General features: G+C 72.8%; 45 protein-coding genes, 2 pseudogenes and 2 riboswitches (1 of these 49 only partly in view). Of the genes and pseudogenes, 8 read left to right on the forward strand and 39 right to left on the reverse strand.

Features of this window, described 5'->3' with window-relative positions; all coding sequences use genetic code 11:
- Nucleotides 1-239 precede the first annotated feature (239 nt).
- The 9 genes from IO36_RS19520 to IO36_RS19560 form a co-directional block, all read right to left on the reverse strand.
- Nucleotides 240-680, reverse strand: a complete 441-nt coding sequence (locus IO36_RS19520; protein ID WP_037621552.1) for a DUF6278 family protein — start codon at nucleotides 678-680, stop codon at nucleotides 240-242.
- Nucleotides 681-971: 291 nt separating this feature from the next.
- Nucleotides 972-1,751 (reverse strand): exodeoxyribonuclease III, encoded by a 780-nt coding sequence (locus IO36_RS19525; protein ID WP_037621555.1) that lies wholly within the window; start codon nucleotides 1,749-1,751, stop codon nucleotides 972-974.
- A gap of 108 nt (nucleotides 1,752-1,859) precedes the next feature.
- Nucleotides 1,860-2,495: an MBL fold metallo-hydrolase gene (locus IO36_RS19530; RefSeq protein WP_037621557.1), complete on the reverse strand. Its 636-nt coding sequence runs from the start codon at nucleotides 2,493-2,495 to the stop codon at nucleotides 1,860-1,862.
- A 72-nt stretch (nucleotides 2,496-2,567) separates the two neighbouring features.
- The gene (locus IO36_RS19535; RefSeq protein ID WP_037621962.1) at nucleotides 2,568-3,863 is read right to left on the reverse strand and encodes a bifunctional 3-oxoadipate enol-lactonase/4-carboxymuconolactone decarboxylase PcaDC; all 1,296 of its coding nucleotides are present in this window, start codon (nucleotides 3,861-3,863) and stop codon (nucleotides 2,568-2,570) included.
- Nucleotides 3,864-3,968: 105 nt separating this feature from the next.
- Entirely contained in the window at nucleotides 3,969-4,232 is a 264-nt protein-coding gene (locus tag IO36_RS19540; RefSeq protein WP_037621558.1) for a DUF6059 family protein, read from the reverse strand.
- Entirely contained in the window at nucleotides 4,229-6,013 is a 1,785-nt protein-coding gene (locus IO36_RS19545) for an ATP-binding cassette domain-containing protein (RefSeq protein ID WP_051900664.1), read from the reverse strand. The genes IO36_RS19540 and IO36_RS19545 overlap by 4 nt, the downstream gene beginning before the upstream one ends.
- On the reverse strand, nucleotides 6,006-6,980 hold the full coding sequence (locus IO36_RS19550; RefSeq protein WP_037621560.1) for an ABC transporter permease: 975 nt from the start codon (nucleotides 6,978-6,980) through the stop codon (nucleotides 6,006-6,008). Before IO36_RS19550 ends, IO36_RS19545 begins: the two co-directional genes overlap by 8 nt.
- Nucleotides 6,981-6,983: 3 nt before the next feature.
- Entirely contained in the window at nucleotides 6,984-8,063 is a 1,080-nt protein-coding gene (locus IO36_RS19555; protein WP_037621562.1) for an ABC transporter permease, read from the reverse strand.
- Entirely contained in the window at nucleotides 8,060-9,691 is a 1,632-nt protein-coding gene (locus IO36_RS19560) for an ABC transporter substrate-binding protein (RefSeq protein ID WP_037621564.1), read from the reverse strand. The genes IO36_RS19555 and IO36_RS19560 overlap by 4 nt, the downstream gene beginning before the upstream one ends.
- 226 nt (nucleotides 9,692-9,917) lie before the next feature.
- Nucleotides 9,918-10,028, reverse strand: a riboswitch (SAM riboswitch).
- 522 nt (nucleotides 10,029-10,550) lie between these two features.
- Here IO36_RS19560 and IO36_RS19565 point away from each other — a divergent pair.
- The gene (locus IO36_RS19565) at nucleotides 10,551-11,387 is read left to right on the forward strand and encodes a TIGR03619 family F420-dependent LLM class oxidoreductase (RefSeq protein ID WP_037621566.1); all 837 of its coding nucleotides are present in this window, start codon (nucleotides 10,551-10,553) and stop codon (nucleotides 11,385-11,387) included.
- 100 nt (nucleotides 11,388-11,487) lie between these two features.
- Nucleotides 11,488-12,033: a nucleoside deaminase gene (locus tag IO36_RS19570; RefSeq protein WP_051900665.1), complete on the forward strand. Its 546-nt coding sequence runs from the start codon at nucleotides 11,488-11,490 to the stop codon at nucleotides 12,031-12,033.
- Nucleotides 12,034-12,122: 89 nt separating this feature from the next.
- On the opposite strand, the gene IO36_RS19575 is transcribed toward IO36_RS19570, so the two are convergent.
- From IO36_RS19575 to IO36_RS19660, 17 genes and pseudogenes are all read right to left on the reverse strand, one after another.
- Nucleotides 12,123-12,575, reverse strand: a complete 453-nt coding sequence (locus IO36_RS19575) for a cupin domain-containing protein (protein ID WP_037621568.1) — start codon at nucleotides 12,573-12,575, stop codon at nucleotides 12,123-12,125.
- Nucleotides 12,576-12,632: 57 nt separating this feature from the next.
- Complete coding sequence (locus IO36_RS19580; RefSeq protein ID WP_037621569.1) at nucleotides 12,633-13,898, reverse strand: MFS transporter; 1,266 nt, start codon at nucleotides 13,896-13,898, stop codon at nucleotides 12,633-12,635.
- An 8-nt stretch (nucleotides 13,899-13,906) separates the two neighbouring features.
- Nucleotides 13,907-15,163 carry an ATP-grasp domain-containing protein gene (locus IO36_RS19585; protein ID WP_037621965.1) on the reverse strand — a complete coding sequence of 419 codons (1,257 nt, stop codon included), beginning with the start codon at nucleotides 15,161-15,163 and terminating at the stop codon, nucleotides 13,907-13,909.
- 149 nt (nucleotides 15,164-15,312) lie between these two features.
- Nucleotides 15,313-16,587 carry an ATP-grasp domain-containing protein gene (locus IO36_RS19590; protein ID WP_051900669.1) on the reverse strand — a complete coding sequence of 425 codons (1,275 nt, stop codon included), beginning with the start codon at nucleotides 16,585-16,587 and terminating at the stop codon, nucleotides 15,313-15,315.
- Nucleotides 16,584-17,591, reverse strand: a complete 1,008-nt coding sequence (locus IO36_RS48230; protein ID WP_051900736.1) for a PLP-dependent cysteine synthase family protein — start codon at nucleotides 17,589-17,591, stop codon at nucleotides 16,584-16,586. The genes IO36_RS19590 and IO36_RS48230 overlap by 4 nt, the downstream gene beginning before the upstream one ends.
- A pseudogene (locus IO36_RS48955) lies at nucleotides 17,586-18,821 on the reverse strand (ATP-grasp domain-containing protein); the annotation flags it as partial. The pseudogene IO36_RS48955 and the gene IO36_RS48230, both read right to left, overlap by 6 nt.
- Before the next feature lie 66 nt (nucleotides 18,822-18,887).
- Nucleotides 18,888-19,496 (reverse strand): serine O-acetyltransferase EpsC, encoded by a 609-nt coding sequence (gene epsC, locus IO36_RS19605; protein WP_051900671.1) that lies wholly within the window; start codon nucleotides 19,494-19,496, stop codon nucleotides 18,888-18,890.
- Nucleotides 19,497-19,555: 59 nt separating this feature from the next.
- Nucleotides 19,556-23,599, reverse strand: coding sequence for an amino acid adenylation domain-containing protein (locus tag IO36_RS19610; RefSeq protein ID WP_245173346.1), 4,044 nt, complete (start codon nucleotides 23,597-23,599; stop codon nucleotides 19,556-19,558).
- Between the two features lie 948 nt (nucleotides 23,600-24,547).
- Nucleotides 24,548-25,816 (reverse strand): MFS transporter, encoded by a 1,269-nt coding sequence (locus IO36_RS19615; RefSeq protein ID WP_051900678.1) that lies wholly within the window; start codon nucleotides 25,814-25,816, stop codon nucleotides 24,548-24,550.
- Nucleotides 25,817-26,136: 320 nt separating this feature from the next.
- Entirely contained in the window at nucleotides 26,137-28,824 is a 2,688-nt protein-coding gene (locus IO36_RS44670) for an SWIM zinc finger family protein (RefSeq protein WP_245173348.1), read from the reverse strand.
- Between the two features lie 26 nt (nucleotides 28,825-28,850).
- Nucleotides 28,851-31,832, reverse strand: a complete 2,982-nt coding sequence (locus IO36_RS19630; RefSeq protein WP_245173349.1) for a DEAD/DEAH box helicase — start codon at nucleotides 31,830-31,832, stop codon at nucleotides 28,851-28,853.
- A gap of 231 nt (nucleotides 31,833-32,063) precedes the next feature.
- Entirely contained in the window at nucleotides 32,064-32,645 is a 582-nt protein-coding gene (locus tag IO36_RS19635) for a hypothetical protein (protein WP_037621572.1), read from the reverse strand.
- Entirely contained in the window at nucleotides 32,642-33,829 is a 1,188-nt protein-coding gene (locus tag IO36_RS19640; RefSeq protein WP_037621573.1) for an ROK family glucokinase, read from the reverse strand. The genes IO36_RS19635 and IO36_RS19640 overlap by 4 nt, the downstream gene beginning before the upstream one ends.
- 129 nt (nucleotides 33,830-33,958) lie before the next feature.
- Nucleotides 33,959-34,762: an ATP-binding cassette domain-containing protein gene (locus IO36_RS19645; protein ID WP_037621974.1), complete on the reverse strand. Its 804-nt coding sequence runs from the start codon at nucleotides 34,760-34,762 to the stop codon at nucleotides 33,959-33,961.
- 11 nt (nucleotides 34,763-34,773) lie between these two features.
- Nucleotides 34,774-35,829: an ABC transporter permease gene (locus IO36_RS19650; RefSeq protein WP_037621575.1), complete on the reverse strand. Its 1,056-nt coding sequence runs from the start codon at nucleotides 35,827-35,829 to the stop codon at nucleotides 34,774-34,776.
- Nucleotides 35,826-36,830 (reverse strand): sugar ABC transporter substrate-binding protein, encoded by a 1,005-nt coding sequence (locus IO36_RS19655; protein ID WP_037621577.1) that lies wholly within the window; start codon nucleotides 36,828-36,830, stop codon nucleotides 35,826-35,828. Before IO36_RS19655 ends, IO36_RS19650 begins: the two co-directional genes overlap by 4 nt.
- 222 nt (nucleotides 36,831-37,052) lie before the next feature.
- The gene (locus IO36_RS19660) at nucleotides 37,053-37,802 is read right to left on the reverse strand and encodes a GntR family transcriptional regulator (protein WP_037621578.1); all 750 of its coding nucleotides are present in this window, start codon (nucleotides 37,800-37,802) and stop codon (nucleotides 37,053-37,055) included.
- 116 nt (nucleotides 37,803-37,918) lie between these two features.
- Here IO36_RS19660 and IO36_RS19665 point away from each other — a divergent pair, with 116 nt between their 5' ends.
- Nucleotides 37,919-38,929, forward strand: a complete 1,011-nt coding sequence (locus IO36_RS19665; RefSeq protein ID WP_037621580.1) for a Gfo/Idh/MocA family protein — start codon at nucleotides 37,919-37,921, stop codon at nucleotides 38,927-38,929.
- A gap of 45 nt (nucleotides 38,930-38,974) precedes the next feature.
- Here IO36_RS19665 and IO36_RS19670 read toward each other — a convergent pair whose 3' ends face one another.
- The 8 genes from IO36_RS19670 to IO36_RS46890 form a co-directional block, all read right to left on the reverse strand.
- Nucleotides 38,975-39,466 (reverse strand): hypothetical protein, encoded by a 492-nt coding sequence (locus IO36_RS19670; RefSeq protein ID WP_037621582.1) that lies wholly within the window; start codon nucleotides 39,464-39,466, stop codon nucleotides 38,975-38,977.
- Nucleotides 39,467-39,497: 31 nt separating this feature from the next.
- The gene (locus tag IO36_RS19675) at nucleotides 39,498-40,667 is read right to left on the reverse strand and encodes a cytochrome P450 family protein (RefSeq protein WP_037621583.1); all 1,170 of its coding nucleotides are present in this window, start codon (nucleotides 40,665-40,667) and stop codon (nucleotides 39,498-39,500) included.
- Between the two features lie 44 nt (nucleotides 40,668-40,711).
- Nucleotides 40,712-41,383: a response regulator transcription factor gene (locus tag IO36_RS19680; RefSeq protein ID WP_037621585.1), complete on the reverse strand. Its 672-nt coding sequence runs from the start codon at nucleotides 41,381-41,383 to the stop codon at nucleotides 40,712-40,714.
- 536 nt (nucleotides 41,384-41,919) lie between these two features.
- Entirely contained in the window at nucleotides 41,920-43,191 is a 1,272-nt protein-coding gene (locus tag IO36_RS19685) for a sensor histidine kinase (RefSeq protein WP_245173350.1), read from the reverse strand.
- Nucleotides 43,192-43,495: 304 nt separating this feature from the next.
- Entirely contained in the window at nucleotides 43,496-43,888 is a 393-nt protein-coding gene (locus IO36_RS19690; protein ID WP_037621587.1) for a guanyl-specific ribonuclease, read from the reverse strand.
- 363 nt (nucleotides 43,889-44,251) lie between these two features.
- Nucleotides 44,252-44,860, reverse strand: coding sequence for a dihydrofolate reductase family protein (locus IO36_RS19695; RefSeq protein ID WP_037621589.1), 609 nt, complete (start codon nucleotides 44,858-44,860; stop codon nucleotides 44,252-44,254).
- Between the two features lie 165 nt (nucleotides 44,861-45,025).
- Nucleotides 45,026-45,841 carry an AIM24 family protein gene (locus IO36_RS19700; protein WP_078943304.1) on the reverse strand — a complete coding sequence of 272 codons (816 nt, stop codon included), beginning with the start codon at nucleotides 45,839-45,841 and terminating at the stop codon, nucleotides 45,026-45,028.
- A 253-nt stretch (nucleotides 45,842-46,094) separates the two neighbouring features.
- Nucleotides 46,095-46,673, reverse strand: coding sequence for a calcium-binding protein (locus IO36_RS46890; RefSeq protein WP_051900681.1), 579 nt, complete (start codon nucleotides 46,671-46,673; stop codon nucleotides 46,095-46,097).
- A 708-nt stretch (nucleotides 46,674-47,381) separates the two neighbouring features.
- Here IO36_RS46890 and IO36_RS19710 point away from each other — a divergent pair.
- On the forward strand, nucleotides 47,382-48,272 hold the full coding sequence (locus tag IO36_RS19710; protein WP_037621590.1) for a prohibitin family protein: 891 nt from the start codon (nucleotides 47,382-47,384) through the stop codon (nucleotides 48,270-48,272).
- A gap of 54 nt (nucleotides 48,273-48,326) precedes the next feature.
- Here the strand turns inward: IO36_RS19710 and IO36_RS19715 are convergent, their stop codons facing one another.
- A complete protein-coding gene (locus IO36_RS19715; protein ID WP_037621593.1) occupies nucleotides 48,327-48,701 on the reverse strand; it encodes a hypothetical protein in 375 nt (124 codons plus the stop codon).
- Nucleotides 48,702-48,785: 84 nt separating this feature from the next.
- Nucleotides 48,786-48,906: riboswitch (cobalamin riboswitch) on the reverse strand.
- A 163-nt stretch (nucleotides 48,907-49,069) separates the two neighbouring features.
- Between IO36_RS19715 and IO36_RS19720 the strand changes: the two genes are divergently transcribed.
- Nucleotides 49,070-49,819 (forward strand): 3-oxoacyl-ACP reductase family protein, encoded by a 750-nt coding sequence (locus IO36_RS19720; protein ID WP_037621595.1) that lies wholly within the window; start codon nucleotides 49,070-49,072, stop codon nucleotides 49,817-49,819.
- Between the two features lie 332 nt (nucleotides 49,820-50,151).
- Here the strand turns inward: IO36_RS19720 and alc are convergent, their stop codons facing one another.
- The gene (alc, locus tag IO36_RS19725; protein WP_037621597.1) at nucleotides 50,152-51,267 is read right to left on the reverse strand and encodes an allantoicase; all 1,116 of its coding nucleotides are present in this window, start codon (nucleotides 51,265-51,267) and stop codon (nucleotides 50,152-50,154) included.
- A 47-nt stretch (nucleotides 51,268-51,314) separates the two neighbouring features.
- Entirely contained in the window at nucleotides 51,315-52,655 is a 1,341-nt protein-coding gene (gene allB, locus IO36_RS19730) for an allantoinase AllB (RefSeq protein WP_037621599.1), read from the reverse strand.
- A 346-nt stretch (nucleotides 52,656-53,001) separates the two neighbouring features.
- On the opposite strand from allB, the gene IO36_RS19735 reads away from it, so the two are divergent.
- A complete protein-coding gene (locus IO36_RS19735; protein ID WP_037621600.1) occupies nucleotides 53,002-53,805 on the forward strand; it encodes an IclR family transcriptional regulator in 804 nt (267 codons plus the stop codon).
- A 113-nt stretch (nucleotides 53,806-53,918) separates the two neighbouring features.
- Here IO36_RS19735 and IO36_RS19740 read toward each other — a convergent pair whose 3' ends face one another.
- Nucleotides 53,919-54,620: an ABC transporter ATP-binding protein gene (locus tag IO36_RS19740; protein ID WP_037621602.1), complete on the reverse strand. Its 702-nt coding sequence runs from the start codon at nucleotides 54,618-54,620 to the stop codon at nucleotides 53,919-53,921.
- On the reverse strand, nucleotides 54,617-55,654 hold the full coding sequence (locus IO36_RS19745; protein WP_037621604.1) for an FtsX-like permease family protein: 1,038 nt from the start codon (nucleotides 55,652-55,654) through the stop codon (nucleotides 54,617-54,619). Before IO36_RS19745 ends, IO36_RS19740 begins: the two co-directional genes overlap by 4 nt.
- A gap of 223 nt (nucleotides 55,655-55,877) precedes the next feature.
- Here IO36_RS19745 and IO36_RS19750 point away from each other — a divergent pair.
- A pseudogene (locus IO36_RS19750) lies at nucleotides 55,878-57,131 on the forward strand (sensor histidine kinase); the annotation flags it as partial.
- Nucleotides 57,132-57,544: 413 nt separating this feature from the next.
- On the forward strand, nucleotides 57,545-57,671 hold the 5' portion of the coding sequence (locus tag IO36_RS19755) for a response regulator (protein ID WP_037621606.1). The gene runs 506 nt beyond the window's last position; the window shows 127 of its 633 coding nt (coding positions 1-127); its start codon is at nucleotides 57,545-57,547; its stop codon lies beyond the right edge, outside the window.

Consider the following 57,671-nt stretch of genomic DNA (forward strand, 5'->3'; position numbering starts at 1 on the left):
AGTCCGCGGCCACGGTCTCGGGACTGCGCCGTCCTCGCCCGTACGCCCGGGGGCGGACCGGGAGAGCGGCACGCACATCCCGGTGCGGATCGGCGAGACCGGCCTCACCACGGGGATGAACGGCAAATCGTAGTCGAGGATCGGCGCGCGGGGCCTCCCGGGCCCGGGAAGTCCGCCCCACCGGGCGTCCCGGAGCCCCGGACGTCCGTACGGAGGTCCGGGCCGGTCCTGGTGATCCGTCAGGCCTCCGTGGCCTCCGCGTACATCTGGGACAGCTCGGGAACGCCCTGCACGGCCCAGTCCAGACCGGCCTCGACGACCGGGATCTCACGGCCCGAGGGCAGCCGCACCGCCGGGCTGCCGCCGGGCCACACGTGCCAGGAGGCACCGGGCACCGTGCGCACCACGACCGTGCCGAGGTAGAGGCCCGCGTCGTTGCCGAGCCAGGGCAGCGCCTCGGGGTCGTCGCGCCACAGCGGCAGCAATTGGTCGAGCGCCACCAACGAGGCCGGGGTGTCGTCCAGTTCGAGGCCCACGGACGCGGCCTGGGAGCGGAGTAGTTCACATTCCGAGAGCAGTTCGGCGACCCCGCCCGGATCGTCCTCGAAGGCCTGGGCCAGGGGCCGGCCGCGTCGCACCGGGTGCCGCCCCAGCAGCTTGTCCAAGAAGGGGATGTTCATGACCGGCCTCTCCGTAAGGTGCGATCGCCGAAGCTCCGTGTTCCCGGTATGTGAACAAAATGTAGCTCGCGGCATTTCATTACGGAATCAGGCGAATCGCGACGCCCTGAGGAACCTTGCGGGCTCCTCCCCCGCGTCCCGGGCCGCCCATGAAGAAAGGCTGCCCGCGATCGCGCGGGCGAATGCGTGTGCACGGGGCCCCGCCGCGGCGAGGACACCCGTGCACAGGGGGTGGAGTTCAGGAGATCGGGGTCCCGGGCCGTGTCCGGCCCAGGGCCTGTCGGACAGGCTCTAGACGTCCAGGTCGACCACGACCGGCGCGTGGTCGGAGGCGCCCTTGCCCTTGCGCTCCTCGCGGTCCACGTACGCGTCCTTGACCGCCGACGAGAAGGCCTCGTTGCCGTAGACGAGGTCGATGCGCATGCCGCGGTTCTTCGGGAAGCACAGCTGGCGGTAGTCCCAGTAGGTGTACGGGTGGTCGTACTTGAGGGGACGCGGGACCACGTCCGTCAGGCCCTCCCCGCGCAGGGCCGCCAGCGCGGCGCGCTCGGCCGGGGTGACATGGGTCAGCCCCTCGAACGCGGCCACGTCGTAGACGTCGTCGTCCGTGGGCGCCACGTTGTAGTCCCCCATCACCGCGAACGGGCGGGCGCCCGAGGCGTCGCCGGCCACCGCGGCCCTCAGTGCCTCGAACCACTCGAGCTTGTACGTGTAGTGGGCGTGGTCCACCTCACGGCCGTTCGGCACGTACACCGACCAGACGCGGACCGGACCGCAGGTCGCCGAGACGGCCCGGGGCTCCTCCACGCCCTCGTACGCGGGACCGCCGGGCAGGCCCCTGACCACGTCCTCCAGACCCACGCGGGAGATCACCGCCACGCCGTTCCACCGTCCCGTGGCGTGCACGGCGGACTCGTAGCCCAGCTCCCGCAGCTGCTCGGCGGGGAACTGCTCCGCGGCGACCTTGGCCTCCTGGAGGCACAGCACGTCCGTGCCGCTGCTCTCCAGCCAGGCCAGCAGCCTCGGGAGCCGGGCGGTGATCGAGTTCACGTTCCAGGTGGCGATACGCATGCCTCACAACCTACCGGGCGGGTACGACAGCGGGGCCGCCCGAGACACCCCGTGCCGTCCGGGGATCCCCCGACGGCACGGGCCCCACCGGGACCGGGGGCGGCCCGCTCAGACCTCCGCCGACGCCCCCGGCGTCAGTCTCAGATGCTCGGAGCCGCCGAGGGCGCCGATCTGGCGGTCGTAGATCGGCCGCGCGAGGTCCGTGAGCAGGGCGTCGTGGATGTCGTACGCGCGCTCGGGACCGACCTCGCGTACGTAGTCGATGACCTCGCTGATCTTGTTCCAGGGGGCCATCACCGGGAGCATCAGCGTCTCGACCGGACGGCCGGGGACGGTGAGGGCGTCCCCGGGGTGGAAGACGCGGCCGCCGTCGACGAGGTACCCGACGTTGGTGATGCGCGGGATGTCCGGATGGATCACCGCGTGCAGTTCACCGTGCACCTCGACGTCGAAGCCGGCGGCCGTGAAGGTGTCGCCGTGACCGACGGTGTGCACCCGGCCCGGGAAGGCGGCGGAGACCTTCTCCGCCACCGACCGCAGGGTCCAGATCCCGGCCGCCGGGTTGGCCTCCATGGCGGCGCGGAGCCGCCCCTCGTCGAAGTGGTCGGGGTGCTCGTGCGTGACGAGGAGGACGTCCGCGCCCAGGGCGGCGTCCTCCTCGCTGAATCCCCCGGGATCGATGACGAGCGTCCGCCCGTCCTTCTCCAGGCGGACGCAGGAGTGCGACTTCTTCGTGAGCTTCATGGCTCCATCCTGCCCCCGTGCCCGCCCCGCGGGGCGCTCCTGTGGACGAGTCCGCCGGACGGGCCACGTCGCTCACTCCTGGGGGGTGGTCTCCTCCCGGATGACCTCCTGCGCGACCCGGAAGGCGCTGTTCGCCGCCGGCATTCCGCAGTAGACGGCCGTCTGGAGCAGCACCTCCTTGATCTCCACCGGGGTCAGACCGTTGCGCAGCGCGGCCCGCGTGTGGACGGCGAGCTCCTCGAGATGACCGCCCGCGACCAGGGCAGTCAGCGTCACACAGCTGCGCGAGCGCCGGTCGAGGCCGGGCCGGTCCCAGATCTCGCCCCAGGCGTAGCGGGTGACGAACTCCTGGAAGTCCCCCGAGAACGCGTCCGCCGAGGACAGCACCCCGTCGACGTGCGCGTCCCCGAGCACCTCGCGGCGCACCTTGATCCCGACGTCGTAGGGATCCTGGCGTCCGGCCGGCTCGGGCACGACGGGAGCCGGGCCGATCTCGGCGAACGGCGCGACCGGCGGCGGGGCGGCCTGCACGGGGTAGGCCTGCGGGGCCTGGACCGCCATCTGTCCGGTGGTCGAGTCGAAGGCCGGCAGCCAGGCGCTGGAGAAGTGCCGCACCAGCAGGTCCGTGACGGCGGCGGGCTGCTCCACCGGGACCAGGTGCGAGGCACCGGGGACGACCGCGAGGCGGGCGTCCGGTATCCCGGCGACCAGCGTCCGCGCCTCCGCGGGGCCGGTGACCTCGTCGTCGGAGCCGGCCAGGACGAGGGTCGGCACCCCCACCAGACCCAGTTCGCCGCGCACGTCGAAGGTGGCGAGCGCCTCGCAGGCCGCGATGTAGCAGCCGGGGTCGGTGGTGCGCACCATCTGCACGGCCCACTCGGTGATCGCGGGCTGGGCCGCCGCGAAGCCGCTGGTGAACCAGCGTTCCGGCGAGGTGCGGGCGATCGGGTCCAGGCCGTTGGTCCGCACGACCACCCCGCGCTGGCGGAACTCGTCCGCCGTGCCGAAGCGGGGCGAGGCGGCGATCAGCGCCAGGGAGGCGAGCCGCTCCGGACGCCGCAGCGCCAGCTCGAGCCCGAGCGCCCCGCCGAACGCGCAGCCCGCGTAGCCGAAGCGCTGGATGCCCAGCCGGTCCAGGGTGGTCAGCAGCCGCTCGGCGAGCTCGGTCACCGATCCGGCCGGATACGCGGGTGCTCCGCCGTGTCCCGGGAGGTCGAAACGGAAGATCCGCCAGCTCTTGGAGAGCTCCGGAATCTGCCTGTCCCACATGTGCCAGGTGGTGCCGAGCGAGGGTCCGAGTATGAGGACCGGAGCGTCTTCCGGGCCGTCAAGGCGGTATTGCAAGGTATTCGTCGGTGTCTCACTCACGCCCTGCACGGTCTCACATCAGACGAATTCTCACGTGATCGGGCCTGAATCCCGTACGAACCGTCCCTCTATGGGGTGGCGCCGTGAGGGGCTTCCGCCCCGGCTTCACGTATATGTTCGGCGGACCTCCGTGCCCAGGGCGGACCACAGCTCCCGCTCCACCTCCGTCGGCGGGATGTGCCCGGCGGGACGCTCCGGGTGACCGGCCGGCAGCGAGCCGGACGGGTCCGCAGTCCGCTCCGGCTCCTCCCGGGGGACGGCGGGCACGGGCAGCGGGCACCCCGCCAGCATGCTGCCGACCGCCAGCAGACCCGGGCCCAGCCGGGCGAGGAGACCGGTCCAGCGGCCGGCGCGGCGCATGTCGCTCATGTCGTTGCCGCTCCTTCGTCGAGGGCGTCCACAGCGGTGTGGTGGCGAACGGTACCCGCGTCGTCACGGACGTCAAGGGTCAGGTCCGGCCGGCGGGCCTGGCGGACCGGATCGGGGACAGGCAGTGCGGCGACGAGCCGCCGGGTGTAGTCGTCCTGGGGACTGCCCAGAACGTCGGCCGTCGAACCGCAGGCGGCGACCCGGCCCCGGTGCAGGACGACGACCCGGTCGGTGACCTGCTCGACCACCGCGAGGTCGTGGCTGATGAACAGCGCCGCGAAGCCCCGTTCCTCCTGGAGTTCGGTGAACAGGCCGAGCACCTTCGCCTGGACGGACACGTCGAGGGCCGAGGTGGGTTCGTCCGCGATGATCAGCGGGGGCCGCAGGGCGAGCGCCCGGGCCAGTGCGGCGCGCTGCCGCTGGCCGCCGCTGAGCTCGTGGGGGTAGCGGTCCGCGTACGCGCGGGGCAGGTGTACGGACTCCAGGAGTGCCTCCGTCTCGGCACGGATCGCCGCGGCCGTCAGGTCGCGCCGGTGCACGGCCAGGGGTTCGGCGACGCTGTCGGCGACCGTGAGCAGCGGGTTGAAGGCGGCCGCGGGGTCCTGGAAGACGTAGCCGATGTGACCGGCCCGGTCGCGGGGGCGTCGCCGGGCCGTGCGGGACACGCCGAACACGTCGAGTTCTCCGCCGGTCACGGCGGTCAGGCCGGCGACGGCCCGGCCGATGGTGGTCTTGCCGCTGCCGCTCTCCCCCACCAGCCCGAGCACCTCGCCCGGCCCGATCTCGAAGTTCACGCCGTCGACCGCCCGGAAGCCCTTCCGCCGCAGCCGCCCCGGGTGGTCCACGACCAGCCCGGCGGCCCGGACGACCGGGGGGCCGTCACCCGGCCCGGAGGCTCCGACCACCGCGGACGCCCCCGTCGTCCCGGACGTGGTGGCGGCCGCGGACCCGGACCGCCGTACGCGGCCCGTTCCCCGGCCGAAGACCGGTACGGCGGCCAGCAGTTCCCGTGTGTACGGATGGCCGGGCGCCGCGAACAGCGGGCGGACCGGGGCCTGTTCCACCACCTCGCCGGCGCGCATCACCGCGACCCGGTCGGCGAGGTCGGCGACCACGCCCATGTCGTGGGTGACGAGGAGCACTGCGGTGCCGAAGTCGGTGCGGCAGCGGTGCAGGAGTTCCAGGATCTCCGCCTGGACGGTGACGTCGAGGGCGGTGGTGGGCTCGTCGGCCACGATGAGCCTGGTACCGAGGGCCAGCGCCATGGCGATGACGGCCCGTTGCCGCTGTCCCCCGGACAGTTGGTGCGGGTAGTGGTCGACGCGGGTGTCCGGGTCCGGGATGCCGACCCTGCCGAGCCAGTCGACGGCCAGGGCGCGGCGTGCCGCCCGGCCGCCTCCGTGTCCGTGGGCGCGCAGTCCCTCGGCGAGCTGCCAGCCGACGGTGAAGACCGGGTTCAGAGCCGTGGACGGCTCCTGGAACACCATCGCGGCGTGGGTGCCGCGCAGGGCGCGCAGCCGGGCCGGGGACGCGGTGAGCACGTCCTCGGCGGGGTCGGCGGCGCCGTCGCCGAGGAGGACCCGGCCGCGGGTGGTGGCGGTCGCGGGCAGCAGGCCGAGGACCGACCTGGCCGTCACGGTCTTACCGCTGCCGCTCTCGCCGACCAGGGCGAGCACCTCTCCCGGTGCGACGGCCAGGCTCACGCCCCTCACCGCGGGGGCCGGACCGGTGTCCGTGGCGAAGGTGACGCTCAGGTTCTCGACGCGCAGCAGGTCAGCCATCGCGCGTGCCTCCGTCCGTCGGGGTGCCGGACACCGCCGCGGCGCCCCGCCGCCGGAGCCGGGGATCGGCCAGGTCGGTGAGGCCCTCGCCGAGCAGGGTGGTGCCCAGCACGGTGAGCACGATGGCCAGGCCGGGCGGGAGGGCGGTCCACCACAGTCCCGAGGTGACGTCGGCGACGGAGCGGTTGAGGTCGTATCCCCATTCGGCGGCCGAGTTGGGCTCGATGCCGAAGCCGAGGAAGCCGAGCCCCGCGAGGGTGAGGATGGCCTCGGAGGCGTTGATGGTGAAGATCAGCGGGAGGGTGCGCACCGAGTTGCGCAGCACGTGCCGGAACATGATCTCCCGGGTCGAGGTGCCGATCACCCGGGCCGCGTCCACGTAGGGCTCCGCCTTCACCCGGACCACCTCGGCCCGTACGACACGGAAGTACTGCGGTACGAAGGCCACCGCGACCGAGCAGGCGGCCGCGCCGAGACCGCCGGCCAGGCTCGACCGGCCGCCGCTGATCACGATCGACATGACGACGGCGAGCAGCAGCGGCGGGAAGGCGTAGAGCGCGTCGGCGAGTCCGACCAGCGTCCGGTCCACCCGGCCGCCGAGATAGCCGGAGACCAGGCCGAGGACGGTGCCGGGGACCACCGACAGCGACAGCGCCGCGAGAATGATCTCCAGCGCGGTCCTGGCGCCCCACAGCGTGCGTGACAGCACGTCGTACCCGGCGATGGTGGTGCCCAGCGGATGCGCGCCGCTCGGCGGCTGCTGCGCGCCGAACAGCCCGGAGGCGTCCTGGAGCCGGGCGTATCCGTACGGGGCGAGGAGCGGGCCGATCAGTGCCGCGAGGAGGAACAGCGCCGTGAGACCGGCGCCGGTCAGGAGCATGGCGCGCTGCACCGCGCCGGCGGTCCGCAGCCGTGCGCGCAGCCGCCGGGGCAGCGGGGCCGGCCCGCGCGCGAGGATCCCGGCCATGGCTCAGTACCTCACTCGGGGGTCGATGAGGGCGGCGACGACGTCGACGAGGAAGTTCGTCACCGCCACGACCACGGCGAACAGGGCCACGATTCCCTGTACCGCCGGGAAGTCACGGGCCGTCAGGTAGTGGGCGAGTTCGTAGCCGAGGCCCTTCCACTCGAAGGTGGTCTCGGTCAGCACCGCGCCGCCGAGCAGCCCGGCGACCTGGAGCCCGAGGAAGGTGACGACGGGGATCAGGGCGGGCCGGGCGGCGTGCCGGGTGACCAGGCGCAGGGACGGGACCCCGCGGGAGCGGGCCGCGTCGACGTAGTCGGCGGAGAGCGTGCCGATCAGGTTGGTGCGCACCAGCCGCAGGAGGACGCCGGCGACGAGGAGGCCCAGCGTCAGGGCGGGCAGGACGGCGTGCTCCAGGACGTCGGTGACGGCGGTGCCGTCGCCGCTTCGCAGCGCGTCGAGGAGGTAGAACCCGGTCGTGCTGCTCTGGTCCTGGAGGAACAGCTGCACGTCGGTGCTCGCCCGCCCGGACGCGGGGAGCCAGCCGAGCCGGACCGCGAGGACGAGCTTGAGCAGCAGTCCGGTGAAGAACACCGGGGTGGCGTAGGTGAGGACGGCGAACAGCCGCAGTACCGCGTCGGGGGCACGGTCGCGGTACCGGGCCGCCACGACGCCCAGGGGCACGCCCGCGAGGAGCGCCACGACGAGGGCGTTCAGGGCGAGTTCGGCGGTGGCGGCGCCGTAGACCCCCAGGACGTGGGTCACGGGCTGGTTGTCGGTGACGGTGTGCCCGAAGTCGCCGGCGGCCAGGGACCGCAGGTAGTCGAGGTACTGGACGGACAGCGGCCGGTCGTAGCCCGCCTGGTGCAGCTTGGCCTGGAGCTGGCCGGGGGTGAGCCGGTCGCCGAAGGCGGCGCTGACCGGGTCGCCGGTGGCGCGCATCAGGAAGAAGACCAGGCTGACCAGGATGAACACGGTGGGGATGATGAGGAGGAAGCGGACCACGAGGTAGCGGGTGAGTCCGTGCCGCCCGGTGCCGCCCGCCGCGGGGGCGGCACCGGTGATCTCCAGGGTCTCGGCGCTCACTTCTTCGTGAGTCCCGCCCAGCGGAACTGGTACGCGCTGCTCAGCTCGGCGGGCACCCCGCCGACGTCCTCGCGGGTGACGATCGCGGTGGATCCCTGGAGCAGCGGCAGCAGCGGCACCGCGGCGGCGGCCTTGTCCTGTGCCTCCTTCAGCAGTCCGGCACGCCGGGCGGGGTCGGTCTCCGTCTCCTCCTTCTTGATCAGCGCGCGCACGGCGGGGTCGGAGTAGCCGTTGGCGACCCAGCTGTTGGCCGAATAGAAGGGCGAGAGGTAGTTGTCCGCGTCGAGGTAGTCGGCGTACCAGCCCAACTGGTAGAGCGGGTAGAGGTGTTTGACCCGGTCCTTGCCGTACTGGGTCCACTCGGTGGACTGCAGGTTCACCTTGAACAGTCCGGTGGCCTCCAGCTGCGTCTTGAGCAGCGCGTACTCGTCGGCCGAGGACGAGCCGTAGTGGTCGCCGTTGTACTGCAGGTCGAGCTTGACCGGTGTGGTCACCTTCGCGGCCTCGAGCCGCGCCGCGGCGGCGGCCTTGTCGGGGCCGCCCTTCTTGTCGCCGTAGAGCGACTTGAAGGAGTCGGTGGCGCCGGTGAGTCCGTCGGGCACGGAGCTGTACAGCGGCTGGTAGCTGTTCTTGTAGACCTGCCGGGCGAGTTGGGCCCGGTCGACGGAGTCGGCGACGGCCCGCCGGACGGCCAGCGCCTTGGCCTTGTCGGCGTTCTCGGTCCCGGTGCCGTAGGGCTGGGTCTTGAAGTCGAAGACGATGTAGCGGATGCCGTTGCCCGAGCCGGTGTGGACCTTGACGTCCTTCTTCCGGGACAGGTCGTCGAGGTCGGCCGTGGTGAGCGTGCGGTACACGGCGTCGACCGTGCCCTGCTGGACGTCGAGCTTCAGGTTGCTCGCGTCGGTGTAGTACTTCAGCTGGACGTTCTTCGTCCGGGCGGCGCCGAGCCCGCCGCCGTAGGCGCTGTTCGCGGTGAAGGAGACGAGCGAGTTCTTGTCGTAACTGCGCACTCCGTAAGGGCCGTTCCACGGCTTGGCGGCGACGATCGACCGGTCGTCCAGGATCTTGTCCGCGGGGAACACCTGCTCGTCCACCACGTAGCCGGCGGCGGTGGACAGCACCTGCGGGAACAGCGTGTCGTGGGCCGACTTGAGGGTGAAGACGACCGTCGTCGGTGTCGGGGCGGCGACGGAGTCGAGGTCGTACAGGAGGGACGAGGGGCCGTTCTCGTCGGCGATCCTCACCGTGCGGTCGAAGCTGAACTTCACGTCGGACGAGGTCAGGGCATGGCCGTTGGCGAACTCGAGGTTCTTCTTCAGGGTGACCGTGTACTGCTTGGGCCCCGTCGGCTCGATCCCGGCGGCCAGGTCCGGGGAGACCTCCGTGGCGCCGTTCTTCACGCTGAGCAGGGTCGCGTAGACCTCCGACTCGATGGTGCCGGATCCGGCGTCCCAGGCGCCGGCCGGATCGAGGCTGGTCACCTGGTCCGTCGTGCCGACGGTGATCGCCGATCCCGCGGACCCGACCGAGGACTTGCTGCTCGTGCAGCCGGTGAGGATCACCAGGAACGCCGTGCCGAGGGATATCGCGCCGAGGGACCGGGAGGGTCTGATGCCGTGCTGTGCCATGGCTGGTCTCTGCTTCCGCATGAAGGGGTGCACGAAGGGGCTCCGGCGGGCGGGGGCCTGCCGGGCGCGCGCTGTCGCGTGAGAGGTGAGGGCCGAGAAGCGGGAGGTGTCAGCGGTGACAGAGGCAGCTGCAGACCAGCAGCAGGTCCACATGACGCCGGGAGCACAGCACGAGGCCGGTCGGCACGCCGTCCTCCCAGGAAAGTCGTCGGCACTCGGGCCGGTGGGTACGCACTTGCAGAACGAGGAACATCCGCCGAGCCGTCACCTGGGGCACCCCGCCGCGTCGAGGGTTGCCGTCCGGCCAGCCAGGGCTTGGGCACCGGAACTCGTGGCTCGCGCTCACCGTAGTTCGCCCGTTCTCGGGGCGTCAAGCGTTCCCCGCCCGGGTGAAACACGAGGCCACACGGCGGTTACACAGCCGCCAAGTGCGCTGTTCCGCAAGGTCTCTGACGTGTCGTCATCGTCGACGACCCGGGCTCCGGCCGAGGAGGTACCGCCGCCACGGAACGGCAGGGGCCCTCGACCGGCCGGGTGCTGGTGCGGGGTCGCCGGGTGTGGTTACCTGTGCCCCATGACCCCGCTCGTGTCCCGCCGCCACGTCGACCATGGCCGCGTCACCACCACGAGCTGTCCGGCTGCGCGCTGACCCTCGCCGCGGTCCTCGGCCACCGTTCCTCCCGCGCGGCACTTCACTTCTCCTCGGCATGCGTGCCGCCGCGAACAGTTCGCTTTTTTCGGCGAGTCGCGCCGCGAGACGAGAACCTCCTGATAAACGTCCGGCGTGTTCGATGAATACAGCCCCGTCAAGCCGAAAGGCAACCGCCCTTTTCTCGCGTGCGGTTGCTACGCTCGGGCCATGGAAATAGGCGTCAACGTCCCCAATTTCGGACCCGGAACACATCCGGAGAATCTTGCCCGCTGGGCCCAGACCGTGGAAGGTCTCGGATTCGACCTGTTAATGGTCTCCGACCATGTGACCATCACGTCCGACGTGGCGAAACAGTATCCCGCGCCGTTCTACGACCCCTTCACGACCCTGTCCTGGCTGGCCGCCCGGACGACCCGGGTCAAGCTGGGAACCACGGTTCTCATCGTCCCCTACCGCCATCCTCTGCTGGTCGCCAGAATGGCCGCCAATCTCCAGCAGCTCTCCGGTGGACGGCTGATTCTCGGCGTCGGAGTCGGCTGGGCCAGGGAGGAATTCGAGGCGCTGGGAGTTCCCTTCGAACGGCGCGGTGCCCTGACGGACGAATACCTTGGGACCCTGCGTTCCGAATGGTCCGGGGACAGCGGTTACCAGAGCGGGGAGATTCCGGTCTGGATCGGCGGCAACAGCGACGCGGGACTGCGCCGGGCGGCCCGGCTCGGCCTGCCCTGGCACCCCCTCCGGTTCACGATGCCCTGGTTCGAGGGCGCGGTCGACCGTCTGAAGGACATCGCCGCCGGACTCGGCCGGCCGGTACCGGCCCTGGCCCCGCGCATCCTCCTGCGCCTCACGGACGCGCCGGTCGAGCACCCGGACCGCCGCGCCGGCGAAGGGACCCTCGACCAGATCCTCGACGACATCGAGCAGTTGAGGCGCGCCGGCGCCGAGACCGTGGTCCTCGATCCCTACAACGGCGACCCGGCCGAGACCCTCCGGCCCGAGGTGGCCTGGCAGGCCCTCGCCACCGTCGCCGCGAACCTCACCTAGGGCGTGTTGCGAAAGTCCCGCCTGCCGCGCGACGCCATGCACGCTCCCCCAAGCTCTTCGAGCAGGGGGCACCCCCACTCGCCGCACCGGGCGAACACCCATGGCCCTCAACGAGCACACCGCCGACGGCGGCACCGACCCGGCCGCCGCCGTCGGCGAGGCCGACCTGCCCTACCTCCGCCGCTGCCTGGAGCTCGCCGCCGAGGCGGTGGACGCCGGGGACTGGCCCTTCGGCTCCCTGCTCGTCGGCGCGGACGGAACGATCCTGGCCGAGGACCGCAACCGCGAGTCGACCACGGGGGACCCGACGCGGCACCCGGAGTTCGAACTCGCCCGCTGGGCCGCGGTCAACCTGGGCCCCGAGGAGCGGGCCGCAGCGACCGTGTACACCTCGGGCGAGCACTGCCCGATGTGCGCCGCCGCGCACGGCTGGGTGGGACTGGGCCGCATCGTGTACGCGAGCTCGTCACGGCAGGCCCGGGACTGGAAGGCCGAGTGGGGCGTGCCCGTCACCTCCCCGTTGAGCCCGCTGTCCATCCAGGACGTCGTGCCCGGACTGGAGATCGCCGGTCCCGTTCCCGAACTGGCCGCCGAGGTCAAGGAGTTGCACCTGCGGTTCCGGAAGGGGATCGAGGCGTCCGGCTGACCGCGGCACGGCCCGGGCCCGGCAGCGTGGATCGCGGCCGGGCCCGGGCCGGTTCGGACGAGGACGAGGACGAGGACAAGGACGCCGGATCAGACCATGAACTGGTCGTACTTCGCCATGTGTTCCTGCAGCTCCTCCAGGCTGGGGTTGCGCCCGTTGGCCGTCAGGCGCCCGAGGCCGCGGAAGTAGTCCTCGCGGTCGTAGATCGGATAGAACATGATCAGCAGGGTGGCGTCCTCGTTCCCCCTGTTCGTGAAGCCGTGCGGCTCGCCCTTGGGTATGTAGGCGAACGCCCCCGGCTCCCCCACCACCTTGCGGTCGCCGATGGTGAACTCGATCTCGCCGCGAACCACATAGAACATCTCCGTGGACTTCTTGTGCACATGCGGACTGGCGCCGCTCGCCTCCGGGGCCATGTGGTGCTCGAAGAAGCCGAACTCGCCGTCGGAGTCCGGTGTGGTGAGCTTCAGATACGTCCTCTTCGTGTCCCGGATGTCGACGAACTCGCCCTCACCCGACGGCACATACAGCGGTACGGACACTTCTCTCCTTGGATGTCGTGCTGGACCGGCCCGTCCACCGGGCCGGCATGGGGATGGTCAGACGGCCGCGGCCGGACTCGGGTCCTGCTGCGGCCGTTTCGCGGCCTGGTTCTGTGCCCAACGGCCGATCAGCGGCGCCACGAGCCCGCTGGCGGCGAACAGCGCGGCCAGCGCGATCCACCCCGCGGTACCGACCGTGACGATCAGGCTGACGAGGATGGGAGCCGCGATCTGCTGCACGGCCACGCCGAGCCAGAAGACCGAGAGGTAGACGCCCTCCTGGCCCGGAACCGCGAGCAGATACGAGCCGCCCCACCCGCCGGCGGACTGCCACAGCTCACCGCCCGTCAGCGCGACCATGGCCAGCAGCAGCGCGCCGACGGCGAGCACGACCGGCAGCTTCGGCGCCGTGACCAGCAGCAGGCAGCAGGCGGCGAGTGAGACGCCGGCGCGCACCAGGGCCCGTGCCGCGCCGGGGATGTCGTCGGTCCCCCGGCTCGCCCGCACCTGAAGGGCCACCGCCAGCACGGTGTTGACCGCCACCAGCGGGGAGATGAGTGCGGCCGACACATGGGTGTGTCCCACGATCCACAGCGGTATCCCGATGCTCAGCAGGGTCATGTGCATGGTGAGGATGGCGTTGATGCCGGCGAACGAGAGGAACGATCCGTCCCGCAGGACGTCGACGGAGAACCTCCGGCGCAGGTTCGTGGCCGGCGCGTTGAGCAGCGGGAGCCGGGAAGCCAGCGTCGCGAGGACCGCGAAGGAGGCGGCGTTGAGCAGCAGGAGGGCGCTGTAGCCGGCCCGGGTGTCGATCAGCAGCCCGAGGCCGCCCAGCAGGGCGCCCAGGGTGAAGCCGACGTTGCGCATGGACCGCAGGATCGCGACGACCTTGACCCGTTCCGTCGTCGGCACCGCCTGCCCGACCAGTGCCTGCTCCATCGGTGCCGCCGCCTTGTCGACGAGACCGAGCAGGCACACCACGGTCAGGAACTGCCACAGGTTCTGGACGAAGGGGTAGACCACGAAGCAGGCGGAGCGCCACAGGCTGACCCCGACCAGGACCTTTTTCGGGCCGACGCGGTCGGCCAGGATCCCGATCGGGATCGCCGTCGCGAGGGCGATGGCGGCGGACAGGCCGAGGCCGAAGCCGAGGTCGCGTTCGGACAGGTGGACCGACCGGGTGACGAAGGGGACGGACACGGCCAGGAAGGCGCCGGTGCCCACCGCGTCGATCATCGCCATCACGGCCAGCCGCGTTCCGACCGGGCCGCCGGGCATCGACCCGCGCAGCCCGCGGACGCGCTGCAGTAAGGCAGACATGTGAATCCTCAATCGGTAGCGATACGGACGGCCGCGACGGCGTCCAGGACGGTCCTGCGCGTGGTGTCGGCGTCCGGCCCGGTGGCGATGACGTGCCCGGCCCGGTCCCAGGAGGACGCCCAGGGCCGGACCTCCCCGCCGGCCTCGACGTCCACCTCCACGGCCCGTACTCCGGGCAGCGCCTTCGCCGTGTCCTGGCCGAAGACCCCGGTCACGGTGCCCGGCTCGGCGGCGAGGAAGCGGATCGACGCGGTGCGCCGGGGGGACCGGGGCAGCTCGACCGGCCGGCCGGCGAGCAGGTCGATGAGGGTCAGCCTGATCCGGGTGTCGTAGGCGAGGTCGATGAGGTCGATCAGGTAGTCGCCCGGGCACCGCCCGGCGCACTCGACGAGCGTCGGGCCGGACGCGGTGAGGATCCACTCGGCGTGCAGGATGCCGGTTCCGAACCCGACCGCCGCGACCAGTGCCCTCAGGGCCGTCCCGAACGCGGCCCGGGTGTCCTCGTCGAGCGGCGCGGGCAGCAGATGGCCGAGCTCGACCGGATACGGTCCGGGGATCACCGTCTTGGCGGTGACGTTCTCGAAGACGACCTCGCCCTGCCGGACCAGTGCCTCGACGCTGAACTCCGGTCCGCGCAGCCGTTCCTCGGCCAGGAACCGCCACTCCAGCGGCCGGTCGGGCACCTGCTCGTACTCGGCGGCCGACGAGGTCCGCTCCCACGCCCGGGCCGCGCCCGCGGCGTCGACCGAGTCCAGCAGCTGCACGCCGACGCTCGCCTGCCGGTTCGCGGGCTTGACCACGACCGGACCGTCACCGGCGAAGTCGAGGATGTCCTCGGGTCCGTGGACCTCCCGCCAGCGCGGGTTGAGCACGCCGGCGGCACCGGTGACCTCGCGCAGCCTCACCTTGTCGCGCAGGGCCTGGGCGGCCGCCTCGGTGGCTCCGGGCAGCCCGAGTTTGGCGGCCAGCGCGGCCGCGCCGGGCACCGCGTACTCCAGCCCGGGGACGACGGCGGCCACGCCTCGCGCGGCCGACAGGTCGACCGCGAGGTCGAGGGCCTCGGCCGACTGCTGGTAGCGCGCCGGGACGATCCGGTCGAGGCAGTCGAACCCCGCCGGGGCGTCGCCCAGTTCCCGCTTGCGGATGATGTCGGGTTCCTCGATCACCACGACGGATCCGGCGGGGACCCGACCGTCGATCGCCCGCAGGTAGGCCGCGTTGTAGCCGACGAACAGCACCTGGGTGTCCGGGTCGGGGGCGGTCACGGTGACCTCCTGGTCGAGGGGACGGAGCACTGCATGGGAACTGCCCTTCCTTCATGGGTGGGGGGATGGCCGGTCGTCCGAGTGGTCGGAGGCGCCGGGTCTTCGGGTGCGCGGGTGCGGCGGTGCGCACGGGGGTCGGCCGACGGCGCTCACGCTGGGGTCCGGAGCACTCCTGTGCCGCCGTCGGCCCGTACGGGCGTTCCGTCGACGACGGCCTCGATGGCGGCCAGGACCTGCGCGCAGCGGGTCCGGGCCTCCTCGGGCGTGGCACCGGAGACGATCACGTGCCCGTGCCGGCTCTTGGAGTCGCGGACCGCGGGCACGGTGTCCCCGGGTCCGAGGCGGATGTTCAGCTCGTCGACGTACGGGAGGCCGGCGACCTCCTCCGGGCCGTGGATCGCGTCGACGCGGCCGGGCGGGAAGGTGAAGAACCGCACGGTCGCGGCCGCCGTCGCCGGTGGCGGGTCGAGCGGCGCGCCCGCCAGCTGGGTGAACACGGCCTGTTCGATGTCCAGCCCGGTGGCCAGTTCGACGAGTCTCGGTATCCGGTCGCCGCCGAGGCGGGCCTGCGACTCGACGATCCGCGGTCCCCGCTCCGTCCAGATGACCTCGGTGTGGGCGGGGCCGAACCGGTACCCGCAGGTCGTCAGGAACTCCCTGGTCAGCTCCTCGACGGCCTTCCGGCGCTCCGGCGGCAGCGGCGCCGGGTGGACGTGGCCCACCTCCACGAACAGCGGCGGCGGCCCCAGCAGCTTCTCGGTGATGCCGACGACGTGGTGGTGTCCGTCCCGGGTCAGCGTCTCGACGCTGTACTCGGGACCGCGCAGGTACTCCTCGACGAGGAACGGGCCGTCGTGGCCGTACTGGTCGAGGAGTGCCGTCCAGGGCACCCGGTCCGCCGGTTCCCGCCACAGGAACACCCCCCGGCTGCCGGCCAGCGCGGTGGGTTTGACCACCGCGGGGAGGCCGATCCGCCGGACCGCGTCCGGCACGTCGCCGCGGGCCGGGGCCGCTTCGAAGGCCACCGGGGACAGGCCGCGCGCGGCCAGCAGCTCACGCATCGCCTGCTTGTCCGCGAGCAGCCGGATCGCCGTGACGGGATTGAGCCCGGCACCCAGTTCCTCGGCCACCTCGTAGGCGCCGACCATGGTCTCCTCCCGGCCCAGGTGGTAGATCAGCGAGGCGTCGTGCTCCCGGGCGACCGCGCGGAGGGTCTCGCGCAGCAGCTCCTGGTCGCCGAAGTCGGCTGTCACGTACAGATCCGCGAGTTCGCGGACGTCGTCGAGGTAGTCCGGCGACTCCAGTGCCGGGTCCCAGATCGCGCCGACCCAGAACCCCGCGGCCTGCGCCTTGCGCACGAACTGGCGGTAGGGCATGACCATCAGCAGCCGGGGGCGGCCGTCGGGGGCCGCGGGCACGGTCATCGGGCACCGCCGCTCTCGGCCCCGGCCGCCACGGGCTCCTCCACGCGGCTGAGCAGGCTCAGATACCGCTCTCCGGTGTCGGGCAGCAGCGTCACGATGCGCTTGCCCCGGTACTCCGGACGGCTCGCCAGGACACCGGACGCGTGGACGACCGCGCCGGCCGAGACCCCGACCACGAGGCCCGTGTGCCGGGCGAGCCGCCGGGTGGTGTCCAGCGCGTCGGCGTCGGAGACCGCGATCACCTCGTCGATCAGCTCCCGCTCTGTGGTGGGCGCGACGAAGCCGCCGTTGAACCCCGGGATGCCGTGCGGGCCGGGTTCCCCGCCGGAGAGCAGCGGCGACCCCGCCGGTTCCACGGCGACGAGCCGGACGGACGGGTGCCGCTCGCGGAGGTAGCGGCCCGCGCCGCCGAGCGTGCCGCCGGTGCCGACCCCGCCGACGAACACGTCGATCCCCCCTTCGGTGTCGGACCAGATCTCGGGACCCGTCGACTCGTAGTGGGCGCGCGTGTTGTCGGGGTTGTCGTGCTGGCGGCAGAACCACGATCCGGGGGTCGCCCGGTGAATCTCCTCGGCCTTGTCGACGGCGGCCTGGTAGCCGCCGGTGTGCGGGGTCCGGACCACCTCGGCACCGAGCGCGCGCAGGATGGCGACGCGTTCCGGGGTCGCGTTGTCCGGCAGCACGATGACGCAGCGATGGCCGCGGGCCGCCGCCAGCGCGGCCAGGGAGATCCCGGTGTTGCCCGAGGTCGCCTCGATGACCGTGCCGTGGGCCGGGCCGAGCAGTCCGCGTTCCTCGGCGCCGCGCAGCATCGACAGCGCGGCCCGGTCCTTGCTGCTGGACCACGGGTTGAACAGCTCCAGCTTCGCCAGGACGCTCGTGCCGCCGGGCACGCCGGGCACGATCCGGTCCAGCGGCAGCCGCAGCAGGGGTGTGCCGCCGATGAGTTCGACGAGCGAGTCGGCGACGGGGCGCCGCCGGACCGGCTCGGTCCTGATGGCGATCTCCTTGGCGGCGGCCTCGGCGGTCCGCGCGGCGAGCTGGGCGGTCTCGGCCACCACCAGCACATGGCCGGCCCGGTCGCCGTTGCGCCGCAGCTCGCGCACCTCGTCTCCGGGCTTCGGCTTGAGGACGACCTCCTCCACTCCGGGCAGCGCGGCGGCCCGGTCCCGGCCGCCGACGGACACCACCCGGCCGGGGCTCGCGGTGAGGTAGCGGATGGCCGTCCCGGCGACCGGCTCGTCCGGCACCACCTTCTCGGGCAGGGGCCGGCCGAGGTACTGCCTGGTCACCAGTTCCAGCGAGCGGATGCCGAGGGCGCGGTCGACCAGGTACGTGATCTTTCCGCCGGCGGGCCTCGGGTTGATCTCGATGAGCTTGGGGCCCGAGGCGGTCACCTTGATCTCGACATGGGCCATGCCCAGGTCGAAGCCGACCGCGCGCAGGGCGTCCACGGCCAGGTCGCCGCAGCCGCGGACGACCGCATCGGGCAGGCCGGAGGGGAAGCTGTGGCCCAGTTCGACGAAGTAGCCGAGGCCGCCGACCGACTTGTCGGTCACCCCGAACACCTCGTACCGGTCGCCCTCGGCCAGCACCTCCACGCTGACCTCGGGGCCGCTCAGATACTCCTCCACCATCAGCTCGTGGTAGCGGCTCTGGCCCCGGGTGTTCTCCACCCGGGTGCGGATCAGCCGGACGTGCTCGGCGGCCTGGCCCGCGCTCTCCACGAGCCGGACGTCGGCGCTGCTGGTCTCGTCGGCCGGCTTGACCACGACCGGCAGGCCGATCCCGGCCGCAGCGGACTCGGCCTCCTCCGGGGTCCGCACGGTGCGGAAGGCGGGCATCGGTATGCCGTGCTCGGCGCAACGGCGGCGCATGAGCGCCTTGTTGCGCGCCACGGCGACCCCCTCGACGCTGACGGTGGGAAGCCCGAGCAGGACCGCCACCTCGGCGGCCACGACGACGTCGTACTCGGCCAGGGTCAGGAACGCGTCGAAGGGGTGGCGGGCACCGGCCTCGTGCACGTGCGGCAGGAGTTCCTCGAGGACGTTGGTCTCGCAGTGGACGATCTCGTCGACGTAGTTCTCGAAGTAGGCGGGGCCGCCGGGCACTTCGAGATAGCGGTCCAGGTCGCGGGTGAAGAAGGTGACGCGGCAGTCGAGTTCCTTGATGATCTGCAGGCCCTCGAAGCCGGAACCCGAGAGATTGCTCTCCAGGACGCCGACGTGAATCATGTGTGCCTCCGATGGCGTGCCGGCGTACGGCCGGCGGGGATACGACGGGCGGGGACGGGCGGGCGGTCACCAGCACCCGGGGGTGGCGAGGGCGCGCAGCAGCCGGCCGGCGTCCTCGCGGTCACCGGCGGCGGGCCGGATCGTGATCTCGGCCGTGGGGGCCGACACGCGGGCGCGGGGCGGTACGTCGGTGAGCACGAGCGAACCGGCGCCGACCAGCGCGTCGGCGCCGATCGTGACCGGGCCGAGGACGATGGCGTTGGTCCCGATCACCGCCCGGTCACCGACCACGGGGTGCCTGCGGGCTCCGGGCTCGCGCCGGCCGTCCCGCCACCAGCCGACCGCGCCGAGCGTCACCTGGTGGAAGAGCGTGACGTCGTCGCCGATCTCGGCGGTCTCGCCGACCACCACGGCCGCCCCGTGGTCGATGAACACGCGCCGGCCGAGGCGCGCTCCCGGATGGATCTCGATGCCTCCGGTCACCGCCCGGGCCGCATAGGCGAGGACGCGCGCGATCTGACGGTGTCCCCGGACGTACAGGGCGTGCGCCAGCCGATGGGTCCAGAGCGCCGGCAGGGCGGGGTGCAGCAGCGCCTCCGCGCGGCTGCGGATCGAGGGGTCTCGCGCGACGATCACGGACAGGTCTTCCCTCGCCCTGGCCAGGGTCTGGCGCATGCGGTCCTCCGTGGTTCATGGCCCGGTCTCCCGTCGGCCGGTGGTCGTGACGGCCGGGCTCAGTAGTTCGGGACCTTGATCAGCTTTCCGGTGCCGCCGGTTATCTCCGGGACGTACACCCGCTCGTTCCAGGCGTCCTGGGCGACCGGTTCGAGGGCGATCGAGACGGCGCCCTCGTCGACCGAGAAGGCGGTCCGGATCGCGCTGGTGATCGCTTCGACGAGGGCCGAGATCTGGTGGTCCTCCAGGTTGTTCGGGAAGTGCTTGATGTTCACGTGAGGCACTCCGATGGCCTTTCTGGTGAGCCGGGCGGTCTGGATGGCGGTGACGAGTTCGTCTATTCCGTGGGCGCGCAGCAGGCCGTAGTGGTCGGCCTCCAGCAGGCTGGTGCGCACGGGAGAGGCCGGGCGCACCCGGCCGGAGTCGAGGAAGGAGTCCTGGTCGCCAGCGGCTCTGAGCACGGTGATCGGCGCCCGGACGCCGCGGCCGGCCAGTTCGTGGGGGGTGTACTCGAACAGGAACGTCCGGCGCACCACGCCGACGATCCGGCGGACCAGCTCGGGTTCCAGGTGGTCGAGGCGGCCGCAGACGAACGCGATGAACGACTCCTCGTCGTGCGTCGCGGCCAGGACGGCGTCGACCGCCTCCGGTTCGAGGTTTCCGGCGAACACCGAGTAGAGGATCGGGACGAAGGTGGGGTCGGTGAAGTCGGCCGCGGTGCCTGCGGACGTTCTCCCGCGGGCCTCCACCGGCGGCTTGCCCGGCGCGATGAGGATCACCTCGTCGACCCGCTCGCCCGCCTGCTCCAGCCGGTACGCGGCCTCGAACGCGAGCCGGGCGCCGAAGGAGTAGCCCCACAGCGTGTACGGGCCGGACGGCTGGACGCGCCGGACGAGTTCGAGGTCCCGCGCGACCGTCTCGTCGAACGTCGGGTACGCGGTCTCCCCCGGGTTGACGCCGTGGGCCTGCACACCGAGGAACGGCCGCTCCTCCTCCAGCCGGCCCGCCAGGAGCCGCAGGCTCATCGGGTATCCGCCGAGGCCCGGCCAGCAGAAGACGGGCCTGGGGCCGTCCCCGCCGCGCAGCCGCACGAGCCTGGACAGCGTGGTCGCGGGTGCGTGGTCCACGCGCCGGGCCAGTTCGGCGATGGTCGGCGCGTCGAACAGCACCTGGAGCGGCAGGGAGCTGCCCAGCTCCCGGTTGATCCGGCCGACCAGGTTGACCGCGGTCAGCGAATGGCCCCCGGAGGCGAAGAAGTCGTCCCGGATCGAGACCCGCTCCTGCCGCAGCACCGCGCCCCACAGATCGGCGATCGCCTGCTCGGTGGGGGTGCGCGGCGCGACGACCGGAGTGTCGGTGTCCGCCATGGCGGCCGCGTCCAGGGCGCGCAGCCGCTGGTGGTCGATCTTCCCGTTGACGGTCAGCGGGAAGGAGTCCAGCACGGTGACCCGGTTGGGGACCATGTAGGGGGGCAGGGAGGCGGCGAGGTTGTCCTTGACGATCTCGGCCGGCCCGCGCGTGTGGACGGCGTCCTCCTTCATCCCCTCCGCGCGCCGCTGTTCCGCGCTGACCCGGCCGCCCAGGGCGAAGTAGGAGGCGGTGCCGGGCCCGAGGCCCGCGATGTCCGCGATCCGCCGGGCCGAGGGCAGGTCGTCGCCGGTCTCGGAGCTGTAGCCGGACGACATCAGTCCGAGCCCGAGGCCGTTCATCTGGAGGCGCTGGAGTTCCCGGCCCAGGTCGACGTAGCGCTGCCATGGGTCGGGCGACCTGCCGATCAGGCTGATCCCGAACCCGGACCGCTCGTAGACCTCCTGGTTGATGGCGATGACGTGCTGCCTGCGGACCAGTTCGGGGGACACCGGCACCAGACCGGTCCCGTCGTGGCGGTACTGGCCGGCGGGCAGACCGGCGACGCGGCCGGGATGGGCCTGTACGTAGGTGTCCACCGGCCCGGTGACCGCGGGCGCCGAGGCCGGCTCCACCTCGTACGTGACCAGGTGGTGGTCCTCGTCCGGGCACCGCAGGACGTCCTTGACCCCGGCTTCCCCCGCGCGGGCGGTGATCCGCAGGCCGTATCCGGGTAACACCTGGTCGAAGAGGCCGGCGATGTGACCGGCCTCGAACTGCAGGACCTCCCGCACGTTGTTGCGGTAGACCGGCTCGATGGCCGACCTGCTCCCGATGAGGTGGACCCGCATCCTCGGCCCGCCCGCCGGGGCCGGGGCGATCAGCGTGAGCCGGTGCGCGGCCGGGTCGTAGTAGTGGAACCCCGCTTCGAGGCCCGCGACACCGGACAGCTCCAGGTACAGCTGGGTCGCGTAGAGCGCTCCGGGCGAGGCGTACCCGTACTTGGGCAGGAGCCGTTCGGCGCTGGTGAACTGCCCGAAGTAGCGCAGCAGGGTGCCGAGTTCGGCGAGGGTCAGGGTCTCCGGGCGCCGGGGTGTCACCGCCCTCGGCGACGGGGGCGCGAGCAGGTCGAGGATGTCGCTCCGGGTCACCTCGCCGCCCTCGAAGAATCGGTAGGTCTTGCGGGCGAACACCGTGCGCCGCTGCTCCTCGGAGGGATCGCGTCCGGGCAGCTCCACGGTGGGAAGTCCGGGTTCCCGGCGCACCCCGAGGTCGGCGAGCTGCGCGCGTAACTGGAGCTTGCTCCGCTTCGACTGGTGGTGGGCGCCGTGGTTGCCCTGGTCCATCAACGCGGCTTGTTCGGGGTCCAGTTCGATGAACGCGACGAGGTTGGCGCCGAGCCGCGGGTCCTCGCGGACGACAACGGCGGCGCGTTTGACCCACTCGTGTGTCTCGACGGCCACCTTGATCTCGTCCAGCTCGACCCGGAAGCCGCGGAGTTTCACCTGGCTGTCGACACGGCCGAGGAACTGGAAGGTGCCGTCGTCGTTCCGGCGGGCCAGGTCTCCGGTGCGGTAGAGACGGTCGGAGCGGGGGTCCGTGGAGAACGGGTTGGGCAGGAACCGTTCGGCGGTCAGCTCGGGGCGGCCGAGGTAGCCGCGGGCGAGCTGCGGTCCCGCGACGTGGAGTTCACCGGACTCGCCGGGGCCGACGGGCCGACCGGCGGCGTCGAGGACGTGGAAGCTCAGGTCCCGCACCGGACGGCCGATGGAGACGTGGTCCGGGCCGTGCTGGACGTCCGCCCGGTCGACACGGTGGGCCGAGGCGTTGATGGTGCACTCGCTCGGGCCGTAGAGGTTGACCAGGTCGCAGTCCGGCAGCGCGTCGAGGAGTTCGACCGCCAGGCTCTTGGTGAGTGCCTCTCCCCCGCTGAACACCTGGGTGAGCGAGGCGCAGTCGGACAGCCGCCCGGTGTCGACGAGCGCCCGCAGCAGCGTGGGCACTCCCTGGAGCGTGGTCACCTCGTTCGCCACGATCAGGTCGACGAGCCCGCCGGGGTCGGCGTAGACGCCGGGTGCGCTCATCACCACGCGGCTGCCACAGGCCGGCGCGAGGATCTCCCACTGGGCGGCGTCGAAGCTGAACGGCGTCTTCTGGAGCACCGTGCGGTTCGGGCCGAGGCCCTGCTCGTCGGCCAGCCAGCGCATCTGGCTCACGATGCTGTGCTGCTCGATGCCGATGCCCTTCGGGTTCCCCGTGCTCCCGGAGGTGTAGATGACGTACGCGAGATCGTCCGGCCCCGCGTCGGCGGGAGCGGCGGGTCCGGCGGGTCCGGGAGGTTCGGCGGGTCCGGCGGGTCCGGTCTGCCGTGCGGTCCCTCCGGTCCGTGCGTCGGCGAGGGTGACGATCCTCGTCGCCGGCGAGGTCATCGCGGTCAGCCGCGGCACCAGGGACGCGTCGGCCAGGATGACCTCGGCCCGCGAGTTCACGATCATGTAGCGCAGGCGCTCGTCCGGGTACTCCGGCGACAGCGGCAGGTACGCCGCGCCCGCGTGCAGGACACCCCAGACGCCCACCATGAGATCGAGGGACGGCTCCATGAAGACGCCGACCTGATCGTCCCTGGTCACGCCGAGATGCCTCAGACGGCCGGCGACGTGCTCGCTGCGCTCGCCGAGCTGCCGGAACGTCAGCCGCCGCGAACCGCTGGAGACGGCGGTCCGGTCGGGCTGGAGACGGATGGACGCGCGTAGCATGTCCGAAAGGGACATCTTCTCGTGCCTCGTTAGTTTCGCCATCTTCCTTCGAACCTAGAATTCGTCGATGCGAGCGCGTCGCCGGCGGGTTCATACCGACATTGCCCGGCACTTCGGGCAGCGGACATGAGTCACCCTTTTCGGCTCTCGCGTCGTCTTCGAAAACGCGGGCAGGGCAGAGCGCACCCGGGCGGAATTCGCCGAAAGTAAAACGTTACCGGTATTCGCCTGACGCTTTCATGAACGGCTGCTTTCCAGCGGTCCGGTTCACGAACATGTCACAGTCGCGGGCCCCCGGCGGGGACGGCGACCACGCGGGTACATCGGCGACAGGAACGCGGCGCTCCCCCGGAGCGTCGCAGTTGCACGCCTGACACGCCTTCCCCCTTCCCCGTCGATGTCCGGCCTCGAGGACCGCGCCTCGCCGGCACGGCTCCGGGCCGCCGGAAAGGGTCCGGCCGGTCACGCCTCCCCCTAAGGGCGCGGCGCGCACCGGATCAGGACAGTTCCTCGCGGCGGCATTCGGAACGTACACGACGGATACGGCCGGGGCGAGGGCCCCCGAAAGTCCGTCCCGGGCCCTTTTGACCTGCTTCGGATCCCCCGTTCACGGTCGGTCCCGGCCACTGTCGGAGTTACGGGGTGCAAAGGGAAGAGTGCTGTTTCGGATATTCGCCTCGCGACCCGACGGAGAGGGCCGCATTCGACCGAAAACCGACTGGAGCGATTCCGTTTTCCCTCTCTTCCTCGTGCGTCGATGCCTGGAGCGGTGACCGTCTTCCGCCCAGGAGGACCGGCGGTGAGACGTGCGGGCGCGCGCCTTATCGCGAACGGAAGGCGGATGCGCGTCTGCTGTAGTGAATTTCCCGTCCGGAAAACCGGGCACCGTGAGCCGGCCCGTCGAGCCGGCCGCGCCCGGAGGAGTTCACGGAGCTGCAACAGAGAACGTCATGAAGAGCGCTTTCCCGCCCCTGGGTGAATACCGCGCGGGTCGCGCGCCCGGCACAGAACCGGCAGAAGGCATACGGCCAGGAGGGCCGCGGTCGCGGGAAAGAGGGCGAAGGGACCGCCGAGCGCCAGCAGGGGGCCGCCGGCGAACGATCCGGCTCCGGTACCGGCGTCGAAGGCGATGTTCCACGCGACCCCGGCACGCCCCAACGCGTCGGGGCCGTCGCCGGCCGCCTGCATGATCAGCACCAGCGTGGCGCTCTGGGCGGCGCCGAAACCCGCCCCGAACAGGGCGGCCCCCGCCATCAGGAGGACCGGCTGATGGGCCGCCGCCTCCGCGGCCGTACCGAGCGCGGTGGCCAGGACCGCCGGCACCAGGACCGGCCGGCCGCCGTACCGGTCGATGAACCACCCGGCGGCGAGCCGGAAGACCACGGAGAACGCCTGTGCGGCCAGCAGGGCCGCGGGCGCCGCCGCGGCGGTCAGCGGCAGGAACGTGAAGACCACACCGTAGGCCGTCGTCGAGGCGGTCTCCACCGCCAGGAGGCCGGCCATGGGACGCAGCGACCTGCCTGTTGCGCGCACGGTCCGTAGCCGGCCGACCCGGGACACGGCCGGGCGGGACACGGCGGGGCGGGACACGGCGGGGCGGGCGGGCCCCGGACCGCTCGGGAGGCCGCAGGAGCCGGCCGGCACCAGCGCGGCGGAGCCCGCCGCGAGCGCGAAGGCGAGCGTGTACGCCTCCTGCCGGGCCAGCGCGATGCCGGCCGGAGCCCCCAGGACCCCGGCGACACCCACGACGGCGCCGTACCAGCCGACGGCCCGCCCGCGTTCGCCCGGCGGGAACAGCTCCGTCGTGAAGGTGACACCGGCCACGACGAAGATCCCGAAGCCCAGTCCGCGTACGGCGGTGAGCCCGGCCAGGACGGCGGGGGAGCCGGCGGCCGGCAGGACCAGACAGGGCAGCCCGAGCAGCGCGCCGCTCACCGCGAGGGAGCGCCGCCGCCCGAGGCGGGCGAACAGCCGCGGTGTGAAGGGCTGGACGGCCAGTGTGGCCGCCATCAGCACGGCGGTGAGCGCTCCGGCGCCCGACGGTCCGGCACCGGACCGCACGGCGTACGCGGGCATCGCCGACAGCAGCAGATTGAAACTGGCGAACCCGCCGAACGCGGCGGTCAGTGCGCCGCCGACGGCGGTCCGCCGACGCGCCGGGGACAGCGCCGGACGACGGTCGGCCGGTGCGGCGCAAGGGTCCGCGGAGGCGGTCATCGCGATCGTACGATACTGGTGAGAGCCCGGGCCCGGGCCCAGGGCTGAATCTGAGGCTGGGTCTGGCTCTGAGCTGCGGCCTGGTGTTCGGGGTGAGCCCCGGCCCAGGTCCGGGGCTGGACCCGGGTCTGGGCGGCGTGGCGCTGGGCCCGGGTCTGGGGCCGGCGCTGGGTCTGGCGCTGGGTCTGAGCCCCGGCCCGGGGCTGGTGTTGGGCCTCGTGGCGGGCCCGACGGGGCGTCATGGGCGGGTACGGATCGCGGAAGCCGAGCGCCGTCTCGTTTGACACGTACACGAAGGTACCCGGCCCGGCGGCCGGGCGTCAGAGCTCGCCGGGGGCGCCGAGGCCGGTCAGGGCGCCGACCGGGTCGAGGTCCGGTGTGCCGCGGGGCCACCAGTCGTCGTGGCCCGGCTCGGACTCGTAGGCGTACCACAGGCCGTTGCGGCCGAGACGGAGCTGGGCGTGGCCGCGCGGGTGGGTGAGGTGGTTGCGCCAGGGTCTGAAGGCCGGGAAGTCGGCGGCCATCAGCAGCGGCCGGGCCCGGTCGAACCGGCCCGCCGGGGGGTCCCAAGGCTCCTCCAGCACGCTGAGCGCCTCGAACCCGCCCTGCCGCCAGGCGGCGACCGCCCGGGCCAGATCGGCCGGGGTACGGCCGGTCGCGGAGGCCAGCGAGGAGTAGAGGGCGCGGGTGGCGGCGGTCAGCCCCGATCCCGGGCGGGCCGCGGCCACGCGCACCGCGTCCTGCCACAGGGTCAGTTCCGCGACCGGGTCCCGGCCCGAGGTCAGCAGCGCGTGCGCGCGGGCCGCCGCGTCCGTGGCCAGCTGGTCCAGGGCGAACGCGTCCGGGCCGCCCGGTACGCCCGGGTAGGCCGGCGGCTGCCCTGGATGCGCGGGCGGCGGCAGCGGAGCGGGGAGGGGCGGCAGCGCGCGCCGGGCCACCGCGTCACTGGCGCGGACGCCGGCCGGCCGGGCCGGTTCCCGGTCCTGGGCGGCGCGGGCCGCGCGGGTGGCGTTGCGCCGGGAGAGCGCGTCGAGCAGCCCGCGCTCGCCACGGCCGCGCAGCAGGAACAGGACGAAGGGGTCCTGGTCGAGCAACCGCGCCGTCTGATAGCAGAGAGCCGCCGCGTGCTTGCAGGGGTGCCCGAAGTCGGGGCAGCTGCAATGCGGTTCGAGCTCGCCGGGGCCCGGAAGCAGGGGGACACCGCAGTCCGCGAGCGACTTGGGCATCTCCTTGTCGAGCAGCGCCGCGATGTGCCCGGGCCGCTCGGCGGCGGCGTCGACGAACCGGTCCCAGTCGCCGTCGGTCAGCGTCCGCACCCTGATCTGGACGCGGTACGGCCTCGGCCGGCTCCCGTGGACATAGGCGAGGACCAGACCCGGCGTGACGGTGACGGCGTCGACGTGTCCGCGCCCGGCGTACGTCCGCCCGCGCGCCAGCCGTGCCGCGTCCAGCGCCCCTTCCTCCAGCGCCGTGATCCACGCGTTGCCCCACCACGTCTCCGCGAACGCGCCCTCGTCGCTGACCCGTGCGGGGAAGGCGGGGAACGTACGGCGCAACTCGCCGTCGCGGCCCGGGGATCCCATCGAGCGCGGAAGCCGCTCGGCGGGGGCGGTACCGGCCCGTGGAGCGGAGGACACCGGGGACTCGAAGGGCTCCGGAGGCTCCGGGGGCTCGGGGAATTCCGCCGACTCCGTTGCCCCGGTGCGGGGTTCGGAGGTGAAGAGCCCCGAGACGAGGGAGCCGACCGTGAACGGCTCGTCGGCCGCCGTCTCCTCTTCGGACACCTGGTGCGGAGGGTCTTCGAGATGCGGAGGGTCTCCGGCGGGCGCCGGGTGTCCGGGGTCCGCGGGCTCTTCGGGACGGGCCGGGTGCCCCGGGTGGGCGGCGTCCTCGGCGTGTGGGGGGTGCTGGGGCAGCACGAGGTCCGAGGAGTCCTCGGGGTACGCCGGATGCCCCGGCCGCGGAGAGCCTCCGGTGCGTGCCGGGCGCGCGAAGTGCCGGCTGTGGTCGGGGTGTTCAGGGTGCGCGGAGGACGTGGAGTGCTCGGGGCTCTCCATGTGCTCGGGGCCCTCCGCGAACTCCGCGTACGGGGGGCGTCCGCGTCGACCGGAGCTGCGGTCGACGTGCCGCTCGCGTGTGGTCGCCTGGGCATCGGTGTCCGCCCCCGGAGGAGGTGGTTCCCCCGTTTCGGCGGCCACGTCGGGCGGCAGCCGGAAGGCGTCCGCGAGCAGGTCGTTGAGCCGGCGCTGCTGGGACGCCCGGTCGCTGGGCGTGGGGTGCGCGGACCCCCGTCGCCCCCGGGCTCCGGACGGAGACGTCCGGGCGGACCGGCGCCTCTGACCTGGTCCCCCGTCCTCGGACTCCGCCGACCGCTCACCGCCGCCGTCCGCCTCCGTGGACCGAAGCCGGCGCGCCTCCTCCCGCGCGGCACGCAACGCCTCACGGGCGATGTCACCGGGGCGCGCGCCGCTCCGGGCCTCCGCGCCGGCGGGAGCGGCCGGGGCCGAGTCCACGGCCGCCGGGGCCGAATCCACCCCCGCCGGGACCGAATCCACCGCCGCAGCCCGGCGCAGAGCCTCACGGGCCGCGTCGCCCGGCCGCGTTCCCGGTGCGGCGCCCTTCGGGGGTGCGTCGGAGGCGTCGAACATGTCAGAGGCGTCGGAGGCGCCGGGTGTGTCAGAGGCGTCGGAGTCGGAGGCGTCGAGTACGCCGGGGGCACCGGGCGACGGGGTCGGGGTCAGGGCCGACGAGGCGGACGGCGGACCGCCCACCACCTCCCCCTCGCCCGGCACACCGGCGCCGGCGCCGCCAACAACGCCACCCCGCTCACCCGCACCCGCACCCGCACCCGCACCCGCACCCGCACCCGCACGATCGTCCGTCGCGGCCGCCGCGGCCTTCCGGGCGGCGCGCAGGGCCCGGCGGGCCTCGTCTGCGGGGCGGTCGCCGTTCGCCGGACGGCTCGGACCGGCGCCGTCGGCCGGTGCGTCGGTTCCTGCCCCGGGCACGCCGGTCTCCTCTCCCCCGGTCCCGGTCATGCCGTCCTCCGGAGCGAGACGAGGTCGGACAGCTCACGGTCGGTGAGCTCCGTCAGGGACGCCTCGCCGGAACCGAGGATCGCGTCGGCGAGAGCCCGCTTCGCCTCCAGCATCTCGGCGATCCGGTCCTCGACCGTGCCCTCGGTGATGAGCCGGTGCACCTGGACGGGCTGGGTCTGGCCGATACGGTAGGCGCGGTCGGTGGCCTGCTCCTCGACCGCGGGGTTCCACCAGCGGTCGAAGTGGACGACATGGCCGGCACGGGTGAGGTTCAGACCGGTCCCGGCCGCCTTGAGCGACAGCACCAGGACGGGCGTCGCCCCGCTCTGGAACCGGTCCACCATGTGCTCACGCTCGGCGACCGGCGTACCGCCGTGCAGGAGCTCGACCGGGACGGCGCGGGCCGCCAGGTGCTCGGTGATCAGGCGGGCCATTCCCACGTACTGGGTGAAGACGAGGGCCGAACCGTCCTCGGCGAGCAGGGTGTCCAGCAGTTCGTCGAGCAGGGCCAGTTTGCCCGAGCGGGCGGAGGTCCCGAGCGCGGCCTGCCGGGCCTCCTCCTTCAGGAACAGGGCCGGGTGGTTGCAGATCTGCTTGAGCGAGGTCAGCAGCTTCAGGACCAGTCCCCGGCGGGCGATGCCGTCGCTGGTCTCGATGGCCAGCAGGGACTCACGGACCACCGCCTCGTACAGGGAGGCCTGTTCGCGGGTGAGCGGGACGGGGTGGTCCGTCTCGGTCTTCGGCGGGAGCTCGGGGACGATGCCGGGGTCGGACTTCTTGCGGCGGAGCAGGAACGGGCGGATCAGCCGCGCCAGCCGGGCCACGGCCTCCTCGTCCTCGCCGTTCTCCACGGCGCGGGCGTGCCGGGCGCGGAAGGACTTGAGGGGGCCGAGCAGCCCCGGGGTCGTCCAGTCGAGCAGCGCCCACAGTTCGGAGAGGTTGTTCTCCACGGGGGTGCCGGTGAGTGCGACCCGCGCGGGGGCCGGGATGGTCCGCAGGGCCTTCGCCGTGGCCGAGTACGGGTTCTTGACGTGCTGTGCCTCGTCCGCGACGACCATGCCCCAGGGCTGGTCGGCGAGGTGGGCGGCGGCCGACCGCATCGTGCCGTACGTGGTGAGGACGAACCCGCCGTCGAGTCCGTCGAGCGTGCGGTCGGGGCCGTGGAAGCGGCGCACGGGGACTCCGGGCGCGAAACGGGTGATCTCCCGCTGCCAGTTGCCGAGGAGGGAGGCGGGACAGACCACCAGCGTCGGTTCGCTGCGGGCCCGCTTCAGGTGGAGCGCGATGAGCGTGACGGTCTTGCCGAGGCCCATGTCGTCGGCGAGGCAGCCGCCGAGGCCGAGGGAGGTCATGAGGTCCAGCCAGGCGAGACCGCGGAGTTGGTAGTCCCGGAGCCGGGCGTCCAGGCCGGGCGGGGGCTCGACGGGGGTCACGCCCGCGGTGAGGCGGTCGCGCAGCACGGCGAGGGCCCCGACCGGCACCGCCTCGACCGTCTCGCCGTCGACCTCGGCGGTTCCGGTGAGCGCGACGGAGAGGGCGTCCACCGGGTCGAGCAGTCCCAGTTCGCGCTTGCGGGCCTTGCGGACGAGGGCGGGGTCGACGAGGACCCACTGGTCGCGCAGCCGGACGACCGGCCGGTGGGCCTCGGCCAGGGCGTCCATCTCGGCCTCGCTCAGCGGATCGCCGCCGAGGGCCAGCTGCCACCGGAACTGGAGGAGTTCCTCGCTCTCGAAGAAGCCGGTCCCGTCGGTCGCCGATCCGGGAGCGGGACGGACGACCGCCGCGGCGCTCAGGTCCTGCGCCAGGTCCCGGGGCCAGTGCACGGCGACACCGGCCGCGCCGAGCCGGGTCGCGGCGACCCCGAGCAGGTCGGACAGCTCCTCCTCGGAGAGGGCGAGCACGTCCGGCACGTCCTGTTCGGACAGCCGGTCGAGGGGCGGCCAGACCCGGGCGGCGCGCCGGACGGCGAGGGCTGCGTCGACGTGGGCGCGGGGTCCGAACACGGTGTCGGCGTCTCCCGCCCACAGGGCGGCGGCGTCGACCACGAGGGTGGGGTCGGCGAGGCTGTGCACCTGGACGACGGCGGCGCCCGCCCGGCGTGCGCCCTCGCCGTCGTCGAAGAGCTGATGGGCGGACAGGTCCAGCCGCAGCGAGATCCGTACGCCCGCGTCCATGCCGGCGGCGACCTCGGCGGCCCAGTCCTGGGCGCCGGTCAGCCGCTGCGGCGCGCGGGCGGCGAAGGGCCTGCCGCCCGTGTACGGAGCGGCGGGCGTGCGGGGCAGGGTGTCGGCGACCGCGTCCAGGAAGGATCGCATCAGGGCTTCCGGCTCGGGCAGCCGGATCGGCCCCTTGCCGGGCAGGGGGACGGCGTGTCCCTCGTACGGAAGGGCTTCGGCGAGCGACCGCAGGTGGGCGATGTCCTCCGGGTCCAGGGGGCCCGCGCGCCAGGCGTCGAAGCCGTCCGGGGTGATCCCGGGCAGCAGGCGTCCGCGCGCGACCAGGCGCAGGGCGTGGAGGGCGGCGGCGCCCCAGCAGGCGGTGGCGGGGTGGGCCGCGGGGTCCCGCCGGGCCCCGGACAACAGGGGCAGGGCCTCGGCCAGGGAGAGGACGCGGGCGGGGACCGTGCCCCGGCGGACGCCCGAACCGTGCGGTCGTACGACCGTCAGTTCGGTGTGCTCGTCGGCGGCCGTCCCCGGCTCGGGTGCGGGCGCGGTGGCGCCCGCGGGATGGTCCTCCGACAGCGGGGTGTCCCCGGTGGGCAGGGGTTCCCCTTCCGGGTCCCAGAAGGCGACACGTCCCTCGCGGGGCAGGGAGGCGGGCAGGAAGACGGCGGCGAGCCGTGCGGACGGCGGGCGGCTCGGGAGGGTGCGGGCGGCCTCGTGCTTGCGGGGATCGGCCGCGGGCGCGGAGCGCGCCGGGGCCGAGGGCGCGCCGACGGAAGGCATCCGTGCCGTCGCCACGTCCATGCCCTCGCGCATACGCCCCACCTCCCGCCCGTCGGTCGAATCAGTTGTCTTCGACTCTACGGGCGGGGTCTGACAACCGGCTCCCACGGCCGTGCGGGGCGGCCCCGGCCCGGGACGGGTCGACCCGGGCCGGCGCGAGCGAAGCCGGACCGTACGAGGCCGGACCGCCCGGCCCGGGGCCTTCGAGCCCCCGCCGGAGCCGTCGCGGCCCGGCCCGAACCGCCGCGCTCCGGACCGCCCCGGCTACGGAATCGTGCGCGAGACGATGTACACCATGGGGTGGTCCGTCTCCGAGCCGTTCACCACTATGTCCTGGGTGGGCGCCGGGTCCTTCTGCTTGTGGACGAGCCCCCACCAGGGGCCGACCCCCGTGAACTCCCAGCCGACGACGTTCTGGTTGCGGTCGCTGATGGTGAGGTGGTCCTTCTTCAGGGCGGAGCGGGAGGTGCCGACGCCCTTGAGGAACTGGTCGAGGCCGGCCTGGGTGGTCCCGAACTGGACGTACAGCCGGCTGGTCTTCCAGTTGTTCGTCTCGTAGTAGGCGACGTCGGTCGACTTGCCGGGGATCGGCACCTGGTAGAGACGGCGCTGGACGCGCGAGGGCCAGCCCGCGGTGAGGCCGGTCGCCGAGTACTTCTTCTCCTTGTCCTTGCCGCTGTTGCGGCTCTGGTCGGCGGAGATCACCAGGTAGCCGGCCGGCACCCCGATGAGCAGCACGATGATCAGCAGGGTCAGGGCGCGGCGGCGGAACCTGTGGCGCGGGTCCTCGGGGGGCCGCTGGGGCTCGTCCGGGGACGTCGCCTGACGGGGGAGCGAGGCGGTCACTGCGTCTCCTGCTGGGTCGTGCGGCGGGCCTCGGCGTAGCGCTCGTAGCGTTCGTAGCGCTCGACCCGGCGGCGCTTGGCGCGCCGGAAGCGGCGGGCGACGAGACGGGCGAGGTCGGCGGCGCCGACCATGCCGGCCTCGGGTCCGAGCTGGGCGCGGGCGATCCGCGCCTCGGGGCGGTAGCCGCGGCCCGTGAGGTGCCGGCGGAAGGCGTCGCGGGCGGGACCGATCAGCAGGTCGTCGGCGGCGCTCACGCCGCCGCCGATGACGAAGCAGGAGGGGTCGAGCGCGGCGGCCAGGTTGGCGATGCCGACGCCGAGCCACTGGCCGATGTCCTGGAGGAGCTCGACGCACATGGCGTCGCCCTCGCGGGCCAGCTCGGTGATCATCGGTCCGGTGATGTCACCGACGTTGCCCTTGACGTGCTCGATGATCCCGAAGGCCACCGGGGAGTCGGCGGCGGCGAGTTCGCGGGCCTCGCGGACCAGCGCGTTGCCGGAGCTGTACTGCTCCCAGCAGCCGCGGTTGCCGCACGGGCAGCGGTGGCCGCCGGGCACGACCTGCATGTGGCCGAACTCGCCGGCGACCCCGAACTTGCCGCGCTTGACCTGGCCGTCCTCGAGGATCGCGCCCCCGATGCCGGTGCCGAGCGTGATCATCACGAGGTGGTCCTCGCCGCGGCCGGCGCCGAAACGCCACTCGGCCCAGGCGGCTGCGTTGGCGTCGTTGTCGACGAGGACGGGGACCGCGAGCCGTCCGGCGAGCCGGTCGCGGAGCGGCTCGTTGCGCCAGGACAGGTGGGGGGCGAAGAGGATGCGGTTGCGCTCCGCGTCGACCCAGCCGGCCGCCCCGATGCCGACGGCGTGCACGTCGTGCCGGTCGGAGAGGTCGAGGACCAGCTCGACGATGGTGTCCTCGACGACCTTGGGGCTCTTGGACTTGTCCGGCGTCTCGGCGCGGACCTTCTCCAGGATGTTGCCGTCGGCGTCCACGACGCCCGCCATCACCTTCGTGCCGCCGATGTCGATGCCGACGGTGGGGACGCGGGGTGCCGTGAGGTGGGAGCGGCGCTCGCGGGTGCCCACGGTCCGCAGGACGGTGGCCCGCGCGGAGCCCATGGGGGTGCCCGCCGCGCGTGCGGAGCCGAGCGCTCGGGGCAGCGCGAGGTCGCGGTAGGTGCTCATCGCGCCGATTCTGCCCTACGCCGCACCGGCGCCGCATCGTGGAAGCACGGTGACGCCTGTGACGTGTGGGCCCCTTGTGACCCGGTCCGGCCGGTCCGCGCAGCCGTCCGGGTCACCTGCCCGCACCCCTCAGCCGGCTCGGTTCTCCAGCTCGTGGCGGAGGTCCTCCAGCTCGCTCCCGCCCGCCATCTGGCGGGTCAGCTCGTCCAGGGTGATCCCGTCGCGGGTGTGGCTGCCCGACATGGTGCCCCGCTTCAGCAGCACGAAACGATCACCGACCAAATAGGCGTGATGCGGATTATGGGTGATAAATACAACACCCAGTCCGGCGTCCCGTGCGGCGGCCACATATTTGAGCACCACACCGGACTGCTTCACCCCGAGGGCCGCGGTGGGCTCGTCGAGGACGAGGACCTTGGCGCCGAAGTGGACGGCGCGGGCGATCGCGACGCACTGGCGCTCACCTCCGGAGAGGGTGCCGATCGGCTGGTCGACGTCCCGGAGGTCGATGCCCATGCGCAGGAGTTCCGCGTGGGTCGTGCGCCGCATGTGCTCGACGTCGAGGTGCTTGAACGGGCCGAAGCCCTTGCGGGGCTCGGAGCCCAGGAAGAAGTTCCGCCAGACCGGCATCAGCGGGACGACGGCCAGGTCCTGGTAGACGGTGGCGATGCCGCGGTCCAGGGCCTCGCGGGGGGACGCCAGCCGGGTCTCCTCGCCCTCGATCCGCAGCGCCCCGCCGTCGTGCCGGTGCCGGCCCGCGATGATCTTGATGAGGGTGGACTTGCCCGCGCCGTTGTCGCCGAGGACGCAGGTGATGTGCCCCGCGTGGACCTCCAGCGAGACCCCTTCGAGGGCGCGGACGTTCCCGTAGTACTTGCTGACGTCGTCGAGCTCGACGAGCGCCGGGCGCCGCGCGGCGGTTTCCTCGTTCATGTTCTCCGTCGTCACTTCGCGGCCTCCGCGCGCTTGCGGACCCAGTGGTTGAGCAGGGTCGCGAGGAGCAGCATCACGCCGAGGAAGAACGTGAACCAGTCCGGGTTCCACTCGGCGAAGACGATGCCCTTGCTGACCATGCCGAAGATCAGCGCGCCCACGGCCGCGCCGATCGCGGAGCCGTAGCCGCCGGTGATCAGACAGCCGCCGATGACGGCGGCGATGATGTAGATCAGCTCGTTGCCGACGCCCTCGCCCGACTGCACGACGTCGAACGAGAACAGCAGGTGCTGGCCGGAGATCCAGGCGCCGAGGGCGACGCCCATGTAGAGGCCGATCTTGGTCCGGTCGACCGGGACGCCGACCGCGCGGGCCGCCTCCTCGCCACCGCCGACCGCGTAGATCCAGTTGCCGGCACGGGTGCGCAGCAGGATCCAGGTGGCCACGGCGACCAGGACCAGCCACCACAGGATCGTGATCTTGAAGTCGACGCCGCCGATCGTGACCGTCGAGGCGAAGACGGCCCGGGCGGAGGAGAAGCCCTCCATGTCGGCGATCGACTTGGTGGAGACGGTACCGCTGATCAGCTTGGTGAAGCCGAGGTTCATGCCGGTCAGCATCAGGAAGGTGCCGAGCGTGATGATGAAGCTCGGCGGGTCCGTGCGGGTCAGCATGACCCCGTTGAAGACGCCGATCGCGAGGGTGACGGCCAGCGAGACGAACACGCCGACCCAGACGTTCGCGGTCATCTGGTAGCTGAACATCGACGAGATCAGCGCGGAGCTGGTCACCATGACACCGGCGGAGAGGTCGAACTCGCCGCCGATCATCAGCAGCGCGACCGGGACGGCCATGATGCCGATGGTCGACGCCGCGTACAGGACGGTGCTGAGGCTCGCGGGCCGGACGAAGCTGTCCGCGAAGACGGCGAAGAAGACGAAGACCGCGACCGCGCCGACGACGGAGCCGAGTTCGGGGCGGCTCAGCAGCCTGCGCAGGGGCGAGGTCCTCAGGAGGCGTTCGTCGGTCCGGGGGCCGGGAGCCGGAGCGGGTGCCGTGGCGGTCATCGCGTCCCCCGCCCCGCGTACTGCTCCAGCTCGGAGGCCTGGTCCTTGGTGACGATCTGCGGTCCGGTCAGGACGGGCTTGCCGCCGCCGAGGACGTCGGCGTTGTACTTGTGGAGCCAGAGCAGGTCGACGGCCTCGTAGCCCTGGAGGTAGGGCTGCTGGTCGACGGCGAGGCCGAGGGTGCCGTCCTTCAGCTCGGCGGCGACCTTGGCGTTCAGGTCGAAGGTGTCGACCTCGGCCTTGCTGCGCGCGTCCTGCCGGGCCTTGACCGCGGTGTCCGCGAACGGCGCGCCGAGCGTGACGACGGCGTCGATCGAGGAGTCCGCCTGGAGCTTGGAGCCGATCGAGGACTGGACACCCGGCATGTCGGTGCCCTGGACGTACAGATTCTGCACGGTGCCGTGGAAGGTCTTCCTGATACCGGCGCAGCGCTGCTCGTGTCCGACGTTGCCCTGCTCGTGCAGGACGCACAGGGCCTTCTTGCGGCCCCGCCGGTTCAGCTCGTCACCAACGGCCTCGCCGGCGATCGTCTCGTCCTGGCCGATGTGGGTGAGGGCGCCGAACGCCTTGGACTCGGCGGACCCGGAGTTCACCGTGATCACCGGGATGCCGGCCTTGCGGGCGCGCGCGACGGCGGCCTTCATCGCGTCGGGCTTGGCGAGCGTGACGATGATGCCGTCGACCTTCTTGTCGACGGCGGCGTCGACGAGCTGCGCCTGCTGCTGTGCCTCGTCGTCGTGCGAGTACAGGAAGTTGATGTTGTCCTTGACGGCGGCCTGCTTCGCACCGTTCTGGACGATGTCCCAGAAGGTGTCGCCATCGCCCGAGTGCGTGATCATCGCGAAGGTCCACCGGGGCGTGTTCACCGCGGCCCTCCCCTCGGCCGCCGCCGCTCTGCGGGCGTCCTCGGCTCGCTTCCCCCCGGTGCTGCTGCATCCCGCGAGGGACGCCGTCAGCGCCCCCGCCAGCGCGATGCCCACCCAGGTCCGTGTCCGTGCCACGAGGCCGTGCCCTTCTTGCCGTGCTCCTGGTCTGCCGGGCCGTGCGAACCGGCCCGGGGGCCCTTCCGCGGGCCCTTGGGAACCGGTTTCGTACCGGCCCAAACGACCAAGTATCGATCATTGGGACCATCCGCCCAAATCACGACCGGGGAGCCGTTCCCCCAGGGCCCTACGAGGGACGGAACTCGGCCCCAGGACCGCACGAGGAGCTGGAACTCGCCCTCAGGGCCTTACGAGGAGCTGGAACTCGAAGGAGTAGCGCGAGGCACGGTAGATGTGGGTGCCGAACTCGACGGCACGGCCCGTGTCGTCGAAGGTCGTGCGCTGCATGGTGAGGACGGGGGTCCCGGCCGGCTCGCCGAGCCGCTCGCCCTCGTCGGCGCTGGCCGCACGGGCTCCGACGGACTGGCGGGCGCTGTGGAGGGTGATCCCCGCGCCACGCATCAGCCGGTACAGGCCGGTCGCCTCCATCCGGTCACTGTCGAGCTCCAGCAGCTTGGGGGGCAGGAAGTTGCAGAGGTACGCCATCGGCTCGCCGTGCGCGAGGCGCAGGCGTTCGACGCGGTGGACCTCGCTCCCCTCGGCGACCGACAGGGCGGCGGCCACCTCGGTGGACGCCGGTTCGACGGTGTTGAGGACCACCTGGGTCGCGGGGCGCTGGCCGGCCGATTCCAGGTCGTCGAAGAGGCTGCTGAGTTCCAGGGGCCGCCTGACCTGGCTGTGCACGACCTGGGTGCCGACGCCCCGGCGCCGCACGAGCAGCCCCTTGTCGACGAGGGACTGGATGGCCTGACGGACGGTGGGACGGGAGAGGCCGAGGCGTCCGGCGAGCTCGATCTCGTTGCCGAGCAGGCTGCCCGGGGTCAGCGCCCCGGTCTCGATGGCGGCCTCCAGCTGCTGTGCCAGCTGGAAGTACAGCGGGACCGGACTGGTGCGGTCGACGCCGAGCCGGAGCGCCACGGTCGGATCCACCTCTGGTTTGGCCACGGATCGAGCGTAGCCCCGGGAGATGTTGACGGGAAGCTGCGAGGTTCGATTGTCCGGACAAACCATTGACAGCGCCTCGGGTCGCGCAGCAGTTTGGTCCCATGCGCATCGGACTCATCGGAGCGGGCCGTATCGGCACATTCCACGCGGCCACTCTCAGCCGTCACCGTGAGGTCGGCGGCTCCCTCATCGTCACGGACGCGGATCCCGTGCGGGCCCAGCGACTGGCGGACCGGCTGGGCGCGACGGCGGCGCCGACCGTGAACGAGATCTTCACCTGGGGCGTGGACGCGGTGGTCATCACCGCCGCGACCTCGGCCCACGCCGAACTGATCGGCCGGGCGGCCCGCTCCGGCCTCCCGGTCTTCTGCGAGAAGCCGATCGCCCTCGACCTCGCGGGCACGCTGGCGGCGCTCGCGGAGGTCGATGCCGCCGGGACCGTTCTGCAGATGGGTTTCCAGCGCCGTTTCGACGTCGGCTACACGGCCGCCCGTGAGGCGGTGCGCTCGGGCCGGCTCGGCCGGCTGCACACCGTCCGCGCCATGACCTCCGACCAGTCGCCGCCCCCGGCCGAGTACCTCCCGCTCTCCGGCGGTCTCTACCGCGACTGTCTGATCCACGACTTCGACATGCTGCGCTGGGTCACCGGCCGCGAGGTCGTCCAGGTGTACGCGGCCGGCTCCGACGCCGGGCCCGCGCTGTTCCGCGAGGCCAACGACATCGACACCGGCGCGGCCGTCCTCACCTTCGACGACGGCATGCTCGCGACGGCGACCGCGACCCGGATGAACGGAGCGGGCTACGACGTCCGCATGGAGCTGTCCGGCGAGCTGGACCAGATCGCCGTCGGCCTGGACGACCGCACGCCGATCGCCTCCACCGAACCGGCCGGCCCACCGCCCGCGGACAAGCCGTGGACGGGTTTTCTGGAGCGCTTCGGACCCGCCTACGAGGCCGAGCTCGCGGCGTTCGTCGAGGTGGTCCGCGGTGAGCGCGCCAATCCCTGCGACGGCCGCGAGGCGCTGGAGGCGCTGCGTATCGCCGAGGCCTGCGAGCTGTCCCGGCGCGAGCGACGCCCGGTGTCGCCGGCGGAGATCCCGGGCGGACGCTGACCTCGTCCGTACCAGCCGGCGGACCGGAGTCGCCCCCGCGATCCCTCAGCCCAGAAGCCGGACGGCGGGGGCCTCCCCGTCCACGCCGAGCGGACCCTCGCAGTGCTTGCACGTCAGGCGGTGCGGCCGCACGAGGTTGGTCTGGAGGCTGTCCGTCCCCGACTCCTTCGCCTCCGGACAGTGGTAGCCGAGATGGAACCGCACCCAGGGGTGGCTGGTGGGCGCGGCGGACCTGCCGCCGTCCCGGGTGTCGGTGAAGGGCGCCCACCAGAAGTCGACCAGGGCCCGGACCGCGATCCGGTCCCGGCCGCTCGTCGTGTCGAACCCCGCGATCCGGGCGGCGGTGTGGTGGCTCTTGAACCCGCTCCGGCTGCCGGAGCACAGGGCCCGCTCGGCCCCGCGCTCGAACACCGTCGTCCGCCCGAGCCGCTCGCAGACGAAACAGTCGAGGCTGAACTCCAGCCGGGAGCGCCAGTAGAGCTGGTGGCGCCCGTCCAGACCGGTCAGCTCAGCGGTGATCGACGCCGTACGCAGCACGGTCCCCCCTCCCCAGGCGGCACCCGGCCGCTCACCAGCGCACCGGCATACGGCGCACACCTCGCATCAGCATGCCGGGCAGCCAGCCGCTCGGCGGTCCGTCGAGCGCCAGGTCCGGGCACCGCTCCAGCAGGGAGCGGAGCGCCACGCGGGCTTCGAGCCGGGCCAGCGGCGCGCCCAGACAGTAGTGGATGCCGTGTCCGAAGGCGAGGTGGCCCCGGGTCTCGCGCCCCTGGTCGAAACGGTCGGGTGCCGGATAGCGCGCCGCGTCGCGGTCGGCCGCGCTGAGGCAGACCATCACCTCTTCCCCGGCCGCGATCGCCGTGCCGCCGATGTCGAGCGGCTCGGCGGCACAGCGGAAGGTCGCGTTCTCCACCGGTCCGTCGTGCCGCAGGGTCTCCTCGATGGTGCCGTCCAGCAGGGTCATGTCGGCGCGCAGGGAAGCGAGTTGCCCCGGATTGCCGAGCAGGGACCGGACGACACCGGTGATGAGGTTGACCGTCGTCTCATGTCCGGCGACCAGGAGCAGGAACGCCATGCCGCGCAACTCCCGCGCCGAGAGCCGGTCGCCGTCCTCGGCGGTGGTGCGGATCAGTGAGCTGAGCAGGTCGTCCGCGGGACCCGCGCACCGCTTGTCCTCGATCAAGTCGCGCAGGTACGCGGCCAGTTCGACGAACGCCTTCTGCTCGCTCTCGCCGCTGGTGGGCGCGACGATCTCCGTGGACAGCGCGCGGAAGGCAGGACGGTCCGGCTCGGGCACGCCGAGCAGCTCACAGATGACGGTCAGCGGGAGCGGATAGGCGAAGGACTCGACGAGGTCGGCGCGCCCGCGCGGCAGCATCGCGTCGAGCAGTTCGTCGGTGATCTCCTGGATCCGCGGACGCAGCGCCGCGACCCTCCGGCCGGTGAACTCGCCCGCGATCAGGGTCCGCAGGCGGGTGTGCTGCGGCGGGTCGGAGAGGAGCATGTGCTCGCCGATCAGGTCGTCGCCGTAGAAGACGAACCCCTCCGCCTTCTTGGCCAGCCGCGGGTCGGCGAGCGCGGCCCGCGCCTCCTCGTACCCCACGACGAGCCAGGTCTCGTGTCCCTGGTCCGGCGGTGGCAGCCGCACCCGGTGCACCGGACCGAGCGCGCGTAATTCCGCGTAGACCGGATGCGGGTCCTCGGCGAACCGCGCTCCGTACTCCCCCAGATCGATCACGACCGCTCCCTCCCGTCACCCCGCCCAACGCGCGGGGACCCCGGTCAGTGCCCGTCCGTCTCCAGCAGTCCGGCGTCGTACGCCAGCAACGCGATCTGCACCCGGTTGTTCAGGCCGAGCTTGGCGAGGATGCGGGACACATGGGTCTTGACCGTGGCGACGCTCATGAACAGCCCGGCGGCGATCTCCGCGTTGGAGCTACCCCGGCCGACCTCGACCGCGACCTCGCGCTCACGCTCGTTCAGGACGGCCATCCGGGCGCGGGCCGCGGACCGGCGGGTGTCCGGGGCGGAGCCCGCGGCGTGCTCCATCAGCTGCCGGGTGACGGCGGGCGACAGCACCGGGTCCCCGGCCGCGACCCGGCGCACCGCCGTGAGGATCTCCCCGGGCGGGGTGTCCTTGAGCACGAACCCGGCCGCGCCCGCGCGCAGCGCCCGCAGCACCTGTTCGTCGGCGTGGAAGGTCGTCAGGACGACGACCTGCGGTGCGTTCTCCCGTTCCCGCAGCCGCTCGGTGGCGGTCAGTCCGTCGACGCCGGGCATCCTGATGTCCATCAGTACGACGTCGGGCCGGACGCGGTCGACGAGGTCCTCCACCTCGCCACCGTCGGCGGCCTCGCCGACGATCTCCACGTCCTCGGCGCCGCCCAGCATCAGCGCGAGCCCCGCCCGCACGAGCGGATCATCATCGACGAGCGCCAGCCGAATCACAGTCATCCCCTCACCCAACCAGCTAGCCAAACCATCTCCCGCCCCTCCGCCCCTACCCAACCCCAGGGGCTCCGCCCCCGGCCCCGCTCCTCAAAACGCGCAGCTGGGCGAAGCTCAAGGAGTTCACCGAGCGTGAGGGGCACGCCCGGGTGACGCCGGAGGGGCTGAATCGTCCGGGACCGGAATGGTCAGGCACCACGATGCACCCGCAGCCGGCCGCGCACGCGAGGAGCCGCGCCGGTACATCGGCTCACGCACCACGATGCACCCGCAGCCGGCCGCCCACGCGAGGAGCCGCGCCGGTACATCGGCTCACGCACCACGATGCACCCGCAGCCGGCCGCGCACGCGAGGAGCCGCGCCGGTACATCGGCTCAGGCACCACGATGCACCCGCAGCCGGCCGCGCACGCGAGGGGCCGTGCCGGTACATCGATGCCCGTCGCCACCAACGCTCACATCGCTGTCCAACGGCGACGGGCTGATGCACCGGCACGGCCCCGACCCCCCACCGGACCGGACCCGGGGCCTCAGCCGAACCGCTCACGCCGCCCAGGGCAACCACGCCCGAACCAGAAACCCCCCACCCCCCTGCACCCCGTGCTCCAACCGCCCACCCGCCAACGTCGCCCGCTCCGTAAGCCCGATCAACCCCTGCCCGGACCCCGGCACCCGCGGCACCGGCCCCGGCGGCGCCGGATTGGCGACGGTCACCGTCAGACCGTCGCCCGCAGAACCCCGCACCGTCACCGTCACCTCCGCCCCCGGCGCATGCTTGCGCGCGTTCGTCAGCCCCTCCTGGGCGATGCGGTACGCGGTACGCCCCACGGACGCCGGCACGGCCCCCGGATCGAGCACCCCGTTGTCGAGCACGACCTCCGCCCCGGCGGAACGCGACTCCGCGACGAGCCCGTCGAGCGCCGCGAGCGTCGGCTGCGGCCGCCCCGCCTCCTCGCCGTCCCCCGCCCGCAGCACCCCGATGATCTCGCGCAGATCCTGCAGCGCCTCGTGCGCGCTCTCACGGATCACCCCCGCCGCCCGGGCGACCTCCTCCCGGGGCGCGTCGGGCCGGAACTCCAGCGCCCCGGCGTGCACGCTGAGCAGCGTGAGCCGGTGCGCGAGCACGTCGTGCATCTCGCGCGCGATCGCCTCCCGGGCGAGCCGCTGCGCCTGCTCGGCCCGCAGCGCCGCCTCGGTCTCGGCCCGCCGCGCACGGTCCCGCAGGCTCAGCATGAGCTGGCGTTTGGACCGTACGAACATGCCCCAGCCGACCACCGCGGAGGTGAGCAGCGCGGTGAGCGCGAGGGCGCCGAGATACGGCAGCTCGGGATCGGGCCGCAGCCAGAAGAACGCCGGGAGCAGCGCGATCTGGACACCGGCGACCCAGGCCACGTACCGGAAGGGCCGGTGGACGGCGAGCGTGAAGAGGGCGACGAGCCCCGCACCGCCCGCGGTGTTGGAGATCAGCCCGACGGGGACCATGGCGACGGCCAGCCCCAGCGGCCAGCGTCGCCGCAGCCACACTGCGGCGCAGGCGAGCGCGCCGATCGTCTGGTCGGCGACGGCGAGGCCGTGCGGGGTGCCGGGGTCGTCGGTCAGGGTGTTCGCCGCGGCGAGACCGATGACGACGGCCAGCAGGAAGCAGCCGAAGTCGACGACCCAGTCGCGCAGGGTGCGCCGGGGCCGCCCGGAGGTCCCCGTGCGCCCGGCGTCGGGGTCGAGGTCCGCGGCCACGGCCGAGGGCAGCAGCCAGCGCCGGGCGGGCAGGACCGGCGCGGGAACGTCATGCGGCACGGGCGCCGGGTTGTCACTCACGTTCCACAAATCTACGCAGCGGGACCCGACGTCACCTCTCCGCGAACGGGACCGGCGACCAAAGTCGAGGCGGTCGATACTTTCGTCAGGCGGAATACGCACGCAGGCCGACCTCGGTCGGACGGACCTCGCCCCGCGGCCGATGTGCTCGGGACGTCCGCGGGGCGAGGGTCGTGCCATGAAGCGGTTGCCGGAGGTGCTCGGTTTCGTCGCCCTGGTTCAGGGCGTCCCAGGTCTGGTCCGGGAGATCACCGGCAGGCCGCACGGGTGGGGACTGGTGCGGCGACCGGGCCTCCTGGCCGGTTCAGCAGCCGAAGTTGATCAGCTTGAACGTGACGTAGTGGTCCGAGGTGTAGTAGTCCTCCAGGGTCTTCTTGCCGGTCACGATGCGACGCGCACCACGCGTCGAGGAGCCCGGCGTGATGACCGTGTACTCGTGGTAGTACCCGGTGGACTGGGAGGGCAGGACACCTTCCCGGTTCTGGAAGACCGCCCCGTCCTGCGAGTACGGGAAGGGACCTCCCGAGTCGATCAGGTCCAGCGTGTCGTACGCCTGGGACGGCAGCGCGCCGTAACAGATGCTGCCGACGGAGGCGGCCGCCGCGTCGGCCGGAGCCATGGCGACGCCACCGACGAGCAGGGCGGACATGAGGGCCACGAGGGCCCCGATACGGGTGGTTCGTGGGGGGAATCTCATGCCCTTAGCATGACGCGCGTAGACAGTGACATGTCAATGACAAGGCAAGCGATTTCTTCCGTCAAGTCCCATGAATTTTCCGGGAGTTAACTTCTGGCGCCCGCCCCTCACGCCAGCGCCACACGCCACTGACTCCCGCCCGCTTGAAACCCCACCCACCGCCCCCGTCACCCGCAGCCGCCCGGCACCGGATCGGGTGCCGGGCTAACCGAAGCCGGATCGGGTGCCGGGCGAACCGAAGCCGGATCGGGTGCCAGGCGACCCGAAGCCGGATCGGGTGCCGGGCGAACCGAAGCCGGATCGGGTGCCGGGCGAACCGAAGGCCGAAGACCCACCGGACATCTACCGGCTGCCCGGACGGGCCTAGTAGCTCCCGTAAGAGGGGCTGCCCTCACGCTCGTACGTGTTGATCGCGACGCCCGCGCCGGTGATCGTGCCGCCGGTGCGCCGGAACGCGGTGGGGGTGGCGCCCTCGGTGAAGAGGCGGCGGCCGGCGCCGAGCACGACGGGGAAGGTCATCAGGTGAAGGGTGTCGATCAGCCCCAGCGCCAGCAGGGACTGCGCGAGGACGGCGCTGCCGTGGATCTGGAGCTCGCCGTCGATGCGCTCCTTGAGGGCGGTGACCTCCTTGCCGAGGTCGCCGCTGATCACGGTCGTCCCCTCCCAGGCGGGTTCCGTGAGCGTCGAGGAGGCGACGTACTTGGGCAGGGCGTTCAGCTTGGCGGCGATCGGGTCGGCCGGGTCGGTCATCTTCGGCCAGTAGCCCGCGAAGATCTCGTACGTGCGGCGGCCCAGCAGGAAGGCGTCGACCCGGGAGAAGTTGTCGACGACGAAGTTCCCGAAGTCGTCGTCGCCGAAGGGAACGCTCCAGCCGCCCTGGGAGAACCCCCCGCTCGGGTCCTCCTCGGGACCGCCGGGCGCCTGGTGGACTCCGTCGATGCTGACGAACGCGGTGAGGGTGAGCTTGCCCATGGCGGTGCCTGCTTCCTTGCGGTGGGGTCATCTGCCATCAGGGCAGACCCCGGGGGCGCCCGCAACTCATCGGTGCGCACGCCGACGCATGTCGAACTCGCCCCCCTCACGGGCCGGCACCCCACACCACCCGCTCGCATGCCGACGCCGATGACCTCCGCACCCTCACCCCGCGTCGGTCGAGAACAACCCGCCCGTCGGCCCCTGCTTGTCGCCGCCCTGGGCCTTCCTCAGGGCGTTGGCCAGGCTCTCGATGGTGAGGGACTGGAGGATCACCCGTCCGTTGCCCTCCAGGGTGGCCAGCGACAGGCCCTCGCCACCGAAGACCGCGTTCATCAGCCCCTGCCGGTTGAGACCGCCGATGCGCTGGACGCCGTACTGGATGCCCTCCTCGAAGGCGACCACACAGCCGGTGTCCACCTCGATGCGGCCACCGAAGTCGGCGGGGTTCAGGTCGATGAAGTTCCCCGCGCCCGCGATGATCACCGTGCCCCGGCCGGTGAACTTCTCCAGGACGAATCCCTCTCCGCCGCTGCGCCCGGTCCGGCCGCCCTGGAAGGCGATGCCGAACTGCACGGTGGACTCCGCAGCGACGAAGGCGTCCTTCTCGGCGAACCACGCGCGGCTGCCGTCGAGCTCCAGGGCCCGCATCTCGCCGGGCAGGACCCCCGCGAAGCCGACGGTGCCCTCGCCTCCCGTCGACGTGAAGTACTGGAACGCCAGCGATTCACCCGCGAGGGCGCGCTGACCCGCCTGCATGGCGGTGCCCACGGCCTGGCGCAGCATCCCGCCCATGCCGCCCGCGCCGCCGCGCTGTCCGCCGCCCCCGCCGGCCGACGGTCCGGACAGGCGGGTCTCCATGGTCACGTTGGTCGTCTTGAACAGGAACTTTCCCGCTTCGCAGTACACGGTCTGGCCGAGGCCCAGGTTGACGACCGCCATCTGCATGGCATTGCCGACGATCTCTTGCTGAAGGGTCACGCCGGAAGAACGTCGGAAACGGAACAAAGAGTTCCGCCTGGCCGGGTGACGTGCGCACCCACGCGCTCGCCTCCCCGGCCGGGGCTCTCCCGGCACCCGTCCGCGTCCCGGCCGAAGCCCTGGACCGTGTCGCCCCGGCACCCGTCCGCGACCCTGCCGAAGCCCTGGACCGTGTCGCCCCGGCTCGCGTCCGCCCTAGGGCCTGTCTGACAGTTCCCGTCTGCGGGCGACGACGCGAATTGTCAGACAGGCCCTAGTCCTGGAACACCCGGTCGGCCCCCTGGCCGCCGGAGAGCCGGTCCGTGCCCGTGCCGCCGTGCAGCAGATCGTTGCCGGTGTTGCCGTAGATCGTGTCGCCGCCCGCGTCGCCGTACAGCCTGTCGTTGCCGCGGCCGCCGGAGATGAGGTCGGCACCGGCCCCGCCGTGGACGACGTCGTCGCCGTCGTCGCCGTACAAGCCGTACTCCTGACCCGAGGCGGTGCCGAAGAGGACGTCGTCGCCGGGGCCGCCGTGGCACGTGACGGCACAGCCGGTGAGCGTGTCGTCGCCCGCGCCGCCGAAGGATCCCGTGCCGTAGACACCGCCGCCGCCGGTGAGACGGTCGTCGCCGTCGTCCCCGTAGATCACGGTGCCGCCGTTGCCCTTGAGGACGTCGTCGCCCTTGCCGCCGTGCAGCGTGCTCAGCACGGGTCCGGTGGCCGTCACCGTGTCGTCGCCGTCGCCGAGATAGGCCTCGTAGTCGTCCAGTTCGCCGGTGCCCCCGACGCCCGCGTACGTCGTGCACTCGACGACCTTGTGATCGGCCGCCGTCGGATAGCGGCACGTGTCCACGGTGAAGGTGATGGTGTACCTGTCGCGGAAGGTGGTGTGGACCTCGTAGTGGTCCTCGGAGCCGACGTCGACGTTCCTGGCGGTGACCTTCAGGTCGTTGGCCTGCCCGGCGGCGGCCGTGTACCGGAGGTTCCCGTAGGCGGTGCGGCCGATCGAGGCCGGACCCGCCGTGACGGCGTCGGCGGTGGTCCCGCACCCACGCCCGTACCGGCGGCGAGAGCGAGCGAGGCGGTGGTGGCGATCGTCCTTAACGTGCGCATGCGGAAATGGCCCTTCGCGGAGTCGGTGGTGAACGAGCCGGCGGGGAAGGCCGCCGGCTTCTGCGTCGTCGGCGCCGCCCTCGTCGTCACGGCGGCCGGCGGTCGATCGGTGCCCCCGCAGTGGTGTGCGGGTGGTCCTGGTGCTGGTTCACCCGGTGGGACACCGTGCCCCGGGCGGGGGTTGTAGCGGATTTCCGCTCATCGACCGGACGAAGCCTTGTTTCGCCCGCCGTTCACCGGTGGGACACCGGCATGCGGCCGCCGATCCTCCACGGTGTCACCCGGCACTGGAGACATATGGATGCCCGACCTCTCCACCAACCGCCGTGCCCCGCGCGGGACTTGATGCCCGGAGACGGGCCGTGTGCGGCTCCGCTCCGGAGATCGCTACGATGCGCCGGGGCCGCGCCCAGGAAGCGCGGAAAACGTTTTCAGGAGGGGGATTCCTGTGTTCGTGCTGTCCGTACTGCTGCTCATAACCGCCGTGGTGCTCCTGCTGGTCGGCCGCGGCCGCACCGGAGCGGGCCAGTGGAAGCTCGGGGCCGCGCTCAGCGCCCTGGCCGCCCTGCTGGCGGGCGCCTTCGCCTGCGTCCAGGTCGTCGACGCCTCCGAGGTCGGCGTGCCGGTGACCTTCGGCAAGATCGGCACCCCGCTGGTCTCGGGCGTCCACCTCACGTCGCCGTTCACCGACGTCACGTCCTTCTCCACCCGCCCGGTGGACCTCGACCTCAACGGCAAGGACCGGGTGGAGGTCCGGTCCTCGCAGGGCGGGGTGCTGTACGCGGACGTCACCGTCAAGTGGGCCGTGGTGCCGGGCAAGGCCGTCGCGCTGTACCGGCTGGCGGGCAGCGGGGACGCCGTCGAGGAGCGGCTGGTGCTGCCGGACAGTCGCGAGATCATCCGCAACGTCTTCGCGAAGCACACCAGCGAGGAGGGCTACGCGTCCGCCCGTGAGCAGATCGGCTCGGAGATCGCCGCCCTCGTCAAGGAACGGCTGGCACCGCGCGGGATCGACGTCACGTCCGTGAACCTGCGCAATGTGCGTCCGTCGGACAAGCTGCAGGAGCAGATCGACAAGAAGATCCAGCAGGAGCAGGCCACCGAGCGGGCCACCGAGGCGGCCCGTACGGCGAAGGCGGAGGCGGAGCGCAAGCGGATCGAGGCGGAGGGCATCGCCCGCGCCAACAAGATCATCGAGCGGTCGCTGAGCGACAAGGTGCTCTACAACCAGTGCCTGGAGGCGTACAAGGAGGCCGCGAAGTCCAACCCGGTGTACGCCGTGCCGTGCGGTACGGACGCGAACGGCACGCCGGTCATCGTGGACAACGGCAAGAAGTGACACCGGTGCAGGGCGGCCCGGCCGGTCGCCCTGCGTCCGGTGCGCCGGCCTGCCTCAGGAACCGGCCGTGCGCCGGGGCGGGTCGAAGGTGTAGAGGCCGAGGATGTCCGGGAGCGGCGCCACTCCCGGACCGCCGGCCCGCGCCCAGGCCACGATGTCCTCGGTCGCGTCCGGGTCGTTGACGAGTCCGAGCCAGACCGGACGTCCGCCCGCGGCCCGGCCCGCGGAGGACGGCTGTACGACGACGACGTTGGCCTGGTCGCACACGTCGAGGCACTCGGAGATACGCACCGGCACCTCCGCTCGCAGGCGCGCGGTCTGCGCGGCGTGGTCCACTCCGGTCACCTTGGGACTGCCGCAGCAGCAGTCCCGGCAGACGACGACCCGGCACGGCGCGGGTCCGGCCCGCCCAACGGGCCTTTCTGACACATGTCCTGACGGTGTATCGGGCACGGGGTGCCCCTCCCCTCCCGGGGAGATCCGCCCCGGTGTCGCTGAGGAGGCGACCGCGTGAGTCTCCTGGCTCCCGGATCTCCGAACGCCCGGCCCCGCCGCCCCGGTCGGGGCGGTGGCACACCGGAACGCGCTCACCGGTCACAGTGGCGGGACCGCGCCGGATTCACACCGGCTTCCTCGTACCGCCGTCGCCTTATGTCGCCGGTCATCCTCTCATCCGCCGGAGTCGGCCCCGCGGCCGGAGAAATCGGTCCCCCGTCTGCGAAGTCGGCTCCGGGTCCCGCGAATTCGGTGTCCGTTCGCCGCCAGCGCCCCGGCTGCGCGGGAGGTGGGATGGACGCATGACTTCTCAGGAGACCATGAACGGCAAGGTGGCCCTCGTGACCGGTGGGAGCCGGGGCATCGGGGCCGCGACGGCGCTGCGGCTGGCCCGCGAGGGTGCGGACGTGGCCGTGACCTATGTGAACGGCAAGGAGGCGGCGGAGGACGTCGTCCGGGGTGTCGAGGCGCTCGGACGCCGGGGGCTCGCGCTGCGCGCGGACTCGGCCGACCCGGTGGAGTCCGGCTCGGTGGCCGACCGGGTCGTCGCGGAGTTCGGACGGCTCGACGTGCTCGTCAACAACGCGGGCGTCGGTGTGCTGGGGCCGCTGGAGTCCCTGTCCCTGGAGGATGTGGACCGGGTGCTCGACGTGAACGTCCGGGGGGTCTTCCTGGCTTCCCGGTCCGCCGCGCCGCACCTCGGGGACGGCGGGCGGATCGTGACGATCGGGAGCTGCATGACGCAGAGGGTCCCCGGCCCCGGGGGAACGCTCTATGCGATGAGCAAGTCCGCGCTGACCGGCCTGACCAAGGCACTCGCGCGGGAGCTGGGCGCCCGCGGGATCACCGCCAACATCGTCCATCCCGGCCCCGTCGACACGGACATGAACCCGGCGGACGGCCCCTACGCCCCGGACCAGAGCGCGATGACCGCCGTGGGCCGCTTCGGCGCCGCCGAGGAGGTCGCCTCGATGGTCGCGTACCTGGCGAGCGGGGAGGCGGCGTACGTGACGGGTGCGGAGTTCTCCGTGGACGGAGGCCACGCGGCCTGACACCCACCCCACGCCGCACGTGTCCTCGGCGGACGGCCCTTGCCAGCCGGGCCCCGAGCGGCGCGGACATCCCGGCCCCGACCGCGCGCCCCTGACCCGGCGGGTCAGACCGCACCCACCCCGACAGGACCACCCGGAGCAGAAGGACCGAGCGGCGCGGGCCACGCCGCGGGCCCCCGCGCCACACGGACCAGACCTGCACGGGGGCCGACCGCTCGGGGCGAGCATCGCGGGCCCCGGCCTCACGGTCACCGACCTCAGGGGGCGGACATCCCCGGCCCCCGCCTCCCGGTCACCGGCCTCACGGGGCGGAGACCACCGACCCTCTCGCTTCAGCCGCCCAGTTCCTGGTGGCGGGCCGTCAGGGCCGACGCTCCCGGCTCCGTGAGGGAGCCGAAGAGGCGGAGGCGGGAGATGCCTCCGTCCGGGAAGATGTCCACGCGCGCGTGCGTGCCGACGGCCGGGGCGGCGAGCGGGAAGCGGTGGTTCGTGTCGGGCTGGAGGCGGGTGCGGGGCAGGATCTCGGTCCACTCCCCCGTGTCGCCGTTCCGTACCGACACCGAGGCCCAGCCGGCGCTGTTGCCCTTCAGATACGCCGTGTCGATCTCCAGGGCACGGATCTCGGACTGGGCGGCGAGGCGGTAGCGGATCCAGTCGTGGCCGTCGTCGCGGCGCCGGCGGGTCTCCCAGCCGTCGTCCATCTTGCGCGAACGGCCGGGCTGGATGGTGTTGGCGGCGGGCGAGTAGAAGAGGTCGGAGGCGTCCTCGACCTGTCCGCCGTTCTCCAGGGCGACCACGTCGAAGGTGCCGAGGGCGGACAGCCAGCGCGGGTCGGGCACGACCTCGCCGTACACCCGCAGGCGCGCGATGCCCCCGTCGGGATGCTGGTTGACGCGCAGGTGCGTGAACCGCTGTTCCATCTGGACCGCGAACCCGTTGGCCGCGTGGCCGCCGACCGGGGTGCGCGGGACGAGGGTGGTCCACTTCACCTCGTCCGCGAGCAGTTCCTCGGGCGAGGGCGAACCGGGGACCGAGGCGCCCTCGACCGACACGGCCTGCGGGTAGTTGCCGCGGAAGTGGGCCGTGTCGACGACGATCCCGCGGACGACACCGGGGGCGCCGAGGCGCACGAGGGCCCAGTCGTGGTCCTCGGCGGTGGGCCACGGGTGCTCGGCCGAGACGCCGCGGCGGCGCCGGGTCTCCCAGCCGTCCATGATCTTGCCCTTGTGGCCGAAGTGCTCGGGGTCGAACACGGCGGCCCCGGGCAGCAGGAGGTTCTCACGCTGGGCGAAGAACTCGTCGTTGGCGGCGACGACCGCCGCGCCGAGCCGCCGGTCCGCGAGATCGGCGTACCGGGTGAAGGGGAAGTCGGCGGTGCGGTAGTCCGCGTACGGGTCTCCGCCTCCGTAGGGGTTCGCGTCTCCGGTGAAACTCTGGGGCGCCGTCACGGTGATCAGGGGTTCCTTTCGGGAGTCGGCCGCCGCGGGGCGGGCGATCAGGGGGTGCGGGTCAGCAACCGGCCCTGCGGTCCGGTGAACTCGCCGTCCGCGAAGACGCGTTCGCCGCGCAGCCACGTCGACTTCACGACACCGCTGAGGGTCCGGCCCGCGTAGGCGGTCACGCGGTTGCGGTGCTGGAGCGCGGCCGGGTCGACGGTGAAGGTCTCGTCGGGGGCGAACACCGCGAAGTCGGCGTCGTGGCCCGCCGCGACGGCGCCCTTGCGGTCGCCGAGGCCGACCAGGCCGGCCGTGCGGGAGGACATCCAGCGGACCACGTCCTCCAGGCCGTGGCCGCGTCGGCGGGCCTCGGTCCAGACGGCGGAAAGGCTCAGCTGGAGGCCGGAGATGCCGCCCCACGCGGTCGCGAAGTCGTCCGTCTTGAGGTCGGCGGTCGACGGGGAGTGGTCGGTGACCACGCAGTCGATCGTGCCGTCGGCCAGCGCCCGCCACAGCAGGTCCTGGTTGGCGGCCTCGCGGATGGGCGGGCAGCACTTGAACTCGCTTGCGCCGTCCGGGACTTCCTCGGCGGTCAGGGTGAGGTAGTGCGGGCAGGTCTCCACAGTGAGCCGGACGCCGTCCGCCTTCGCCTCGGCGATCAGCGGGAGCGCGTCGCTCGACGACAGGTGCAGCACGTGCACCCGGGCGTCGAGGCGTCCGGCCAGCGCGACCAAACTCCCGATGGCGCTGTCCTCGGCGTCACGGGGGCGCGAGGCGAGGAAGTCGGCGTACTTGCGGCCGCCCTTCTGCGGGGCGGCGGCGAGGTGGCCGGGGTCCTCGGCGTGCACGATCAGCAGGCCGCCGAAGCCCGCGATCTCGCCGAGGGAACGGGCGAGTTGCTCCTGGTCCAGCTCGGGGAACTCCTCGACCCCGGACGGAGACAGGAACGCCTTGAACCCGAAGACGCCGGCATCGTACAGGGGACGCAGGTCGCCGACGTTGCCGGGCAGCGCGCCGCCCCAGAAGCCGACGTCGACGTGCGCCTTGGAGCGGGCGACGTCCTGCTTCGTACGCAGGCCCGCGACCGTCGTCGTGGGCGGGAGGGAGTTGAGCGGCATGTCGATCAGGGTGGTGATGCCGCCGGCGGCCGCGGCCCGGGTCGCGGTCCAGAAGCCCTCCCACTCGGTGCGGCCGGGGTCGTTCACATGGACGTGGGTGTCGACGAGGCCGGGTAGCAGGACGTCGTCGCCGAGGTCCTCGCACCGGGCGCCGGACGGCATCTTGGCGTCGTACGGCAGCACCGCCGTGATCCGGCCCGCGGCGACCGCGACCGACGCGGCGCGCGTCCCCTCGGGAGTGATGACACGCGTCGAGCGCAGCACCAGTTCGGCATCGGACACCCGGACCCCTCTCGTCGCCGCCGTCGACTCCCGTTGCCGCAGGGTTGCTTCCGCGTAACGGAATTCAACTTTCTGTTGAAGAAGTCTTCACTCCCGGATCCCGCGCCGTCAAGAGCCGCCTTTCCGCCCCCGCCTCCCCGCCCGGCCGCTTCGGGAGTCCGCACGCACGACACTGGAGTATTCCGCGCTGCGGAATTACTCTTCCGATGAGCAGAATGTGGCTTTACCCTACCGGGCGGCCGATCGACCGCCGGGTAGGCTGCGTCTCTGCCCGCCCGCCACCGCCGCCTCTCGAGACTTCTTCGGGTCACCCCGCTCGATTCCGCGCCCCGAAAGGACCGCCGCCGTGCCGCCGTCCAGCGCCAGCACCACCGACGCCCGATCGTCCGCCGCCAGTGGCGGCGTCCAGTCCCTCGAGCGTGCCTTCGACCTGCTGGAGCGCATGGCGGACGCGGGCGGCGAGGTCGGTCTGAGCGAGCTCTCCGCGAGCAGCGGACTGCCGCTTCCCACCATTCACCGGCTGATGCGCACCCTCGTGGCCTGCGGATACGTACGACAGCAGGCCAACCGCCGGTACGCGCTCGGGCCCCGTCTGATCCGCCTCGGCGAGTCCGCGTCCCGGCTGCTCGGCACCTGGGCCCGCCCGTATCTGGCGCGGCTGGTGGAGGAGACCGGCGAGACCGCGAACATGGCGCTGCTGGACGGGGACGAGATCGTCTACGTCGCCCAGGTGCCCTCCAAGCACTCGATGCGCATGTTCACCGAGGTGGGCCGCCGGGTGCTGCCGCACTCCACCGGTGTGGGCAAGGCGCTGCTGGCGCACACCCCGGACGACGAGGTGCGCGCGCTGCTCGCCCGGACCGGGATGCCTGCCGCCACGGAGAAGACGATCACCACCCCGGACGGTTTCCTCGCCGCGCTCGACGAGGTGCGCCGGACCGGCTACGCGGTGGACGACAACGAGCAGGAGATCGGCGTCCGCTGCCTGGCCGTCTCCGTGCCCGACTCCCCGACCGCCGCCGCGATCTCGATCTCCGGCCCGGCCGGCCGGGTCACCGAGGCCGCCACCGACAAGATCGTGCCGGTGCTCCAGCAGGTCGCGGCGGAACTGTCCCAGGCCCTGGCCAGCTCGGGGCCGTCCACCGGCTGAGCAGGCCCGCTCCACAGCGCGGGGTGCACCTGTCCGCAGGCCGACCCGGGCCCTCCACCCCGGACCCCGCTCCACACCCCACGGACCTGCCCCCGCCCTGCGCCCCGGCTGCCTCACCCCGTCCCGGACATCCCGGCCGTCGCGGTCAGGCGGCCGTCGTTCATCTCCAGCACCGCGTCCGCACCGGCGAGGCGGGCGCGGTCGTGGGTGACCAGGACGGTCGCCGTGGCGCGTTCGCGGGTCAGCCGGAGCAGTAGGTCGACCACCGCGGCTCCGCGTTCGTGGTCGAGCGCGCTGGTCGGCTCGTCGACGAGGAGGACCGACGGCTCGTTGACCAGCGCGCGGGCGATGTTCACCCGCTGACGCTGACCGCCGGACAACTGGTGGGGACGCCGGTGCTCCAGACCGCCGAGTCCGACCGCCGCGAGCAACTCCCGCGCACGTCCTGCCACTTGGCGGCGTCCGTCCAGGTGTCCCATGACCTGGAGCTGCTCCAGCGCGGTCAGCGCGGGCAGCAGGTTCGGCTGCTGGAACACGATCCCGATCTCGCGCCGCCGCAGCACCGCCCGCTCGGCCGGGGTCAGCGACCCCGTCTCCGTACCGCCGACGAGCACGCGCCCGTGGTCCGGGGTGACCAGGGTCGCGGCGACCGCGAGAAGGCTGGACTTCCCCGACCCGGAGGGGCCCACGACGGCCGTCATGCTCCCGGCCGGGACCCGGAGGCCGACCCCGTCGAGAGCGGTCAGACGTCCGTCGCCGTCCGGATAGGTGAGGGTGACGTCCTCCAGGGCCAGACCCCGCTTCTCTCCACTCATCGGGCACTCCCCAGTGCGGTCAGCGGGTCCACGGCGGTGATCCGGCGCACGGACAGACCCGCGCCGAGCACGCCGAGGAGGATCATGACGGCGGCGGGTCCGAGCACGGTCGGACCGTCGAGGGCGAACGGCACGTCGCCGCCCCGCACGAGCGCACCGGCCGCGGCGGCGAGCCCGGTACCCAGCAGCGTCCCGACGGCGAGCATGAACACCGCCTGGCCCAGCGCGTCGCGCAGCAGATACGGCGTGGAGGCGCCCAGCGCCTTGAGGACCGCGATGTCCGGCGATCGCTGGATCGTCCACACCGTGAAGAACGCCCCGGTGACGAGCGCCGAGATGACGAAGAGGAAGCCGCGCATGAGCTGGAGCGAGCCGTTCTCGGCCCGATAGGAGCCGATGGCGGTGAGGGCGTCGCCCCGGGCGAGGGTCTTCGTACCCGCGGCACGGTCCCCCGCCCCGAGGTCGGCGCCGTCGGTGCGCAGGGCGATCACGGTCGCCGGCCCGGACAGCGCGGTCCATACGACGGGGGTGTGGCTGTACGAGGCGTGGCCGGTCACGGCCGCGACGGTCAGCTCGGTGCCGCCGACGCGCACCCGCTCCCCCGCTCCCACCCCGAGCTCGGCGGCGGCCTTCCCGGACAGCACGGCACGTCCGGGCGCCACCCCCACCGGTGCGATGCCCGAACCCGGGCGCACGGCGAACGAGGACACCGCGGCGGTGCGGCTCCCGGAGGCCGCGTTCAGGGTGCGGACGCCGATCGGCTCGGCGGAGACGACTCCGGGCCTGCCGGCCCAGGTCTCCCGGGCGCCGGCGGGCACCGGCGCGCCGGTGAAGGACACCGGCTGCCCGGCGGCCGGCGCGGCGAAGGCGAGGTGGTCGGCGGGCAGGCCGGTGACCGCCGAGGTGTTCTCCTCGGCGAGCCCGGCGGTCAGCCCGGACAGCAGCCCCACGAGCAGCGTGATCAGTACGACCACGGCTCCCATCAGGGCGAACCGCCCCTTGGCGAACCGTAGGTCTCTCCATGCGACGAACATGCCCCGACCCTCCCTCCCGGACCGGGTCCGGGGCATCGTCCGGGCGCATGCTCCGCCCCGGCCGAAGGAGGGGCGCCCAGCCTGCCGGGAGAAGCACCCCGCGCGGCCGGAGGGACGACACCTCGGGGACGCGGGAGGGGCGTCGCGCCGGCGAAGGGAGCAGCCCTCTTTCAACCTTTCGGTTGACCGGCTCCGGCCGCGCCCCGCCTACCCTGGAACGACCATGAACGTCCGCCGCTCCTCCCCCGTCGTCGCCGTCCTGCGGCTGTGTCTGTACGTCCTGCTCGCGGGCCTGCTCCTGCTGGCGGCCGTCCGTTCCGGCGACACCGCGCATCCGACGGCGGTCGTGCTGTCGGTGCTCCTGACCGGCGCGGTCCTCACGGCCGGGGCGGTCTCGCCGGCGGTGCAGCGCTCACGGCGTGCGGCCGCACTGTGGGTGGCGGCGCTCAGCGCGAGCTGGCTGGCGCTGGTCACGCTCTCGCCGGACGGGCTCTGGGTGGCGTTCCCGCTCTACTTCCTCCAGCTGCACCTGCTGCCGGTGCGCTGGGCCCTGCCCGCGGTCGCCGTGACCGCCGGGGCGGCCGTCGCGAGCTTCGTGGCGCACGGCGCGCCGCTCACGCCCGGCGCCTTCATCGGCCCGCTGCTGGGTGCGGGGGTCGCCGTCGCCACGGTCCTCGGGTACGAGGCGCTGTACCGGGAGAGCGAGCGGCGCCGCGAGCTGATCGAGGAGCTCGTCGCCACCCGCGCGGAGCTGGCCGAGGCCGAACGGGCCGCGGGCACGCTCGCCGAGCGGGAGCGCCTCGCCCGCGAGATCCACGACACGCTCGCCCAGGGGCTGTCCAGCATCCAGCTGCTGATGCGGGCCGCTCAGCGGCTGCTGCCCCCGGACTCCCCGGCCGCGCCGCATCTGGAGCAGGCCCGCGCGACCGCCCAGGACAATCTCGCCGAGGCGCGCCGCTTCGTCCGCGCGCTCACGCCGCCCGGTCTGGAAAGCGGCTCGCTGGCCGCCGCGCTGGAGCGGTTGTGCCGGTCGGCAGCCACCGCCGTGGACACCCCGAAGGTCCGCTTCTCGGTGAGCGGACCGCCGGCCGGGCTGCCGACGCCGTACGAGGTGGCGCTGCTGCGGATCGCGCAGTCGGCGCTCGCCAACGCGCTGCGCCACGCGGACGCGGACCGGGTGGAGATCACGCTCAGCTTCATGGACACCTCGGTCGCCCTGGACGTGGTGGACGACGGCACCGGCTTCACTCCCGAAGGGGGCCGCCCGGCGGAAGACCGTCCGGACCGGAACCGGACGAGCGGGCACGCGGCCGAAGGCCCCGGGGACCAGGGCCGGGACCGCACCGACACGAACCCCTTGGACGGCGGCTTCGGGCTGCCCGCGATGCGCTCACGGGCGCGGTCCCTGGGCGGGACGTTCACCGTCGAGTCGGCGCCCGGACAGGGCACGGCGGTGGCGGTCACCCTGCCGCTGCCCGCCACGACGGAACCGCCCGGCCCCGTACAGGAGACAGCACCACGGCCGGCGACCGGAACCGCCCCCGGCACCCCGACCGAGACCGCACCCGGCACCGCATCCGGCACCCCGACAGAGACCGCGCCCGGCACCGCGTCCGGCACCCCGGCCGAGACCATGCCCAGGACCGCCTCCGACACCCCGACAGAGACCATGCCCAGGACCGCCTCCGACACCCCGACAGAGACCGCGCCCGGCACCGCGTCCGGCACCCCGACCGAGACCGCGCCCGAAGCCACCCCCGACACCTCGGCCGAGACCGCGCCCGGGACCACGTCCGGCGCCGCGCCCGGGACCACGTCCGGCGCCGCGCCCGGTGATGTGTCCACCGGCTCCCACCGGCCGGAGGCCGCACGCACCGCCGGGACCCGCGCATGACCGTCCGTCTCCTGCTCGCCGACGACCACCCCGTCGTCCGCGCCGGGCTGCGCGCGGTGCTGTCCGCGGAGCCGGACTTCGAGGTCGTCGCGGAGGCGGCGACGGCGGAGGCCGCGGTGGAGC

The organism is Streptomyces aureus (genome assembly GCF_000725495.1).
Taxonomy (GTDB): Bacteria; Actinomycetota; Actinomycetes; order Streptomycetales; family Streptomycetaceae; genus Streptomyces; species Streptomyces aureus_B.

Bases quoted from the DNA above. Each gene is read 5' to 3' on its own strand.
- IO36_RS19695 (WP_037621589.1), bottom strand. From the start codon at position 44,860: ATGGGCAAGCTCACCCTCACCGCGTTCGTCAGCATCGACGGAGTCCAC.
- IO36_RS19645 (WP_037621974.1), bottom strand. From the start codon at position 34,762: ATGAACGAGGAAACCGCCGCGCGGCGCCCGGCGCTCGTCGAGCTCGAC.
- IO36_RS19560 (WP_037621564.1), bottom strand. From the start codon at position 9,691: ATGGCACAGCACGGCATCAGACCCTCCCGGTCCCTCGGCGCGATATCC.
- epsC (WP_051900671.1), bottom strand. From the start codon at position 19,496: ATGCGCCAGACCCTGGCCAGGGCGAGGGAAGACCTGTCCGTGATCGTC.
- IO36_RS19590 (WP_051900669.1), bottom strand. From the start codon at position 16,587: ATGACCGTGCCCGCGGCCCCCGACGGCCGCCCCCGGCTGCTGATGGTC.
- IO36_RS19745 (WP_037621604.1), bottom strand. From the start codon at position 55,654: ATGTTCGTCGCATGGAGAGACCTACGGTTCGCCAAGGGGCGGTTCGCC.
- IO36_RS19550 (WP_037621560.1), bottom strand. From the start codon at position 6,980: ATGGCCGGGATCCTCGCGCGCGGGCCGGCCCCGCTGCCCCGGCGGCTG.
- IO36_RS19540 (WP_037621558.1), bottom strand. From the start codon at position 4,232: ATGAGCGACATGCGCCGCGCCGGCCGCTGGACCGGTCTCCTCGCCCGG.
- IO36_RS19610 (WP_245173346.1), bottom strand. From the start codon at position 23,599: ATGCTACGCGCGTCCATCCGTCTCCAGCCCGACCGGACCGCCGTCTCC.
- IO36_RS19740 (WP_037621602.1), bottom strand. From the start codon at position 54,620: ATGAGTGGAGAGAAGCGGGGTCTGGCCCTGGAGGACGTCACCCTCACC.
- IO36_RS19665 (WP_037621580.1), top strand. From the start codon at position 37,919: ATGCGCATCGGACTCATCGGAGCGGGCCGTATCGGCACATTCCACGCG.
- IO36_RS19640 (WP_037621573.1), bottom strand. From the start codon at position 33,829: ATGAGCACCTACCGCGACCTCGCGCTGCCCCGAGCGCTCGGCTCCGCA.
- IO36_RS19530 (WP_037621557.1), bottom strand. From the start codon at position 2,495: ATGAAGCTCACGAAGAAGTCGCACTCCTGCGTCCGCCTGGAGAAGGAC.
- IO36_RS19570 (WP_051900665.1), top strand. From the start codon at position 11,488: ATGGCCCTCAACGAGCACACCGCCGACGGCGGCACCGACCCGGCCGCC.
- IO36_RS19690 (WP_037621587.1), bottom strand. From the start codon at position 43,888: ATGAGATTCCCCCCACGAACCACCCGTATCGGGGCCCTCGTGGCCCTC.
- IO36_RS19580 (WP_037621569.1), bottom strand. From the start codon at position 13,898: ATGTCTGCCTTACTGCAGCGCGTCCGCGGGCTGCGCGGGTCGATGCCC.
- IO36_RS19615 (WP_051900678.1), bottom strand. From the start codon at position 25,816: ATGACCGCCTCCGCGGACCCTTGCGCCGCACCGGCCGACCGTCGTCCG.
- IO36_RS19565 (WP_037621566.1), top strand. From the start codon at position 10,551: ATGGAAATAGGCGTCAACGTCCCCAATTTCGGACCCGGAACACATCCG.
- IO36_RS19545 (WP_051900664.1), bottom strand. From the start codon at position 6,013: ATGGCTGACCTGCTGCGCGTCGAGAACCTGAGCGTCACCTTCGCCACG.
- IO36_RS19720 (WP_037621595.1), top strand. From the start codon at position 49,070: ATGACTTCTCAGGAGACCATGAACGGCAAGGTGGCCCTCGTGACCGGT.
- IO36_RS19520 (WP_037621552.1), bottom strand. From the start codon at position 680: ATGAACATCCCCTTCTTGGACAAGCTGCTGGGGCGGCACCCGGTGCGA.
- IO36_RS19630 (WP_245173349.1), bottom strand. From the start codon at position 31,832: ATGCGCGAGGGCATGGACGTGGCGACGGCACGGATGCCTTCCGTCGGC.
- IO36_RS19650 (WP_037621575.1), bottom strand. From the start codon at position 35,829: ATGACCGCCACGGCACCCGCTCCGGCTCCCGGCCCCCGGACCGACGAA.
- IO36_RS19525 (WP_037621555.1), bottom strand. From the start codon at position 1,751: ATGCGTATCGCCACCTGGAACGTGAACTCGATCACCGCCCGGCTCCCG.
- IO36_RS19680 (WP_037621585.1), bottom strand. From the start codon at position 41,383: ATGACTGTGATTCGGCTGGCGCTCGTCGATGATGATCCGCTCGTGCGG.